The organism is Zhengella sp. (assembly GCF_041397485.1).
Classification (GTDB): Bacteria; Pseudomonadota; Alphaproteobacteria; order Rhizobiales; family Rhizobiaceae; genus Zhengella.
The window spans coordinates 55413-111638 of record NZ_JAWKWO010000002.1 but is presented as its reverse complement, the minus strand read 5'-3'; the positions used below and the strand labels follow the sequence as shown (position 1 = coordinate 111638).

The following is a 56226-nucleotide window of genomic DNA, read 5'->3' as shown; positions in this document are numbered from 1 at the left end:
CACCACGACGACGACCGGCGGAACCATGGCGAGGATCGACGTTGCCATGATCACCGGCCAGTCGGCCGTGTCATCGCCGGACGGGAACATCTGCCTGATGCCCATGACGATGGTGTTCATCGACGGATCGGTGGTGATGAGCAGCGGCCAGAGATACTGGTTCCAGCCGTAGATGAAGAGGATGACGAAAAGCGCGGCAATGTTCGTGCGGCTCATCGGCACGACGATATCGATGAAGAACCGCATCGGCCGGGCTCCGTCGACGCGCGCCGCCTCGGCCAGTTCGTCGGGAATGGTGAGGAAGAACTGGCGGAACAGGAAGGTTGCCGTGGCCGAGGCGATGAGCGGGAAGATCAGGCCCGAATAGGAATTGAGCATGCCGAAGCCGGCAATTACCTCATAGGTGGGCACGATGCGCACCTCGACGGGCAGCATCAGCGTGATGAAGATCATCCAGAAGAAGGCGCCGCGGAAAGGAAAGCGGAAATAGACGATGGCGAAGGCCGAAAGCAGCGAGATGATGATCTTGCCGACCGCGATGCCCACCGCCATGACCAGCGAATTGAGCATCATGGTGGCCACCGGCACGTTGACACCGGAAAACAAGGCGCGGCTGTAGTTCTCCCAGAAATGGCCGCCGGGCAGGACCGGCATGGGCGGCCGGACGATTTCCGGCTGGGTGACGGTGGACGCCACGAAGGCAAGCCAGATGGGGAAGAAGACAATGAGGATGCCAAGGATCATCAGCGCATGGCTCAGCCAGAGGCCGTGACCGCGCCGTTCCACCATGCCGCCGGTATCGTTGCTGGAAGGCGTCGCCATGTCAGTAGTGAACCCTGCGCTCGATGAAACGGAACTGGATGACGGTCAAGGCGCCGACGACAAGCAGGAGAATGACCGACTGGGCCGCCGACGAGCCCAGGTCCTGGCCGACGAAACCGTCGGCATAGACCTTGTAGACAAGGATCGTCGTGGCCTGCTGCGGGCCGCCGGCGGTAATCGTGTGAATGACGCCGAAGGTCTCGAAGAAGGCATAGACGATATTGACGACCAGCAGGAAGAAGGTGGTCGGGGAGAGCATGGGCAGGACGATGGTGAAGAAACGGCGCCAGAAGCGCGCGCCATCAATGGCCGCCGCCTCGATCAATGAACGCGGCACCGCCTGAAGCGCTGCAAAGAAGAACAGGAAATTGTAGCTGATGCGGCCCCAGGCGGAGGCGACCACGACAAGGCCCATGGCCTCGTTGGGATTGAGAACATGATTCCAGTCATAGCCCAATTGCCCCAGATACCAGGAGACGACGCCGACGCGGGTGTTGAACATGAACAGCCACAGCACGCCCGCGACAGCCGGCGCGACGGCATAGGGCCAGATCAGAAGCGTCCGGTAGGTGCCGGCGCCCTTCACCAGCCGGTCGGCCAGCACGGCGAGAAACAGGGCCGGAACCATGGAAACGAGCGTGACCAGGGTGGAAAAGATTGCCGTGGTGACGAAGGAAGACCGGTAATAGGGGTCCGACAGGAGGAATTCGAAATTGCCCAGGCCGACAAATTGCGACGACAGGCCGAAGGGATCGGGGATGAACAGGGACTGCCAGATGGCCTGGCCGGCGGGATAGAAGAAGAAGACGGCCGAAATCAGCGCCTGGGGAAAAACCAGTGCCAGCGGCAACAGCCAGCCCCTGAACCAGACCCGCTTTTCCATGAAATGCCCCTTGCCTGCCGTTGCGCGAACCGGCGGCGGTCTGCCGCCGGTTCCTGTTGGTCGCCCGGATTACCGGTTGGCCTGCTCGAAGCGGCGCAGAAGCTGGTTGCCGCGCTCGACAGCGGTGTTCAGCGCTTCCTCGGCCGTCTTGTTGCCGGACCAGACGGCTTCCAGTTCCTCGTCGATGATGCCGCGGATCTGATCGAAGGAACCAAGGCGCAGACCCTTGGAATTGGCCGTCGGCTCCTTCGCCGTCATCTGGATCACGGCAATGTCCGTGCCCGGATTGGCGTCGTAGAACCCGTCGGCGCGGGTCTTCTCGCCAGCGGCCTTGGTGATCGGAAGGTAGCCGGTGTCCTGGTGCCACTTGGCCTGGATGTCGGTCGAGGACAGGAAGTTCAGGAACTCGGCAACGCCCTTGTATTCGTCGGCTTCATGGCCGGCGAGAACCCAGAGCGAGGCGCCGCCGATGATGGTGTTCTGCGGCGCACCTTCCACACCTTCCCAATAGGGCAGCGGGCGGACGGCGAAGTCGAACTCGGCTTCCGACTTGATGCCGGCATAACCGGCCGAGCTTTCGGTGAAGAGCGCGCATTCGCCGGCGCGGAAATTGGCGCCACCCTCGTTGCGGCGGCCGGCATAGATGAACTTGCCTTCCCGGGCCCAGTCGCCAAGCGTCTGGATATGCTTGACCTGGAGCGGGCCGTTGAAGGCCAGTTCGGTGTCGAGGCCGGCAAAACCGTTGTCCTTCGTGGCGAAGGGCACGTTGTGATAGGCGGAGAGGTTTTCCAGGTGGATCCAGCTCTGCCAGGCAGTCGTCATCGGACAGGTGGAGCCGGATGCCTTCACCTTGTCGAGCACTTCACCGACCTGTTCCCAGGTGGACAGGTCGACGTCCGGATCGACTCCGGCAGCCTTCAGGGCGTCCTTGTTGACCCAGAGAACCGGGGTCGACGAATTGAACGGCAGCGACAGCATCTGGCCGTCAGAGGTGGTGTAATAGCCCTTGACGGACCCGATATAGGCGTCGGGATCGAAGGAGGCGCCGGCTTCCTCCATGACCTCGTAGACCGGCTTGATGGCGCCCTTGGCACCCATCATCGTGGCCGTTCCAACCTCGAAGACCATCAGGATATGCGGCTGCTCTCCGGCGCGGAACGCCGCGATACCGGCATTCAGCGTCTCGGAATAATTGCCCTTGTGGGAGGCAACGACCTTGTAATCGTCCTGGCTGCTGTTGAAGGTCTCGACCTGCTCGGCCACCAGATCGCCGAGGCGGCCCGTAAAGGCATGCCAGAACTGGATTTCGGTCTGAGCCAGCGCAGCGGCCGGCGACATCATGACAGTGGCGGCGGTCACGGCGCCAAGGACTGTGCGTTTCATGAAGTTGTCTCCCTTCGGATGTGCATTCGCCACGCTTCGCGCGGTCGGCCTCCCATGCGCGACAAATGCTACAGCCGTATGAAAGTGCCTGCTGATCAACGAGCCCGACCGAGCATTTCTCGCCGGCTAAGAATAGCCATGCATCCGGACCGGAATCAACGCCATCGCGCCAAATGCTGCAGGAAGGCGGCGATGGCCGGCGGACGCAGTTCATGGCGCGGCGCGACAGCGCCGACGATCTGGGCGCCTTCGGGGCTGACAAGCGGTATGGCGCGGATCCCGTTGCGCGACATGAACATGGCGGCAATCCGTTCAGGCAGGATTCCGGACCAGGGGCCGGCAGCGACGTGGGCGACAAGGGCGATGATCGAATCGGTCTCCAGCACGGCCCGCACCTCGGCGCCGGCCATGGCAAGATAACGGTTGACGATCCGCCGGTTCTGCATGTCAGGCGTGAGCAGGCAAAGCTGACAGCCCTCCGTTTCGGCCCAGGTCATCGTCTCCCGGCCCGCCAGGATGTCCGGATCGGCGGTCACGAAACAGTAGCGCTCCTCATAGAGCGGAACCGAGGTTACCTCGCCCAGCGGCTCGTTTTCCAGATAGGTGATCCCGACATCGGCCTCCAGATGGGCAACCAGGTGCAGGATTTCCTTCGAGGTGCGCGACAGGACCGTGAAGCTGACCGCCGGATGAGCCTGGCTGAAACGGGTCGTCAACTCTGCAACGGTGGCCAGCGCCGTGGGGATGACGGCAAGGCGGATGCGCCCGGATATGCCCGTGCGGGCCGCGCGCATCTCCTCGCTCATGGCGCGGCAATCGGCCACGATGCGGCGCGCCCATTCCAGCACCCGCTCGCCTTCCGGCGTCAGGCTCTGATACCGGGCGCCGCGCTTGACCAGGGGCACGCCAAGCTGGCTCTCCAGTTGCTTGATGGCCGAGGAAAGCGTGGGCTGGGAAATGTTGGCCGCCTCGGCCGCGCGGCCGAAATGGCGCTCGCGGGCGAGGATCATGAACAATTCGAGCTTGTCGATCATGGTGCCGATCCCCCTCCTGCCCGTTCCCCCGCCGGACGCCTCAGTTCCCGGCGTCCCCGGCGTCCGCCCACGGTCCGTGGCGCACACCGTCGCAGCCGGCAAGCTGGAAGCCGTGGCGGCCGAAATAGTCCCGCTGCCCCTGGATCAGGTTGGCGGTCGAGCGCGACTGGCGCAACTGGTCGAACCAGGCAAGGCCGGCGCACAGGCTTGGCACGGGGTGCCCGTTGGCCAGCGCTGCGCCGACCACGGCGCGCAGGCTGTCCGCCGTGCCCGCGAGATATTCGGCGAAACGGGCGGCGAAGACCAGGTTTTCCGGCTTTTCCTCAAGGGCTGCCGCCATGTCATCGAGCATGGCGGACCGAATGATGCACCCGGCGCGCCAGACGCGGGCGATGTCGGCCATCGGCAGCGGCCAGCCATAGTCTGCCGCCGCGCGCTGCAGCATCGCGAAGCCCTGCGCGTAGCACAGGATCTTGCCGGCGATCAGCGCCCTTTCCAGTTGCGCCGTGTCGGCCGCGCCTTCAAGACGGCGCGCGGCGGGTCCGAAGCGGCTTTCGCCCGCCACGCGCAAGCCGGCCGCCGCCGACATGTTGCGCGCCGCCACAGCCGCCTCGATCACGGGAACCGGTGTGCCGAGATGCTGGGCCTCGATCACGGTCCATCGCCCTGTGCCTTTCTGGCCGGCCTGATCGACGATGACGTCCAGCAGCGGCAATCCGGATTCGGCATCGCGGGCGCGGGCGACGTGGGACGTGATCTCGACGAGATAGGATTTCAGCGGGCCCTCGTTCCACCGGGCAAACAGGTCGGCCACCTGTTTTGCGTTCCACCCGTAGCCGTCACGCAGCAGGCCGTAGATCTCGGCGATCATCTGCATGTCGGCATATTCGATGCCGTTGTGTACCATCTTGACGAAATGGCCGGCGCCGCCTTCACCCATCCACCCGGCACAGGGCGTGCCGTCGGTATGGCGCGCGGCAATGCCGAGGAAGATGCCGCTGACCGCGTCCCAGACGTCCCGTTCGCCACCTGCCATCATCGACGGCCCATGGCGTGCGCCCTCCTCGCCGCCCGAGACCCCGATTCCGAGAAAACGCCAGGGCTTGCCTTGTGCCAGTGCTGCGCGGCGATTGGTGTCGGCAAAGTTCGCATTGCCGCAATCAATGATGATGTCACCCTCGTCGAGCAAGGGTTCCAGCGCGCCGATCTGCTCATCGACGGCTTCGCCCGCAGGCACCATGAGGATGATCCTGCGCGGGCGTGCGATGGAGGCGACAAAGGCGGACAGGTCGCGGGACGGGACGATACGGGGCGCAAGACCGCCAGCGGCGGCCATGAACGCATCGGTGCGGGCAGCGGTCCGGTTGAAGACGGCGATGCTGGAGCCCTTTTCAGCGATGTTGAGCGCCAGCGCGGCACCCATTGTTCCAAGGCCGATCAGGCCGATGTCTGCGTTTTCGTTCATGGCGGGGGTTCTTGCCTTTCGGTTGCTGCCGCTCCGCGTCCTTGCGCGGCCAGGAATTGACTGGCCTGATAGCACCATATCCGGCCCGACGGAATGTCCGGTTCGCCCTGCACCGGGCCACGGCCTTTGCCGGTCGCCTGAATTGACGCTACCATGGCAAGCCGCTAGATGACCGTTGATATACAGGCCGGATCGGCCGGGTAAACCGGGCGGCATGATTGTGGACCGTGCCGGACCTGCCTTCTTCGCCCTTTTCCGAGAGAACCTTCGGCATATGAACAAGAAGATCGTCATCATGGGCGTTGCCGGCAGTGGCAAGACGACGGTGGGCGAAATGCTGGCGGCGGCAACCGGCCTTGCCTATCTGGATGGCGACAGCCTTCATCCGGCATCGAATATCGAAAAGATGTCGCGCGGCATTCCCCTGAGCGATGACGACCGCTGGCCGTGGCTCGATGCCGTCGGCGCGGCACTGCGCGATCGCGCGGACGCGGGCGGATGCATCATCGGCTGTTCGGCGCTGCGAAAAGCCTATCGCGACAGGATCCGGGCGCTCGCCGGAGCCGACACGACCTTCATTCACCTTTCGGGAAGCCGGGCGCTGATCGGCGAACGGATGCGGGCGCGGCAAGGCCATTTCATGCCCGAATCGTTGCTCGACAGCCAGTTCGCCACGCTGGAACCGCCGCAAGCGGACGAGCAGGCGATCACGGTCGACATCGCCGTGCCGGTCGAAACACTGATCGAGGGACTGGCTGCGCAGCTTTCGGGCAGCCAGGCGCCATCGGGCTCGGCGGCTTGAGGCAAGTGCCGCGCCGTGCGGTCAGATCACCAGGATGGCGCGCAAGTCATTGACATTCGTGCCGGTCGGACCCGGAACGAACAGATCGTCCAGAGCGTGGAAAGCCGACCAGGCATCGTTTGCGTCCAGCATGGCCTGCGGGTCATGGCCGAGATCGCGCAGCCGCGTCACCGACGCGCCGGAACAGAAGGCGCCGGCATTGTCCTCGGACCCGTCGATGCCGTCCGTATCGGCGGCCAGGGCATAAATGCCCTCCACGCCTTCGATCCCTTGCGCGAATGACAGCAGGAACTCGCTGTTGCGTCCGCCCTTGCCATCGCCGCGCAGCGTCACCGTGGTCTCGCCGCCCGACAGGATGATGACCGGCTTCTCGAATGGCCGGTTGCGCAGCGCGACCTCGCGGGCAAGGGCGGCGTGGAAAAGACCCGCCTCGCGCGCTTCCCCCTCGACCGCGTCAGACAGAATGACCGCGTCGAAGCCCATTTCCCGCGCCCGTTCCGCCGCAGCCTCCAGCGAAACGCGGGCGGAAGCGATGATGGAGACCGCGTTGCGGCGGAAACGCGAATCGCCCGGGTCCGGACAGGCCGCGGCCTCGCTTGCCACGAACCGTTTCACGGCTTCCGGCAGTTCGAGGCGATAGCGGGCAATGACACGCTGCGCCTCTTCACGGCCGCTGCGGTCGGGAACCGTCGGCCCGGAGGCGACCTGCGCCGGATCGTCGCCGGGTATGTCGGAAACGATCAACGAGACGACCCGGGCCGGAGCGGCCGCCAATGCCAGCCGCCCGCCCTTGATGCGCGAGAAATGCTTGCGCAGCGTGTTCATGGCGGCGATCGGCGCCCCACAGGCAAGCAGGGCGCGGTTGAGTGCAACCTCGTCTTCAAGCGCGAAGCCCTCTGGCGGAGCGGGCAAAAGGGCCGAACCGCCGCCGCAGATCAGCGCGACGACGAGATCGTCCTCGCCGAGCGCCTCCACCTCGCGCATCAGCCGGGCAGAGGCTTCCAGCCCCGCTTGATCCGGTACGGGATGAGCGGCTTCGAGAACATCGATCCGTTCGCACGGCACGGCATAGCCGTAGCGCGTCACCACAGCGCCGGAGAGCGGGCCATCCCAGACGGATTCGAACGCGGCGGCAAGCTGGGCCGCGCCCTTTCCGGCGCCCACGACGGCCGTGCGGCCTTTCGGCGGCGCCGGAAGATTGCGCGGCACGATGACATGCGGATCGGCCGCAGCCACGGCCGCGTCGAACAGGGAGGTCAGGAAAGCTTTCGGATTGTCCAAGGCATCGGGTCCCGGCGGCATTGCACATAGCCGCTACAGGTTAGGCAATGCGCCCGGTCGCGTCCATGCCCTGCCCGGAACGGCCAGGACATGGTTGCTTCGCTGCGGATCAGAATTCCGTCCAGTCCTCGTCCAGGGTCTGCGCCGCCGCCGCGGCGGGACGGGCGCGCGCGACAACCTGGAGCCGCGCCGGCGACGCCTGTGCCGGTCTGTGACGTGGCGCGTCCGGCACCTGCCGGCGATCCGAATCCGGCCTTGCGCCACCCTGCCCGCAGGCGCCCAGGTGAAACGACTTGAGCATGCCGTTGATCCGCGTGATCTCGCCGCGCAGGGAAAGGCTGGCGGCAGTCAGCTCCTCCGCCATGGCGGCATTCTGCTGGGTGCCCTGGTCGATGACCGAAATCGTGCCGTTGACCTCTTCCAGACGCATGGCCTGATCCCGCGATTCAGTGATGATGGCCTCCATGTTGCTGGCCACCTCATGCACCTGGGACACGATCTCGCCCAGCGTCGTGCCCGTCTTGCTGACCAGCGAGACCCCGTTCTTCACCTCGCTTACCGAGGTGTTGATGAGGGACTTGATCTCCTTGGCGGCGCGTGCGGAACGCTGGGCCAGCTCGCGCACTTCCTGGGCCACGACGCAGAAGCCCTTCCCCGCCTCTCCGGCGCGCGCGGCCTCGACGCCGGCATTGAGCGCCAGAAGGTTGGTCTGGAAGGCGATCTCGTCGATCACGCCGATGATCTTGGAGATCTCGCTGGAGGACTGGTCGATGCGTCCCATGGCAGCCACGGCGTCGCGGACCACGTCCTGCGAGCGTTCGCCATGATCGCGCGCATTGTCGACCATCCGGCCGGACGCCTCGGCCCGTGAAGCCATGGAGCGCACCGCATCGGTGATCGTGGCCAGCGTGGCAGCTGCCTCCTCCACCGAAGCGGCGTGCTGTTCGGCGCGGCGGGAAAGGTCGTCGGCGGCGATGCTGATCTCGCCGGACCCCGAATCGATCAGGTCGGTGGAGGCGCCGATCTCGCGCACCGCCTGACCAATGGCGCGGATGGCATCGTTGAAATTTTCCCGCAATTGCGAATAGGCTTCCGGAATGTCGCCTTCAATGCGGCAGTTCAGTTCCTTCTCGGCCAGCCGCTCGATCACGCTGCCAAAGCGGGCGCGGACCATGTCGCGTTCGCTTGCGATCGCCTGCTGCTGGGCAGCCTGCCTGGCATGTTCCGCCTTGTCGATATAGACGGTGAGCGAGAGGTCCATGTCGAGGAAAATGGCGCGCATGAGACTGGACAGGACGTTTGCCAGTTCCTCCGGGTCGCCCCTGGAGCGGGACAACAGGCCGGATTTCGGCCAGAAGTCCTGGACAAGGGCATGGATCAACTGATCCGTCAGCATGGCATAGCCACCGATATACCAGCGCGGGCGCAGGCCGATATCGGCATGGACCGTGCCGATCCGGTTGACCTGCTCGGCATAGCGCTCATCGAAACGGCCCTGTGCAATGGCATTCCAGTGGGAGACCTGGGAGCGCTTTGCCCGGTCCATCTGCGTGGCGCCCGAAAAGAAGGCGGCGGTTTGCGGCGTTGCCTTGACCTTTTCATAGAAGCGGTCGAGACCGCGCGGAATCTCGCGCTCCAGGAGCGGACGGATGCGCACCAGATCGCGGCACGTCGCATCGTCGATATCCAGGAACGCCATTCTTCCCTTCAGGTCCCGATCCTCGCCGGAAGCCTCTGCTGTCTTGTTCATCTATCACCTGCCTGATGAGAGCGCCCATGGAACAGGACGCTCTTCCCCCTTGGCCCGCTTGCGCGGACCTGCCAATAAGCCTGAGATGTTCGGTAACGGGCGGACATCATTTCCGCTGACACGCGCGCCGGCCGCGCCGGGTGGGACATTGCGCATATGAAATTTAGCGGTCTCGAATTAACTATCCGTGAAGACCTGCCCTGAAATTGCAAAATTTTTCGCCAGCGTGACCAATTTTCAGCCAGCGGAAAATGTCAGACGAAGGGGCTCGTTATCGGACGCCCCGGCGGGTGCGCATGCGCCATCACCGCAAGCAGGCAAAAGACGCGCACCGCGCCGCGGACGAGGAGCGGCATACGGCACGGGGCACAGCGCGCTCGCGTCGCCCGGCTTCGCCGCAGCGTATTGCATGAAAGAAAAAGGGAGGCGATGTCCCGGCCTCCGTCTTGCCCCGGACCGGACACCACCCCCATGTTCGAACGGGGAGACATGAAACCGGGCGGATGCGCCCGGACCGGGCGTCAGGCTGCCCGTGACGGCTCAGTGGCGGTTTTCCCGGAGAGCCGTTCGGCGCGGACATTGAACCGCGCCATGCGCCGGTGCAATTCGGCCGCCCGCTCGACAAGCGCCTTGTTGGCCTTGAACGTATCCTCGGCAAGCCGTGCATTCTGCTTCGTGGTGCCGTCGATCTGGTCGAGTGCCGCGCTGACGGAATTGAGCGACCGGCTCTGGTCGCCGGAAATGTCCATCAGGCGCGCCATGACCGATTCGGCGTGTTCGATCTGCTTCAGGATGGAGCCGAATGCCGATCCGGTGAGGCTGACCAGTTCACCGCCCTCCTGAACCGCCGACCCCGATTGGCCTACGAGATCGGAAATGCTCTTGCCGGCGCCCGACGACGTTTGCGCCAATGTGCGGATCTCGCCGGCGACGACACCGAAGCCGAGGCCCTGATCCCCGGCGCGGGCCGCCTCCACGCCCGCATTCAGGGCCAGCAGGTTGGTCTGCATCGCGATATCGTTGATCACGGCAATGGTGCGTTCGATCTCTTCGGAAAAGGTTCCGATTCGCTGCATGGCCTCAACCGTGCGGGCCACGGTCGCCGAGGCCTCCCTGGCCTGGACGGCGGAAGTGCGGATGGTGTCGCGCGCGGTCTGGGTTTCCTTCATCGATTCCTGTGTTCCGGCCGTCAGCGAGCGGACGACCTCCGTCGACCTGTCGAGGTTGTCGGCCTGTTCGCGCACCCGTTCAGCCAGGCTCTCGGCCAGCCCGGACAATTCGGTGGCGAAGGTTCCGATCTGTTCGGCATCGGCGATGACGGCGGCAATCGACGCGCTGAGCGTCGAGACGGATTCGTTGAAGTCGCTGCGAATGGCCTCGTAGTCTTCGGGAAAGCGGTTCTGCAGGCGGACCGAAAGATCGCCGCCGGCAAGCTGCTGCAACGCATTGCCCAGAACATCCATGACTTCGCCCTGTTCGGTGCGGGCGCGCTCCATGTCCAGCCGGGCCTTTTCGATGTCGGTATGATCGACCAGCGTTTCCAGGACACCCATGACCTGGCCGTCGGGCGCGAAGATCTTGCAGGCGTCGATAAGCAGATAGCGCCGCCCGCCGCGGGGCAGGTCGCACCAGTTCCGGGCGCGCAGGCGCGACTGGCTCTCATTGTCCCCGGCGGCATAGAGGGCGCTGATTTCGTGGGCCTTTCCGCTCAACGCAAGGTCTGCAAGGCAGGGGCGGGCCTGGGGGTAGAAGCCACGCCAGTGATCCTTTGTTCCGATCACGCCTTCGGCCGGCAAACCGGTCAGTTCCGCACACGCATCGTTCCAGTAGGCCACGATCCCGTCTGCATCGAGAACGAAAGCGGGAACCGCCATCGCCGCGAGCGCGGAGGACAGGCCCAATTGCTCAAGCGGCAGCCGAACCGGCCCGCTCGCCTGCCGACGGCCTCGCAATCCGCTCAAAATCCCCACGTTCAACTCCCCGTGCACGGGCAATGACGGCGTGCCGGCCCTCGATCCATGGCTTGCCCCGCCCATGGCACGAACCGGACCCTGCACCAACGGCAAGGGTGCCCAAGTTTTCGGGGAAAGGGTGTATTTTTGCTTAACCTAATATTGCATGAAACAAGGGTGCCGCGCGGTTCAGCCGCGTTCAGCCGGATCAGCGGCCCGACGGATCCGACACCGCGAGGCCGGCAGCACAGAAGCGGACGAGATGTTCCACCTGCGCCTCCACGGGGCCTGCGCCGCCGCCCAGCGCGGCGATGCGCTTCTGGGACGTCAACAGGGCGAGCATGGCCGAAACGCTGAAGACGAGGCCTTCGGCGGCGGCCTGACGCGTCAATCCCGGAACAATGTCCAGGATTCCGGCCAGAAACACCTCGACAGTGGGATCGAAATGAACCTGCGAAATGGCGCGCCAGCGGTCGTCGGTGGAAACATAGGCCACGAGACGGGCATAGTCATGCCAGCGCGGGTCTTGCCTGGAGAGTGCAAAGACCGGCCGCAGGAAGGCGCCAAGAAGCGTTTCCAGCGTAAGCATGCCGTTGTCCCGTTCACGGTCCAGCGCTTCGAGCCGCGCCGCCGCCAGCGTTTCCGCCCGCCGGGCAACCGTCTGGCGAAACAGGGCTTCCTTCCCGCCGCCATGATGGTGCACCGATCCCAGCGGTTCACCGGCCTGCGCGGCGATCTCGCGAATGGTGGCGCCATCGAATCCTCTTCGCGCAAACACCTTCTCGGCGGCATCCAGAACCCGTTCCCGCGTCGCCAGCGCGCGTTGCGACGGCGCCCTTTTGCGCGACAAATCAGTGTGTTCGGCCGAGTGCATGGCAACACCTTGCCTTACTTCGAACATGTGTTCAAGATAACGAAAAAACGGGAGGGATTGTTGGACAAGACAAGCGACCGGCTCGCCCTGATCGGGGCCGGGCCGATGGGGCTGGCCGCGGCGAAACTGCTGGCTGGGCACGGGATCGCCTTCCAGGGCTTTGAACTGCACAGCGATGTCGGCGGATTGTGGGACATCGACGGGCCGCGCTCGACGATGTACGAGACGGCACACCTGATCTCTTCCAGGCGGATGACGGAGTTTGCCGATTTCCCGATGGCGCGGCACGTGGCGGATTATCCGTCACACCGTGAACTGAAGACCTATTTCCGCGACTTCGCCAGGCATTTCGACCTCTACCGGCATTTCCGCTTCAATGCGGAGGTCACCGCCTGCGAGCCCCTGGGCGAGGCCGGCGAGGGCTGGCGCATCACATGGCGCGACAGCGAGGGCCGCGAACACGCAGAGCGCTTTGCGGGCCTGCTCATTGCAAACGGGACGCTCAGCACACCGAACATGCCGGAATTTTCCGGAAATTTTGCCGGCGAACTGATCCATTCCTCTGCATATCGAACCGCCAGCCAGTTCGATGGAAAGCGCGTCCTCATCATCGGGGCCGGCAATTCGGGCTGCGATATCGCGGTGGATGCGATTCATCACGGCATCTCCTGCGACCTCTCCATGCGGCGCGGTTATTATTTCGTGCCCAAGTACATTTTCGGCAAACCGGCCGACACGCTGGGCGGCGCCATCCGCCTGCCGATGGCACTGAAGCGGATCGTGGATCAGACGATCCTGAAATGGTTCGTCGGCGACCCGCAGAAATACGGCTTTCCCAAACCGGACTACAGGCTCTACGAGAGCCATCCGGTCGTCAATTCCCTGGTCATCTACCATGCCGGCCATGGCGATATCCGCATCCGCCCGGATGTCGAACGGTTCGACGGCCACACGGTTCATTTCAGGGACGGCACCCGCGCGGATTTCGACATGGTGCTGGCGGCCACCGGCTACAAGCTCGACTACCCGTTCATCGACAACAGGCTCCTGAACTGGCAAGGCGACGCGCCGCATCTCTATCTCAACTGCATGCATCCGGAGCGCGACGATCTTTTCGTTCTCGGAATGGTCGAGGCGTCCGGCCTTGGCTGGCAGGGACGCCACGAGCAGGCCGAGATGGTGGTGCGCTACATCAAGGGCCTGCGCGAGGACAGCGCGGCCGCGCTCGCCCTGAAAGCGCGAAAGGCAAGCGGGTTTTCCCGCGCCACCGGCGGCATGGCCTATATCGACCTGCCGCGCATGGCCTACTATGTCGACAAGGCCACTTACCGGAAGGCAGTGGGCGAATGGATCGCCCGGCTGGGAGGACAGCGCCCATGATCGACGACGCCGTTCTCGATTTCGCGCCCGGTTCGCTGATGCTTCTGAACGCCATCCTGGCGGTGGTGATGTTCTCGGTCGCCATCGACCTGCGCCCGCGCGATTTCCGGTTGCTGCTGCAGGCGCCCAAGCCGCTCGTGACAGGCTTCATCGCGCAGTTCGCCGTGCTTCCGGCCCTCACCTTCCTTCTGGTGCTGGCAGTCCGGCCGCAGGCTTCCATCGCGCTGGGGCTGATCCTGGTGGCGGCATGCCCGGGCGGCAACATCTCGAACTTCATTACCCATCGCGCCGGCGGCAATGCCGCCCTGTCGGTGTCCATGACCGCCCTGGCGACGGTGGCAGCCATCCTGCTCACGCCGTTCAACATCGCCTTCTGGGGCAGCCTTTACGAACCATCGGCCGCGATCCTGCGGGAAACGCATATCGATCCCGTGCAGATCGCGGTCACCGTCGGGCTGATGCTCGTCCTGCCGCTGGTCCTTGGCGTCAGCCTGAATACCCGCAGGCCGGACCTGACGCGGCGCCTGCGGCGGCCGCTGCAATGGTTGTCCATGGGCATCTTCGTGGCCTTCATCGCCGTTGCGCTGGCCGCGAACTGGGCGCAATTCCTGGCCTATGCGGGCGGCATTGCCGGGCTGGTGATCCTGCACAACGCGCTGGCGCTGGGCGCCGGCTACGCCACGGCAACGCTTGCCGGACTGTCGCCTTTCGACAGACGGGCGGTCACCATCGAAACCGGCATCCAGAATTCCGGTCTCGGTCTTGTGCTGATCTTCGGCTTCTTCGGCGGTCTTGGCGGCATGGCTGTCGTGGCGGCCTTCTGGGGCATCTGGCATGCCATTTCCGGAATTGCGCTGGCCAGCGTGATGGGCCGCAGCGAGGCGCGGCGATGAGCCGGATCCTGATCACCGGCGCGGCCGGCATGGTGGGCCGCGCGCTGGTGACCGAATGGCCCGAGGCAAGCCTCATCGCCACCGACCTCACCCGTGGCGGATTGCCCGATGCAGTGCGCTTTCGCCGTATGGATGTCACCGGCCCGGATGTTTCACGCATCATCGGCGAGGAAGCCCCGGACGTGGTCGTCCATCTTGCCTCGATCGTCACGCCGCCGCCGGGCATGGCGCGAGAAGCGGCCCATGCGGTCGATGTCACCGGAACCCGCAACGTGCTAAAAGCCTGCCTCGATCACGGCGTCCGGCGTCTGGTGGTGACGAGTTCGGGGGCAGCCTACGGCTATCATGCCGACAACCCGGTGCCGCTCCGTGAAAGCGATCCGTGCCGGGGCAACCGAGAATTCGCCTATGCCGACCACAAGCGGCAAGTGGAAGAAATGCTGGCGCAAGCGCGCACGGACCATCGCCAGCTTGAACAGGTGGTTCTGCGTATCGGCACCGTGCTGGGCGCGGGCGTGGAAAACCAGATCACCGCGCTGTTTCACCGCCGCCGCATCCTTGCGATCCGCGGCAGCGACAGCCCCTTCGTGTTCATCTGGACACGCGATCTCGCCCGCATCCTGAAGCGGGCGGCGACGGACGGCCCGCCAGGCATCTTCAACGTGGCCGGCGACGGCTGGCTTGCCGTCGACGACCTGGCAAGAGCGCTTGGAAAACCGGTGCTGCGCCTGCCGGCCTGGCTCCTAAAGGCCGCGCTTGCCATCGCCCATCCGCTCGGCCTGACCCGCTACGGGCCGGAGCAGGTGCGGTTCCTGCAATACCGGCCGGTTCTGTCGAATGCGCGTCTGAAAGCCGAATTCGGCTACGTTCCGGCCTTGTCCTCGGCGCAAGTGTTCGATCTGTGGAAGCGGGAGGCGGATCTGTGAGAACGGCGGTCATCTCTGGCGGCAATGGCGGGCTGGGCCGGGCGCTGGCGGCGCGGCTGGAAGCTTCGGGGTGGCACTGCGTGCTGATGGACATCTCGATCGAAGGGCTGGAATCCGGGCCGTCGCGCACGCCCGTCCAGGTCGACCTGACCGATGGGGCGGCGCTGGAAAAGGCGGCGCGCACAGTCATCGCCGCGCGCCCGTCCATCGACCTGGTGATCTACAATGCCGGCGTTTCGCAGATCGGGCCGTTTTCGGAAACAAGCGAGGCCTCGCACCGGCAGGTTTTCGAGATCAACTATTTCGCCGCCGTCGGCATGGCACGGGCATTCCTCCATGCCGTGCGGAAAAGCCGGGGAACCCATCTGGCGATATCCTCGGTCGCAGGCTTCGCGCCGCTTCTCAACCGCACGGCCTATGCCGCGTCGAAACATGCCATGGGCGGCTTTTTTTCCTCGCTGCGCGAAGAAGAACAGCGGTACGGCGTGCGCACGCTTATCGCCGCACCGAGTTTCGTGGCCACGAACCTGGGCAATGCCGAGCGGCGCGAGGACGGAATCATGCGGCCCGGCGCGGCGTCCGATGGCGTGGACTACATGCTGCCCGGCGACGCGGCCGCCACCATTCTGCGCGCGATGGAGAAAGGACAGGAATTCATTCCGGTCGGCCGCGTCGCCCTGCTCGCGTCATGGATCGTGCGGGTCTCGCCGCGCCTTTATCAATGGGCCATGCGGCGCAGGATCAGCGGACAGCCCTGATCGCGCTTCCCCGGCGGTCCAGCGCGCGCTTGCCGTAGCAAGGGGAACATCCTGCGGCACGGCGAGTTGCCATCCAAGGCAGGCCAGCCGTCCCGGCCGCCATGGCCGCGTTGACGAAACGGCGCGATACGATGGCGAATGGCGCGTGATGTCGGCCTGCGACAGGAAACCCGCCGCCGGATCGCCGCATGAACCAGACGTCCATATCGCTGCAACCTCCCGCCCGTCCCGGATGCCGCGACGCGATCGCCAAGCGGCAGACCGGAACCTGTGCGGTTGCCCGTGCCCGACCGGGTCTGCAAGGCCGGTACGGCGCGGCATGACCGATACGGATGCGCAGAACGGCGACACCACGGAACGCCATGATCCTCCGCGGCGCTGGCCATGGCTGGCGGGCGCGATGCTCCTGCTGGCGCTCGGCGGGGCGGCTTACTGGCTGCTGACGCGCCCCGCACCAGCGCCTGACCGGCAAGCACCCGCGCCGCCGCTGGTCGAAACCGTCGTCGCCAGAGCGACAGGCGAAATCGTCATCACCCAGACAGCCTTCGTGCGCCCGCGCGCGCAGGTTCCGGTCACTTCGCAAATCCAGGGACGGATCGAGGCGGTCGGCGATGATTTCCGGCTCGGCGGCCGGATCGCCAAGGGTGGCCTTCTGATCGCGCTGGAGACCGGGAGCCTGCGGGCCGACATGCAACAGGCACAGGCCGGTGTGAAACAGGCGCAGGCCGCTTTGCAGGCGGCGCGTATCGCCCGCGCCCGGCAGGAGGAACTGGAAGAGGAAAACATCGCCAGCGAGGCACGGCTGGAGGACGCCATCGTTGCCGAGGCCCGAGCGCGCGCCGACCTCGCCAGTGCCGAGGCCCGGCTGACACAGGCGCAAGACGCGCTCGACGATGCCGAGGTGCGCGCGCCCTTCGATGCAATTGTAACGGCGGAATCGGCGGCTCGTGGAGCGCTCGTGCAGCCCGGAGCGGCGCTCGGCACACTTGTCGATGCCGGTGCGGCCGAACTGGAAATGGGACTTGCACCAGCGGACCTCGACATCCTGGGAACGGCGGAGAGCGCAGTCGGCCGGACGGTCCATCTGCGGGGTACGGGGCCGGACGCCATGGCGCTTGGCACCGGCACGGTTGCAGGCGTCGATCCGCGGATCGTCCAGGGTACAAGGACTGTGGCCCTCATCGTCGTGATCCGGGAACCGTTTGCCGGTGACCCCGACGGGAACCGCGCGCGGCCGCTGCGGATCGACGAGTTGGTGGAAGCGTCGCTTTCGGTCGGCATTGGCGACAGGGCTGTGGTGCAGGTGCCAGCAGATGCGGTGAAAGGCCGAAACCGGGTCTGGGTGGTCGAGCACGGCACGTTGAAGCGCCTCGAACCGGCTGTCCTGCGCCGGGGCCAGGACCGCGTCCTTCTCGACGGGGACGTCCTGCCGGCGGGATCGCGCGTCATGGCAAGCGACCTGGCGGCCGCGCTCGAAGGCCAGAGCGTGCGCGTGGCGAAGCCCGCACAGGAGGAGACCGGCAGCAAGCCGGCCGGAGACTGACATGGGCGCGCTGATCCGCTGGTTCCTGCGCAACCGGGTCGCCGCCAACCTGCTGATGGTGGCCATGCTGGCGGTGGGGATAGCCGCCATGGCCAATGTTACCGTGCGCACATTTCCCGAGATCGCCACCACGCGCCTGGCGGTCTCGGTGGCATTTCCCGGCGCCAGCCCAACAGAGGTGGCGCAATCGATCCTGACACCGGTCGAGCAGCGGCTCACGGGTGTGGAAGGCATTCGCGAACTGCAATCGAGTGCGGTGCAAGGCCTCGGCACAGTGACCGCCGAGCTGGCCAGCGGCGCGGACGCGCAGCAGGTGAAGAACGACATCGAGACGGAAGTGGCGCGGGTGACCACGTTCCCCGAGGCCGCCGAGGCGCCACGCATCGTCCAGGTGGAACCGCAGGAGCTGGCGGTGGAGCTTGCACTGCATGGCGATGTTTCCCGCAAGACGCTGAAGGCGCTGGCACAGCGTGTGCGTGACGACCTGACGGGACTGGAAGGCATCAGCCAGGTCTCGCTGTCCGGTGTGCCGGCCAGCCAGATCGACATCGAGGTGCGGCGAGAGACCCTGTATAGCCATGGTCTCGGGCTCATCGACCTGGCCAACAGGATATCCGCGCAGAATCTCGACCTGTCATCCGGGCAACTGGACACGGGAACATCGACGGTGCAGGTGCGCACGCTTGGCGAAGCTTCCGGCGCCGCCGGCTTCGCCGGCATCGCGCTGTTTTCCGATGACAATGGCGCAACAGTGGATCTGGGCGACCTGGCGGACATCAGGGAAACACTGTCCGACAGTGCGGTGCGGGCAACGGTTTCCGGCGAACCGGCCGTGTTCATCGCCGTCAACCGCGCCGGGACAGAACAGGTCCTTTCGGTGACATCCACGGTGCTGCGCTATGTGGAGGCCGAATTGCGGCCTTCGCTGCCTGCCGGCGTCGCTGTCCAGGTCTGGCGAAACCAGGGCGATGTCCTGCAAGGCCGGATCAACCTGCTTGCCAAGAACGGGGCCCTGGGCGCCGGCCTTATCCTCATCGTGCTCATGCTGGTGCTGGACCTGCGGGTCGCCGCCTGGGTCGCGGCCGGGGTCGTGGTTGCCTTCACCGGCGCCTTCGCGCCGATGCTGCTGTTCGGGCCGACCATCAACCAGCTTTCGCTGTTCGGCTTCATTCTTGCGCTGGGCATCGTGGTGGATGATGCAATCGTGGTGGGCGAGCGGACCTTCCGGGAACTGGAATCGGGGGCAGGAAACGACGCGGCGGAACGGGCCATCGGCACGACCTGGCAACCGATCCTGTTTTCTGTCTCGACCACCATTCTTGCCTTCGTGCCCCTGCTCTTCCTGCCGGGGTCTTCCGGCTCCTTCATTGCCCCTGTCGCGGCTGTGGTCATCTACGTGCTGGCGGGGTCGCTGGCCGAGAGCTTCCTCATCCTCCCCAGCCATCTGAGCCATCTGGGCCGGGGGGCGCCACGCCGCTTCTCGCCGCGCCGGCTTGCCGAACCCCTGCGCAACCGCGTCAATGGCGCGTTCGAGCGGTTTGCCGGCGGTCCCTTGCGCAAGGCGGTGCGGCTCTCCATCCGGCACCCTCTTTTCGTCATCGCCGGCGGACTGGCAATCGCCATTGCCACGGCAGGCGTGACCGGCGGCGGGCTGGTGAAATTCGTCTTCTTTCCGGATATCGAAGGCAATTTCGTCAATGCCGAACTGCGCCTGCCGGAAGGGACCAGCGACGAAGAGACGTTGCGGCGCGCAGGCGCCTTCGTTGCGGCGGCAGAACAGGCGGCCGAACGCCTCGGCGAGGAGGGCCTGCTGGAGAATGTCGCGGTGCGCATCGGCTTTGCCGGCAGTGGCGGGGATCCGGCGGCGGCTTCCGGCAGCCTGAGCGGCGCGACGGCGCAGATCGCGGCGAAGCTGCGCGATGCCAACAGCCGAACGACCTCGGCCGCGGATTTCCAGAGCGCATGGCGCGACGCGGTCGGCGATGTGGCAGGCGCGCGCGAGGTGCTGTTTTCCGCCTCCGTGGTCGGCGTCGGCGCGCCCATCGTCATCGAGATTTCCTCCGAAGACGAGGCAGCGCGTTTCGATGCGGTGGCGCGGCTCCGCCAGGCGCTTGGCGGCCGCCAGGGCGTCGTCGACATCCGCGACGACCGGTTCAGCGGAGCAAGCGAGGTCGCGGTGCGGCCGAAGGATGCCGCACAGGCTTACGGGGTGACCGTCGAGCAGCTTGCGCGCACGGTACGCGCCGCGCTCTACGGCATCCGGGTGGACCAGTTCGCCCGCGACAGGGAAGAGGTGGATGTGCGATTGCGCGAGGACTATCCGGATCTGCGGGTGTCGACGGGCGGCGAACAGGAAGAGGCCGGACGCTTCGGCTCCAATCTCGCCTATAATTTCGGGCTGGCGCTGCTGGCCATCTATGCCGTGCTCGCGCTGGCCTTTGGCAGCTATCTCCTGCCGGCTGTCGTCCTGCTCGTCATCCCGTTCGGCGTGATCGGCGCCATTCTCGGCCATCTCCTGCTGGGGCTCGACCTTACCCTGCTCAGCATGTTCGGCATTGTCGGGCTGGCCGGCGTCATCATCAATGGCAGCCTGCTGATCGTGACCTTCATGCAGCGCGAAGAGGCGGACGGCACCGCGCCGCGCGCGGCCATAGAAACCGCCACGCTTGCGCGCTTCCGCCCCGTGGTGCTGACGACGCTGACAACCTTCCTCGGCATCACGCCGCTGATCCTGGAGACATCGGTTCAGGCGCGCTTCCTCGTCCCCACGGCGGTCAGCCTGGGGTTCGGGGTGCTGTTCGCTTCCGTGCTGCAGATGCTGCTCGTGCCCGCCTATGCCTCGCTGGCGGAAAGCTGGCGCAGGCCAAGGCCGGACCGCTCGGCGTGAAGGCTTTCAATCGCGGCGTTCAGGGCGCTGGCAACGCTGCGATCGGCGTAGAGCCGGGCGCGCTCCCGTTCGATGTCGCGGCGCATGGCGGCGGCGAATTCCAGGTCGCCGGCGAGGCGGGCGGCAATGGCGGTGAACTCGGCCGTGTTGCGGGCGACGAGGGCATCGATGCCCATCCGCTGCATCACCGCGCTGCCAAGGCGGCCGCGCATGAAGGTGCCCTCGAACGCAACATAGGGCGTGCCCGCTTCCACCGCGTGCAGGGCGGTGTTGAAGCCTGAAAACCCGATCGTGTCGAGGCAGGCATCGGCGGCTTTCAGAATGCCCCGGAAGCGCTCCGGCGGCTGCCAGCCAAGCATGTGGCAATGGGCATCGAACTCATGGCCGCGCGCGCTGAAAGTCGTGCGCAGGCGGGCCTCGAAGCGATCCGACATCCATTTGCGCTGCATGGAAAAGAAGAAAAAGGCCGCATCGCCCAGCCTTTCGACAATGTCGGGATAGATGTGGTCGTATTCGGGCTGGTACTTGAAGGCCGCGCCGGGACAGACGAAGACCGGCCGGCCGCCGGTTTCGCCGAGGCCAGCCAGGTCCACCGGTACCGCCCCGATGGCGGAGGGTTCGATCACCGCGCCCAGGTTCGGGAGGCGGACCAGGTGCTCGCGGTAATGGGCGTCGGCATCGCCATCCTCGAACAGTTCGGCGGAAAGATAGGCGTCGATGGTCGGCAGGCCGGTGGTTTCCGGGTGACCCCAGCAGGCAACCTGTGCCGGCGCGAGGCGCAGGCTGGCCAGTTGCAGCGTCTTCTGGTCCATGCCGATTTCGGGATAAACGAGCACGTCAGGCGCATTGCGCGCGAGCGTGGTGATCCATGCCTGCAAGGGCCGGGTGCCGTCGTGCCATTTATCGGCAAGGGCACGGGCTTCGTCGGTGCGTTGATCGGGGCTGTTGTCGATGGCGAAGACGGACACGCGGAAGCGGGACCGGTCGAGCGCCTTCAGGTAGCCCAGCGTGATCGCGTTGAAGACCGAGTGCTCGCGGACATGGGCGCTGACGAAGCCGACATGAATACGCCCGTCGCGCACCGGTTTCGCGGCGGACGGAACGGCAGCGGGCTGGCGGGGCCGCATGGCGGCATGGCAAAGGTCGCCGTAGCGGGAAAGCAGGCCGGAATTGTCGCGGTCGCGATAGGCCAGGTAATAGGGCTGGATACAGCCGACGGCACCGGAAAAGTCCTGCCCCGGACTTGCGGCAACCGTTTGCGCGACCTGTTCCAGCCGCGACAGGAACGCCTTGCGCTCCTTGTCGACCGTGTCCGCGCCCGGAATGGCCGGCACTGCGGCCACCATCCAGGCAAAATTGGCGACCGGATGCGCCGGATCGCGGTCCAGGGCCGTGGCGAGCAGCGTTTCCGCCGCGGCTTCATTGCCCAGTTCGCGATGCATCAGCGCCGCGTTGACCGTGGCCAGAACCATGGCAGGATCGATCGCGCGGGCCTTCTCGAAACAATCCAGCGCTTCCTCGCGCTCCTGCCTGTCCATGAGCAGAACACCCAGATTGACCCAGGCCCGGGCATGGCGCGGATCATGCGCGACGGTGTCGCGATAGGCGGCGAGGCTTTCCTCGCCGCGGCCGAGGCCGGACAGGGCGAGCGCCAGGTTGAACCGGGCGCTGACGAGGCCGGGATTGCTGGCAAGCGCTGTCTGGCAAAGGCGCACCGCCTCGGCATAATGCGCGCCGTCGATCAGCAGCGTCGCCAGATTGGAGCAGGCGACCGGGTGCCGGGGAACCCTCTCCAGCACCGACCGATAGGCCGCCTTGGCCTCTTCGGCGCGCCCCAGCATTTGCAGGGCCGCACCCATGCTGACCGCGCTTTCGGTGAGCGAGGGATCAAGGCGCAGCGACTGGCGCAGGCTTTCCAGCCCCTGCAGAAGCCGGCCGGCGCGCAACAGCAGGTTTCCCCGGTTCTGCCACACCACCGCCCAGCCCGGCTCCAGCGCGAGGGCCTGGTCATAATCGGCAAGCGCCTGGTCCATCTGGCCGTGGCGTTGCAGGAGGTTGGCGCGGGCGAACAGGGCACGGGGCTTGTCGTGGCCGAACCGGATGGCATTGCCATAGGCCAGCACGGCGTCGCGGTCGCGGCCGGCCCGCTCATGCGCCTTGCCTTCCTCCACGAAATCCAGATCCGCAAGCTGCATCTGTCCCGTCCTTCAGGCCGACGCCGCCATGACGCGGTAGCCGCGCAGCAGCTTGATATGCGCGCGGCGGCCGGTTTCGAGAATGGCGGAATCGAGATCGGGCAAGACCCAGTTGGCGCTGCGCGGCTTGCCGTCGCCCCGGTGTTCGACCTGTTCGAGAACGTATTTGCCGAACAGGTCGGCGGTGATGGTAAGCATGCAGATGTTCTCGCTGGATTCGAGCATTCCGGGCCCGGCGAGCTTGAGCGGCTGGAACATCCATGGCTCCGCGTCATCCGGCAGGCGGGGCGGAAAAGCATCCTGTTCGTTTGTACATGCCTGTGACAAGCCGGCCACTCCCGATGAAACCGATTCGTCATCGGTAGTGGATTTTTACTTTATGGCTAAATAAGCACACCCGGATCAGGGGCCGCCGGCCGCCGGTCCGACGATGCCGCCATTGACCGCGCCGATGGCGGTTGCGGCCTGCATGCGGATTTGTGCGCTCTTGCCCATGATGACATTGGTGATGCGGCCACGGATTTCCATCGTGTTGGAGGCGATGTTGACGGCGACCGTGGCGGTGCCGGCGCTGCCGCCCAGCATGGTGTTGACACGGTGCAAGGCATGCGTCGTTTCCGTCGCCGCCTGGGAAAGCGCGATGTTCGGCCCGTTGGCGATCTGCGACTTGGTCAGGTCGAGGATGACACCGACCGGGCCGACGATGCGGTCGGTGGTGATCTCGGTGACGATCTGGCCGGTATTGACCGCGCCGAGCACCGTGCTGGTGATTTCACCGATATTCAGGCCGCTGACCGGATCGGCGAAGGAATGTTGCAGCGCGGCGACTTCGACCAGTTCATCGGGAATCGTATAATAGATGAGGTTGGCGACACTGCCGTCGATGCGGGCGGTCAGCAGTTCGCGGGCGCGCTGCAACGCCTGCCCTTCCCGGTCCTCGGCCTGCAGCGTCAATTGCGCGCCGGGCGGCAGGGAATAGAGCGCGCTGCCGACGGGATAGAGCCCGGCGGGCAGGCCGGCGGAAAGCCGCGAAGCCTGGACTTCGGTGACCAGCACGCCCTCGGCGCCGGACGTGGCGCTGACCGGGTTGCCGGACAGGTCGTAACCGATGACGACCGAATCACCGGGAAGCAGCGAGCGCGGCTGCATGGTGAGCGCACCGCCGGAATTTTCCGCGATATTGGCCATCATGGACCACTTGGTGGTTCCATAGCCGTCGTCGAGCGCCAGGACGAGGCGTTCGAGAATGGACAGACTCTGGGCCCGGGCCGGTGAACCTGCAAAGAGCAGGCTGGCGGCGATCAGGCCGAGGGTGATCCGTCCGAATAGGGTCAAGATGGCTCTACATGGGGTCCGAGTTGCTGGTCTGGTACTATATGCGACCTGTCTTATTTGCGAATGAGCGACGTGGATGGGGGCGCGGACGCCTCCATCCTTGTTCGACAGGGCGACGATTACGGCGTGGGGAAGCCGTTGGTCTGGCCGGACTTGCCGGTGATGCCGTTGACGGCAGCGTTCACGCCGGACACGATCGTGCCGGTGTTGACGGCGCCGAGCGCGGTGGTCGACAGGTTGCCGATCGTGCCGTTGACCTCGGTCATCGTGTTGGTGATGTTGCCAGCCACGCCGGTCATGTTCGACGCGACGTTCAGCACGATGGCGCCGGTGTCAGCCGAACCGCCGATCTGCTCCATGACGGTGGAGACGGCCTGCGTGGAGGTCGTCTTGGCATCGTCGACCGACGAGTTCACGCCGAGCGTGATGTCGCCGGTGTTGACCGCGCCGAGCGCCGTGGTGGCCATGTTGCCGAAGTTGAGCGTCGGCATGTTGTATTCCACCGCGTCCACGACACCGGCCGTGGCCGTCTGCGTGGCGTCGGTGATGCCGTCGATCACGTTGGAGATCGAGCCGTCGATGCCGGACAGGCCAGCGACGGTGACAGCGTTGAAGCCGTCGATCTGGGTCTGCAGCGCGGTGGCGTCGGCCGGCAGGGCAGCCAGTTCCGCGGCCGTGATGAAGTTGCCTGCACCATCCGTGGCATAGCCGTTGGCCGTGGTGTAGGCAGCCTGATCGGCCGTCGACAGCGCGAGATACTGCCCCTCCGTGATGAAGGTGCCGTCGATCGGGTTCACATAGTATGCATTAGCCGCGATAACGGTATAGTCAGTCGCCACTGCGCTATCGAACAGGGCCTGATACTCTTCCGGGGTCAGCGTCTCACCCGTCGTGGAGTTGTTGTAGACCGTCTGCGAGCCACCGATGTTTTCGGCGATGTTGGCAAACGTGCCGTTCACCGAAGCCAGGTTGGTGGCGTTGTCGATCTGGCCAAGCACGCGCTCAAGCACGGACTGGGCGGAAGCGGCACCGGTCATCGCGAGCGCGATGGCGGTGGTAGCAAGCAATTTCTTCATTTGCTTTCACTTTCCTCAAGGTGGGAAGGCGCCCCTCGCATCCTTCCCGGTTCTTTGATCAAGAGGCTTGTCAAGGGGACCCCTTTCCTGGCGGCCTGTGCCGCCTCCCTTGCCCGGCGGAATTCCCGCCGGGCCGAGCTCTCAATTCAGTTTGCGCGCACGCTGGTATTCCGGCGTGCCGGGAATATTGGCGCGATCGGCATTGTCATTGGCTGGCGCCGGAGCCGGGGCCGGCGCCGCTGGCGCGGGTTCCGGCGCCGCCTGCGCGGCGGCCGGTGCCGGCTTTTCCTCCAATTGCTCCGGTGGCTTGAGGTCATTGACCTCGAGGGCCATTTCCAGCGCGCGCTGGACCACGATGGCTACCGCATCGCCCTTGGCGCCCTTCAGGCCCGCCTTGGCGGCCTCGCGCAGCAGCTTGCCGGCCTGCTGGACAAGGCTGAGCGCCTGGGCGGCCTTCTTCGTCCTGGCCTTTTCGTCCTTCTCGCCCTTTGCCTCTTCCGACAGCGCGATGGACTTGGCGGCCAGAAGCGAGGCGGTTTCGGCCATCTTGTCGATGCGCGCCAGCTCGGCCTGGGCCGGGTTCGGCCTTGCCGCGGCCTGTTTCTGCTGCGGCTGCTGCGGATTGGCAGCGGCAGCCATGGCCGCCTTCGTTTCCGCCACAAGCCTGGCGCTGTTGGCCATGGCGGCGCGGATTTCCTTGCGCGACCCGTTCGGCACGCCATCGTCCTTGCCGAGGAATTCGGCCACATCGGCACGGCATTGCGCGAAGGTCTTTTCGCTGACGAAAAGGCCAAGCAGCTCGAACGTGCCGAGATTCAGCATCTGGCGCAGGACGAAATGCACCGCCTCGCGCTGCTGGCCGCCGACATCCAGGCTGACCAGCGTATCGGCGAAGAAGCGCCCGGCGCTCAGGCCGATCTCGCGGGAGAAGATCTGCTTCTGCAGCGGGATGGACGCCAGCACCTGCCCGGTGAAGGAATCGGTGAGGGCCAGATCGAGGCCGATCAGGATACGGTTTTGCCGGTAGCGCGGACCCACGCCGCCGACCTCCAGGCTGGCACCGCCGCCGGGAATGAAATCGAGGCTGTTGATCGTGCCGGAAATGAAGAAGTTCACCGGCGTCTGGTCGCGCAGGTTGCGGATGCCCCATTGCGTTTCCATGATCGAGATCTTGGCGTCGCGCCGGTTCACCACCTTCGCGCCGGCCTGGAACAGGGCGGATTGCACCATCTCGCCGGCACCCTGGCTGACGAACTTGCCGGTCGCGCCGTCGGCATAGCTCTCCTTGCCGGTCGCATCGGTGACGTCGCCCACGCCAAAGGAGACGGTCGCGGGAATCTTCCCGCGCAGGCACGTCAGGGCGCTATCGAAAATGGTCACGATTTCTTCCACCGGCGGCCCCTTGGGCAGGGTCACGTTGCGATCCGTGGGCGTCACCGCCCCGGAAGAGAAGCTGCAGCCGCTGACAGCGAGCGCCGTCGCGCCTGTCAGGATGATGCGGGCCAGGTATGCCGCTCCTTTCAACGACAGCATCGACCTGCACCGAATGCTGGGCACATGGGAGGGCACCGACGCGGCGATTGGCCGAGGCGGGTACGAGAAACGGCACCTGGAGCAGGTGCGCGCAGACGGTTCCTTTTGTCTTGCGTGGCCACGGCATCATCCACACGGCGTCTGCTTGATCGCTTCGGCAGCGTTGTTGATGTTCAGATCACCGCCTTCGCTGAGCGTCTCGAGGAGCGACAGGGTCTCGTTGAGCACGCTGCCGTTGATGCAGCCGGTATTGTCGGCGCTGTTGTTGGCATCGATGGCGTTGTCGTTGCCGTTCACCGTGATGTCGGTCGAACCCGTGTTCATGGAGCCGACGGCATTGGTGTTCTGGCCGATATTGTCGCCGATCTGGTAGTCGACCGCGGCGGTGTTGTCGCCGCCGGTGTTCACTTCCTGGTAGTTGGACCGGTAGTCATAGATGTTGTTGTTGTAGACCACGGTCGAGGGATCGGCCGTCGTCTCGGCATTGCGGATGACCTGGGCCTGTTGCAGACGCAGGCTACGGTCGGCGCTGGACGAAAAGCCCCAGCTGGACGACCAGTTCTGCCCGGCCGAGCCCACGTTCTGGGCTTGAGCCGGGGCCGGGGAGACGAGCCCGGCAAGAAATGCCGCGGCACAGGCCGCCAAAAGGCCGCTGCCGGGCCTCGTTGTATTAATCCGGTTTCTCATGACACAGCGTCCGCATCCGTTTCGGCGAATCACGATGCCGAAGCCGAAGCGGAACCGCCGCCCGCAGACGATGATTCACCACCGGACGAAGCGCCCGCGCTACCGCCGCCAGCCGAGGACGAATCGCTACCCGACGACGCATCCGCATTGCCGCCACCGGCTGAGGAGGACTCGCCGCCCGACGATGCGCCGGAATTGCCGCCACCGGCAGAGGAGGACTCGCCGCCCGTGGAGCCTGAGCCGCCGGACGAGGAAGAGGACCCAGTACCACCAACTTCCCCGCCCGTCCGCGGCTTGCAGATCGGATTTCTTTCAATGTCTTCCGGTGTGCGGCAGGCCTGCGTGGTGCAGCTCGACAGGAAAACGGCGCCCATAAGGAGCAAGGAGACGCTTGCCGCCTTTCTTCCGGTGCCAGTGAATAAATCGGCCACAAACGGCCGGGAAACTTTCGTAACCTTGAAAAACATGTTGATGCCTGCCTCTTGATTTCCACGACAGACAATCGAGCGGCACTCTTATGGGCAAATAAGAGTGTGCTGGTTGCGGTTTCCCGGACGGTCTTCGTTGAAAATCGGAGATAAATGGCAGGCCGTCAGAAAGCAGACGGCGCAGGCCGGCTGCCGATTTGCGCGTTCAACAGGGGCCAACAGCCGCTTGATCCGGTTCTTCGTGTCAGCGGCGGGAAGACAACGGGTGAGGATCGCATCAATGCGTCCGTTTTTCTTCACGTTTGCTTGACCATTGGCAGCAGAACCCAACGCATCGCGGCGCTCTTTTTTGCGCATAAGCTTGACCAATTCTCTTATCGCCGCATCGGCAACGGGAGAATCAGCCTTGAACGAAGCAACCGAAATCGATGGCAGCCACCTGGTGAAGCACTATCGCTCGTCCGGCAATTTCACGTCCGGCGACGAGGACGGCGGCGCGGCGCATATCATCGCCTATCTCATGTTCACGATCTATGGCGCGTTCATCGGCGCCGGCATCATGTATCTCATCGGATAACCGCGCCCGCCGGCATCGTGGCAGCCGCGTGGCAGACCGGTGACCGGACGGGCCAACATGCTCGGAGTGGAAAAAATGTACGACACGCTCAATCTTCTCATCGCCGGCTTTGCAACCGGTTTCCTGACCTGCAGCGCAATCGTCGGGCTGTGCCTGTGGGCTGTTTCAACACCGCGCGCCTCCAGGCAGGCGCGCCCCTGACCGCGCGGCCCGGCAGGCGCGGCAGGCGCGGGCGCACATAAACGCGGGAACCGGCCAAGAACAACGCCCCGGGAGAGATCATCGTCGATGACCTGTCCCGGGGCGTTCTTTCATGGCTTCGAGGTTGCGGCCCGACCGCTCAATCCTGCGGCTCACCGAGTTCGCTTATGATCTGGCGCACCAGCGGATTCCCGGCGATGTTCTCATTGACGAGGTAGGCGTAGTCGGCCTTGACGGCACGGTAGCCCTGGGAATCGCCGCCCAGCGCTTCCATGTCGCCGGTCGCGGCCTGTTCGGGGAGCAGGCCGATGAAGTTCCTGAACGTGATCAGGTGGCTGATCGTCAGCGCGTTGTCGACCAGAACCACATTGCCCGGCAAGACCGAATCCTGAAACAGGCGCTTGACCTGTTCGTTGGTCTCCCAGATCCCCGTGGGAACGACATGGGTGAGGGTCGACAGGTCGTTCAGCACGGTTTGCCGGTTCTTGTACCAGTTGAAACTCACCGAAAGGACATCATCCTTCTTGTCATCCATGTAGCCGGGGATGACGGCGAGATCGAAATGCCCCGTGCGAAACAGACGATTCAGCTTGTCGGCATCCATGAAGGACAGCAGCATTTCCTTTGAATCGATTTGATCGACGAGGAAACTCTCCGTGCCCAGTTCCGCGGCAATGCCCACCTTGAAGCGGCGGCTGCGGCTGCGGCTGTAGAGTTCCTGAAACCGGTTCAGCGCCCGCTGCAGTTCGTCGACAGCGGTGTTGAGCTCATGGCCCTCGGGCGAGGGGTAGAACCTGTTGCCATCGCGGCGCAGGAGTTCGACACCGAACGCATCCTCGAACTTGTTGATGTGGAAGCTCACACCGGGCTGCGTGATTCCGTATTTTCGCGCGGTCTGGGAGATGTCCCCCGAGCGCAAGGCATCCGCGACGATCTTCATGTGCTGAAGGTTCAACTTGTCAACGCCGCTCTTGCCCTTTGTCTGACTCATGAATTCGCCCCGGGAGTGATGCTTCAATCGTTTCTTTATTTTGCAGATAAGTTCCTGACCGACCCTCACGTTGATTTGCAAATCAGCAGCCGAGACAGGACGGTCAGATAGAGCCAACGCTGCGTTTTAACCATACGTTTTTTAGAGACGAACGGATCGCCTTCGGAAAAGGTTAAGATTTGCAGAGGACGGAGGGGAAAAAGTCCATCGAATATCCATGAAATTTGAGGATCCTCACTTTCCCCGAATTTTCATGGGTTCTTTCACGGCCGGCCGCGACATTATCGCGGTTGCACATTGGTAAACCCTGCCTAATCCTTACCAATTTAGCCGTGAAGGGCGGCCATGGCACACCCCTGAGGGATGTCATGGCCGCTTCTCTCCAGACTGGCCCCAGCCTGGCCGGCATGGCCCGGCCAAGGCGCCGGGCATTTCCGTTTCCTCCGATGCGGCCACACCCACCACACACATGAAAGCTGCCGACGGCCGCGCCGTGAACAGGCCTGTCGCGGACAAGGCCTTCGGCGCGTGCAGCAGGCAAGATTTTTTGAGGTGAATGCCTTCCGGCGCGCATGGACGGCGGCGCGAAGCGGCGGTTCCATGCATCCAGGGCTGACATGAACGGGATGAGAGGGTCGGCCGGGCACCCGCTGGTGGGGCTTCAACTGCCACGAGGACATGCAGCAAGCGGACGCCCGGCCAACAAACATCGATCAGTAACCTGCAGGTGCCCCCTACATGCCCTCCAACCGACGTATATTTGTCATGCAGTGTGTGCGGCTATGCATGACAAATGCAACGCGAGAAAACGATCTGCGGGCCTTATGGTCAAATAAGATGAAATGACATTCGTCCCGGCCTGCAAGTTCCATTGCCGGCCGGTCTGCGAGGCCTGCAAATCCGCATCGCCTCCCAGGCGCCTTGCGCCCGGCATGCGCGCGGGCCAGCCCCCGGAAAACCGGCGCCGCGTGGCGATTTCTGCTTTACTCCGATGGACCGATTGCGTTTTCCTGCGGACAGAGGTTCACAGCATGCAACGATTCTCCGTTCTCGATCTTTCGCCCATTGTCGAGGGCTCCAGCGCCTCGCAAGCGCTGGCCGACACGCTGGCGCTTGCACAAGCGGCGGAACAATCGGGTTTTCACCGGTTCTGGCTGGCCGAGCACCACAACATGCCGGGTATTGCCTCGGCGGCGACGCCGGTCGTGATCGGGCATGTGGCCGGTGGTACGCGGACAATCCGTGTCGGAGCCGGTGGCATCATGCTGCCCAACCACGCGCCGCTGGTCATTGCCGAACAGTTCGGCACGCTGGAGACCCTGTATCCCGGACGGATCGATCTGGGATTGGGGCGCGCGCCCGGAACCGATGGCGCGACCGCACGGGCCTTGCGGCGCTACATGGAGGCCGCCGACCAGTTTCCGCGCGATGTGGTGGAGTTGCTGGGCTACCTTGGCGATGGCGAAGGCCCTGTGCGTGCCGTGCCGGGCCAGGGGACGCATGTACCCGTCTGGATCCTCGGATCAAGCCTGTTTGGCGCGCAACTGGCCGCGCATCTGGGTCTGCCCTATGCCTTTGCCTCGCATTTCGCGCCGGCGATGCTGGGACAGGCCGCGATGGTCTACCGCGATGCTTTCCGGCCTTCGGCCTATCTGGAGCGGCCCCATTTCATGATGGCAGCGGGCATGGTCGTTGCCGACAGCGACGAGGAGGCCCTGTTCCTGCGCAGTTCGCAGATCCGGTCCTTCGCCCGTCTTCGCTCCGGTCGGCCCGGCCGGCTGCCGCCGCCAATGCATGACCTGGAAGCCGAATACCCCGCCGAAGTGCTCGCATCGGCACGGCAGGCGTTGTCCTGCTCGGCGGTCGGATCCGCCGAAACCGCCCACCGGCAAATGGCCGCGCTGATCGAGACATACCGTCCGGACGAGGTCATGATCACCGGCATGATCCATGACCGGCAGGCCCGGCTGCGCTCCTTGAGGCTGGCAGGCGATATCCTGGCCAGCCTGGCTTCCGGCACCGCGACCGGCTAGCGGCTGCATTCAGGAGGCCGGCAATCCGGGCTCAGTCCTCGCGGATCGGTTCAGCCGTGAAATTGCCGCCCTGGTATCTGGCCACGGGATGATCCGGAGAAGGTGCGGGTTCAGCGGCCTCCACCTTCTCGCGATAGGGCGCAGACGAATCCCGCGGACGCCAGCCCAGCCAGGCTGTGCGGGAATTGTCCCACCACAGCGTATCATTGGCAGAGGCTCCATAGATCACGGGGCAGCCCAGCCGGGCGACGTTGAAGCAGCGCTCGATCAGACGGGCGAAATCCTGCGCCGACAGCCAGCTCGACAACATCCGGCGGTCTGCCGGTTCCGGGAAACAAGAACCGATCCGCACGATGGCCGTCTCGATTCCGAACTTGTCATGATACATGGAGGCCATTGCCTCACCGAAGCATTTTGAAACGCCGTACAAACCGTCCGGCTTCGGCAGCGCCCTGTTGTCGAGATATTCATCCTGGCGGTAGTAGCCGACCACATGGTTGGAACTGGCAAAGACGATCCGCGGGTTTCCGTTCCTGCGGGCTGCCTCATAGAGATGAAACACGCCATCGATATTGGCAGGCCGGATCTTCGCCCAGGATTGCTCGGTGGACACGCCACCCAGGTGAACAATGCCATCCACGCCCGCCACCATCGCGTTCACGGCGTCAGGGTCGGCCAGATCGCCTGTGACGACCTCCTCGTTCGCGGCCACATCGGCAATGCCGCAGATATCGGCAAGGCGCAGCGTTCTTGCCAGCGGCGCAAGCAGGGGGCGCAGCTGGCTGCCCACACCACCGGCGGCACCCGTTATCAGAATACGGTCAAGCATGGCCCTTCCCCAGTTGATGACGGCTTGAGCGGCGGGGCCGGATCCCGGCACGGTTTCCGCCATGACGAACGGACCGCCGCAGATCGCGGCCGCGCCCTTCAAGAATGGCGCCACCCGCTCCGAGCGATGGTTCAGACCATAGACTTGTATGATAAATAGTCAAGGACAGGCAGGCCTTCCATCTGCTCCGACAGGCCCTCTTGTCAAGCTGGTCACCAATGAACACGCGAAGCGGTGCGGCTTTCACCGGATCTGCCGGCAGCAGGCAGACCCGCTTCCGTTTCCGAAAGCGTTGCGGCGGGAGGATTGCCTGCCATGGGCCACTTATCATATAAGTTATTGACAGAATCGTGGCGCCTTATCTATGGTGTGGCAATCTCCGCTCCAGCATCAGGATAGCCTCGCCATGACCCCCGAAGAACTGAAGTCTGCGCTCGGCGCGGGACTGCTTTCGTTTCCCGTCACCGCCTTCGATTCCGAAGGCGCGTTCACCGAGGGGCCGTACCGGGAGCATATCGGCTGGCTTTCGGGTTTCGGTGCATCGGTTCTCTTTGCCGCGGGCGGAACGGGAGAGTTCTTCTCGCTGGCGCCGCACGAGATTCCGGCCATCGTCTCGGCTGCCAAGGCATCGGCCGGCACGACGCCCATCGTGGCCGGCTGCGGCTATGGAACCGGAATCGCGGTCGAGATCGCCAGGTCGGTGGAGAAGGCTGGCGGCGACGGCATTCTCCTGTTGCCGCATTACCTGATCGAAGCGCCGCAGGAAGGCCTTTACCGGCATGTGAAGCAGGTCTGCGACGCCACCGGCATGGGCGTGATGGTCTACAATCGCGACAACTCGATCATCCAGCCTGACACACTCAAGCGGCTTTGCGAGGAATGCCCCAATCTCGTCGGCTTCAAAGACGGGTCCGGCGATATCGGACTGGTCCGGCAGATCACGGCGACGATGGGCGACCGGTTGACCTATCTGGGCGGAATGCCCACGGCAGAACTCTTCGCCGAGGCCTATCTGGGTGCCGGGTTCACCACCTATTCCTCGGCTGTGTTCAACTTCGTGCCCGCGCTGGCAATGGAATTCTACCGCGCCCTGCGCGCCGGCGAGCGGGCACGGACGGAGCAGATTCTCAAGGAATTCTTCTATCCCTTCATGGCCATCCGCAACCGCCAGAAGGGATATGCCGTTTCCGCAATCAAGGCCGGTGTCCGGCTGACCGGTTTCCAGGCCGGCGGCGTTCGCCCGCCGCTGACCGACCTGACAGCGGACGAAGAAAGAATGCTCGCCGCCCTGATCGAGAAAGCCGCCAGTATCTGAAGGCAAGATGCATGAAGATCGCCGAAGTCCACACCCACATTCTCGACCACAAGCTGGAGACCGCGTTCGAAAGCGCGTCCATGCGTTTCGACCGCCGCCAGCACATCCTGGTCGAGATCGTCTGCGATGACGGGACGACCGGCTGGGGTGAATGCCTCGGCCCCGCCCTGCCCAATGCCGCGGTGGTGAAAGCCTATGCCGCACGGCTGATCGGGCGCAATCCGCTCGACACCGAGATCCTCTGGCAGGAACTCTACAACCTGTTCCGCGACCAGGGCCAGCGCGGCCTCGCCGTCACCGCGCTGTCCGGCATCGACGTGGCACTGTGGGACATCAAGGGCAAGCATTTCGGCGTTCCGGTTTCCGTGCTGCTTGGCGGCCGCCTGCGTGAGAGCGTGCGCGCCTATGCCACCGGCTCCTTCCGCCGCGACGGCGTGGACCGGGTTGCCGACAATGCGGCCGAATGCGCTAGCCATGTGAAAGCCGGCTTCCACGCCGTGAAGATCAAGATCGGCTTCGATCCGAAACAGGATCTGGAGGTCATTGCCGCCGTGCGCGAGGCCATCGGGCCGGATACACGGCTGATGATCGACGCCAATCACGGCTATGACGTGCTGGAAGCGATCCGCGTCGGCCAGGCGGCGGCGCAATTCGGCATCGACTGGTTCGAGGAGCCTGTCATTCCCGAACAGCTCTCCGCCTATCGCGCCGTGCGCGCCGGACAGCCCATCGCCGTGGCCGGCGGCGAGACATGGCACGGCCGCTTCGGGTTTCGCGAACCGCTGGAAACGCGCTGCGTCGATATCGCCCAGCCGGACCTTTGCGGCACCGGCGGCTTCACCGAGATGCGGCGCATCGCCGACATGGCCGCGCTGCATGGCGTCCGTCTGGTGCCGCATGTCTGGGGCACCGTCGTGCAGATTGCCGCAAGCCTTCAATTCATGGCCGCACTCCTGCCCGATCCGCCCCGGCGCGAGGCCATCGAACCGATCCTCGAATTCGACCGCACGCCCAATCCGTTCCGCCAGGCCATCGCCAGAACGCCGATCGAGCATGAAAACGGCGTCGTGCGGATACCCGACGGCCCCGGCCTTGGGATCGAGATCGACCGGGATGCGCTGACGGAATTTTCGTTGAAGCCAGCGTGAAGCCATCCGGCGTGAGGGTGATGCCGGGTCGCTGCAAATGGCGGCAAACTGTTCACCGTCCTATCCCGTTCCGGATCCATCACCGGGGATGACGGAGAAGGAGCCGTCCGATTCCAGGATGACGGCCGCAACGGTGGCCGGATCCGGCTGTCCGGCACTGCGCAGCACCGTTTCCAGTTCCTCCCTTGTCACCCGGGCCTTGTGCAGGGCTCCGGGCACCGGTTCGCCATTGCGCAGGAGGAGCGACGGCTCGGAGCGGACAGCGCGCGCAAATGCGCGGGAGCGCACCGACAAGGCGGTCACCAGATACTGGAGTGCTATGAGAAGAAGAAGTGCCGCCACGCCCTCGGCAAGAGCAACCTTCTCGCTGAGCAGCACCGTGGCCAGGGTCGAGCCGTAGGCGACGGTGACAACAAGGTCGAATGCGTTCAGCTTGGCCAGCGTCCGTTTGCCCGACACGCGCAGGGAGCCGACCAGAAAGACATAGGCCAGAGTTCCGACCACGAACGTGCGGACGATACCGCTTGTCTTATGATTCTTCCGCCTTCTCTGCGAAGGTGGAGCCACTGCCGCCGGCTCAAACGGCAGGCAGTGGCGGTGGTTGGATCGCGAACGGCTTGGTCATGGACAGTGACGTCGATGGACCGTTCTAGAGTGTGATCGGCCACCGTCTTCGCATGAGGCCTGAACGGATACGCAGCGGCTTCTGGCCCTGCATGACAAGCATAGGACACGCGAAGACCATGAAAGATAGCATCGGTATCGACATCTCAAAAGCCCATCTTGACGTTTGCCGTCCGGCGACCGGTCAGACAGCCCGGTTCGAGAACTCGGCGGCGGGATTGACTGCGTTCAAGCGCTGGGTCGGTTCAAGTCAGCCCGATCTGGTGATCTACGAGGCAACGGGGGCTTATCATGGCCTGCTTGAGAAACGCTGCTCTGGCGATCTGCCCTTGGTGAAGGTCAATCCGTTACAGGCCCGCCGCTTTGCCCAGGCCCGCGGAACCCGTGCCAAGACCGATGCGGTTGACGCGCATGTACTGGCTTTGATGGGCGAGGCGCTGGATCTGCAACCGGACAGCCCTGCCAGCGAAGATCACCATGATCTCAAACAGTTGCAGGTCGCGCGCACCGCCATGATCAAAGCGCGCACGCGGCTGAAGAACCGGCTTGCCACCCAGACGCTCTCCCTGCTCAGACGTCAGGCGAAAGTGCAGCTGGCTTTGCTCGACAGGCAGCTCAAAGCCATCGACGCCGAGATCGCCAGCAGGCTGTCGCGGGATCAGGCCCGCTCCCTCGACATCCTGCAATCCATTCCCGGCCTCGGGTCCGTTGTTGCAGCCACCATCCTCATCGAGTGCCCGGAAATCGGCGCGATGGACCGCAAACAAGCCGCCAGCCTTGCCGGGCTCGCCCCGATGACCCGACAATCGGGCCAATGGCGAGGCAAGGCCTTCATTCAGGGTGGCCGTAAATTCCTGCGTGACGCGCTCTACATGCCCGCACTCGTCGCTACCCGCTTCAATCCAGACATGAAACAGAAATACAATGCGATGCGCAAAGCCGGAAAGCCAGCAAAAGTCGCTTTAACGGCTATCATGCGAAAGCTCATCGAGCTGGCAAACACACTCATAAAACAGGATAGGAAATGGGCGCCAAATCCAGCTTGATCAATACGGATACTCCAGCTTTGGAAAAACATGTCCGCCCAGGCCATGGACACTCCCCATCTGTCTGAATCCGGATCGATGACCGGGGGTCACTGCGCGGTACACGGCCGCCAGCGCTTGTTCCGTTCACTCGGGCGGTGGCGTATCGGCCTTCACCGCACCGCGCGCGCCCATCGGCATGCCCGGGCCGACCGTGGTGTCGTGGCGGGTCTGAAGCTCCGCTTCCGCATTGATTTCCGCGCCAAGCAGCAGGATGTAGGCTGACAACCACAACCACATCAGCAGCACGATCGCGCCTGCCAGCGTGCCGAAGCTCTCATTGTAGCTTCCGAAATTCTCGACATAGAGGGCGAAGGCCAGGGTCGCAAACAACCAGAGCAGACAGGCGAGGACCGAACCCGGGGTGAGCCAGCGCCATCTTGCGGCGCGGCGGTCGGGCGCAAAGCGGTACAACACGCCTATTCCGACGCTGGCCAGCAGCAACAGCACCGCCCATCGCGCCGCGCCGATCATGGCTTCCGTGAAGGCGCCGAGATTGACGATGGCAAGGATGGCCGGAAGACCGACGGCCGCACCCAGCCCGATCACCAGGCCGACGATCAGGACAAGGGTAAGCGCGAGGCGGAGCAGCGTGAGATGGATGAAACCGCGCGTTTCACGCTCATCATAGGCCACGTTCAGGCCCTCGATCAGGCTGCCGACCCCTTTCGAGGCCGAATAGATCGCAATGGCAAAGCCGAACAGCGCCACCAGCGTCAGGCTTCCTTCCTGCGTACCCGCCACCTCGGTCGCCTGGGAGCGGACGATCTCCGCCGCCTGGGGCGGCAAGGCGGAAGACAGGGTGTCGATCTGGGAGGCCACCTGGGCGGGCTCCATCAGCAGTCCGGCCAGACCGACGAGGGCCGTTATTGCCGGGAACAGCGCCAACAGTCCATAGAAGGCCACGCCGGCGGCAATGAGGCCGACGTGATCCTTCGACAACTGGGTGAACAGGACACGGCGAACGATCTGCCCCCAACCCCTTGCCGGAATGGTGGCAGGCGTCCTGGCCGTGTCACCGGGCACGGCGTATGCGGCGTCAGGCATCCGGTTTGCCAAGGTTCTGGCGCGCGGCCTCTTCCCCGGCAGCCGACCGGACGCGGCTGGCGGCGTCCCGGGCTTCGTCGGACGCTGTCTTCACCGCCGCCGTGGCAGCGCTGTCCGCTTTCGAACCGATCTCTCCGGCTGCCGCACCAGCCTCCTTGAGGGCCGCCTGTCCAACCTTTGCGGCCTTGTGCCGCTCTTCGTCGAATATGCGTTCGGCCTCATCGATCAGGTGATCGGATTCCTCCCCGATCAGGTCGTCCTCGACGCGTGAGCGTGGAATCGCACTTGCAATGGCCGCGCCGGCGGCCAGGGCGAGTGCGCCGGCAACCAATGGCTGGTCCTCGAAGAAATCCACGGCCGTGTCGCGGCCCTGACGCCAGCTGCGGCGCATGGTGCGACCTGCCTGGTACCGTGCCGCCATGGCGCGTTCGCGCGCGGCGATGACACGTTCGCGGGCGGACTCGCCCAATTGCTCGGTCCCATGCGAAAGCTGGTCGCGCGCCCTGGCGGCGCGCCGCGCCGCGGCATGGCGCGCTTCCTCGATACCGTGCCGGGCGCTGCCGGCCGCCTGGGAGGCCGTTTCGCCTGCCCGCCGCGCCGCGCTCGCGGCCGAGTGCGAGGCGTGGGAAACGCTTTCCCTGGCGGAGGATGCGGCGTCCGATGCCTTTTCGCCCAGCGAGCGGCCCTGGTGGCCGTCGTCCTCATCGGGATCGCGGAAACGATCGCCCGTTTCCACCCAGGCAGGATAGCCACCCTGATGTCGAGGTGCAGCATGGGCCCCATAGGAACGGGCGCCCAGGGGTGGCTGCGGCGTCTGCCGCCGGGCAGGCCCCCATTCGCCGGATCCGCCATTGCCACGCGACATGCGCACGGACCGCCCGTCATCATCATCATCATCATGCGAGCGCCCGAAGATCAACCAGGCCAGCCCGACGCCGGTGAGCGCCAGCGCCACGGGATTCTGCTTCACGGAGTGGCCGACGGCACGCCCCATGTCGCCGCCATGTTCGCCGAGGCTTCGCGTGACTTCACGGAAAACGGCGTCTGGCGAAAACCGGCTGCGGAGTTCTTCGATGGCATCCGTCAATTCGGAACGCTGGCGTTCGACATCCCGCTCGATCTCGTCGGGCGTGCGGTGGTCGTTTGACATGTCAGGCTCCTTTCACGGCTTGTGCATCGCGCTTGACGTTTTCCGCCGTCCGGCTTGGCGCAAGGCTCGAAAGCTTCAGGTCATTGAGGCCCTTCTGCATCAGCGCCCAGCCGATGAGGGCTATCGCCACACCGACGATGAGCGCGGCCCAGCCGGAATCGATCCCCAGTTCGGCCAGACCGGCGGCCACGGCGGCGGCGAGCACGTTCAGCGCTGTCAGAAACAGGACGAGCGCGGCCGCGAGGAAACCCAGTGCCATGCCGGCGCGGCGCATGTTCTGGTCCGCCTCGGCGCGGGCGAGATCGATTTCGGACCGGACGAGGCCGGTCAGGCTTTCAAGCGCATTGCCGACAAGCGATGTGGTGCTCTGGTTGGTTTTCGTATCATCCATCGGTCAGATATCCTCGGCTCTGTGCACTCTCGCGGTGGAGGACGGTGCAGACGCAGCGGACGGCCTCGTTGCCGCAGGTTCAGCGGCACTTGCACGCGGCACCGAACCGGCGGTCCCGGAAACAGGTGTCCTGTCGCGCCCGGAAGCGCGCGCGGCGCGGACGGCGGCAAAGCCAAGCAGCGCCGCACCACCAAGGAATGCGGCGGGATTACGCCGGCCGAAGTCGCTGACTTCGTGAACCAGATCGGAAACTGAACGGCCGCGGACGGAATCGGCGAAATCGGCCAAGCCTTCCGCCATGGTGCTGAAGAGCTGTTCCTGGGGCGAGCCTTCACGCAATTCGCCGGAGGCGGTGCGAAATGCCTTGCCGACGGAAGAGACCTCTTCGGCCATCGTGTCCTTGGCATCGTCGGCGCGGGCGCGCACTTCTTCCGACGCCTGGTCCTTCAGCTTGCGCGCTTCGTGGACAGCATCCGAGCGCAGGTTGCGGGCCTCGTCTTCCGCTGTCCTGCCGGCTTCGGACATCGGGCCGGCACCTGACGGATTGTTGGGGTTGCGGGTCTCGGTGGTCATGGAAAGTCCCTTCCAATCATGCGATGAAGCTGAGGACGGCAAGGACGACAACCACGAGGCCGATCACATAGATAATCGAATGCATGGACCTGTTCTCCTCATCGTATGTCCCGAATTCTTCCGACAACGAGAGGCGGGGACGATATGTTCCAGCCGGGATCGGCTGTCAGGGCATGATTCGAAAAAGCGCCGCGCGCGCCATTCCATTCAGGGAGAGTTCTTTCAACATGGTCAGCAAGGCGCCAGTGCCGGACAGCGGAACACTCCGCTTTCCCTTCCAAACCATGCCGGCTTACGGCGAAATGATCGAGGTGCGTGAGGGCATCCTCTGGACCTGCATTCCGCTGCCCTATCGCCTCGACCACGTGAACATCTATTTCCTGCGCGACGGAGCAGGCTGGGCGGTGATCGATACCGGCATCCAGACCGGGGAGGCCAAGAAGGTCTGGGAGACCCTGCTTTCGGGACCGATGCGCGCAGAGACGATCACGCGGGTGATCGTGACGCATCATCATCCCGACCATATCGGGCTGGCAGGCTGGCTGTGCGAGCGGTTCAATGCGCCGCTGCTCACCAGTTACTCCACCTACATGGGCAGCCAGTTCATCTCGCTTGCCCGCAGCGAGAACATGACGCGCTACACGTTCGACTTCTATCGCGGGCATGGCATGAGCGAAGAGCATGCCAGTCTGGTGGCGATCCAGGGCAACGAATACCTGCGCCGGGTCTCGGCCCTGCCGGACCGTTTCCTGCGCCTGGTCATGGCGGATGTGCTGGAGATCGGCGGCCGTTCGCTGCGCGTGGTGACCGGGGACGGTCACGCCCAGGAACAGGTGATGCTGTATTCGGAGGCCGACAACCTCCTGTTCGCCGCCGACCAGGTTCTTGAGCGGATCTCGCCGAATGTCAGCGTCTTTGCCGGTGAACCCAATGGCGATCCGCTCGGGCATTACCTGCGATCGCTTCGCCTCATGCGAAACGAACTGCCCGAAGATGTCCTGGTTTTGGCCGGACACCGGCGGCCGTTCATCGGCCTTCATGCCCGTTGCACCGAGCTGGAGGATCACCACGAGGAACGCTGCGACCGGATCCGGGAGGCCTGTGCGGCCGACCCCCATTCGGTGGCCGACCTTGTGCCGGTTCTGTTTCCGCGCGAGCTGGACGCGCACCAGATGAGTTTCGCCTTCACCGAGACACTTGCACATGTGAACCGGCTGGTGCGCCGCGGTGAAATCGAAACAGTCCAGCAGGGGGAGAGACTGGTCAGCGTCCTCAAGCCGGCCCGGTAGCGCGCCTGTCAGCGATGCGCGCTATGGGAAAAAATGGCGCACCCGACAGGATTCGAACCTGTGACCTCTGCCTTCGGAGCGGGCATTTAGGTGTTTTTCGCACTGTTCCCAAACATGGCCATATTTGGAAAATACCATTATAATCATGATGTTAGAGCAATATCACGATTGACGGCTTTGGACTGAGATTTCCGACTTTTCGCTGATTTTGCTTCCGTATTGCTTCCGTGCGGGACCGCTGCCATGCCGAAAATTTCCAAGCGTCTGATCGACCAGAGCCCGCCAGGTGCGAAGGATTATTTCCTGTGGTGTGACGAGCTGAAAGGCTTTGGTGTTCGCGTCTTTGCGACCGGCCAGAAGTCATTCCTGATCCAGTATCGCGACGAAAACAATCGGACGCGCCGATACACGATTGGCCGCTATGGTCACCTTACTCCCGACCAGGCGCGCACAGAGGCGATGAAGAAACTCGGTGAAGTTCGGATGGGGCAAAACCCATCCGAACAGAAACGGCAAAAAAGAGCCGACATGACCATCGCCGAGTTGTGCGATCAGTACATGGATGACATCTGTGCCGGTCGATATCTTACCCGTTTCAACCGGCCCAAGAAGGCAACCACGATCGCCACGGATGTCGGCCGTATCGAGACCCATATCCGCCCGCTAATCGGCAAACTTCCAGTAGCATCACTGGACCGCCGAACAGTGGAGCGGTTCGTCATCGACATCCGGGAAGGAAAGACCAAGCGCAACATCAGGTCCGGCAAAAAGCGTGGGCGCTCCATTGTCTCTGGTGGCGGCGGAACAGCGCGCCGGACCGTTGCGCTTCTCAGTGGCATGATGACCTATGCTCGCGACATGGGATTGTGCGAAGCCAATCCTTGCCATGGCATCAGGTGCGGCGTCGATCAGAAGCGGACGCGGTTCTTCCGGCCTCAGGAATATGAAGCATTGGGACGGGCGATGGTTGAATTGGAGGCAGAAGGGATCAGTTCTGTTGCCATCAACGCAATCCGGTTATTGACGCTTACGGGATGTCGCGTCGGCGAAGTGCGGTTGCTCAAGCGCCGGGAGATCGATGAGCATTGCGGCTGCTTCAGGTTGGAAGACTCGAAGACTGGCGCGCAAATTCGGCCAATCGGCTCGGCTGCCTTTGCGCTGATCAGTTCGCTTCCAAGTGACCGTTCATCTGAATTCCTGTTTCCGGCGGTCAGGGGTAACGGCGCGTATGATGGTCTGCGCAAAATTTGGATCCAGATTTGCCAACGCGCCGAAATCGAAGGTGCCGTAATGCACACGCTCCGCCACAGCTATGCCTCAGTCGCGGCTGAGCTCAACTATTCCGACGCTACAATTGCTGCGATGCTAGGACACAGCCTTGGCACGGTCACCAGTCGATATACGCATTTTGTGGACGAGGTGCTAAGAGCCAGCGCGGATCGTGTGAGCAAGGAAATCGATTGCCGAATGAAGGCATATTCACCCTAAAAAACCAAGAATGTCAGCGAATTGACTTCATTTTCTTATTGGTGATCGGTTCGACTCTTTGTAACGCCGGGTGCGGATGGGGCTTTTTCTTAAATCTTAAGACCGGCAAATGGGCGTCAATTTCTCTGGTTTCGATCAAGTTAGAGATTCCTTTGGTTGTATCGATACTGCGTCCTCACGCACTCCGCGCTCAATTGGCGTCTACCGGGGGCTGCCGGAATTGTTTCCGGTTGCCTAAAAATTTTTTGCCCTAATACGAGCGGCACCAATTTGCGCAATGTCGCGCGTTTTTCATGTTGCGATTGAGTTGTTAAGCAAACATATCGTCTGCTTCTGTCTCGCGGAGGAATTAGCGCGTCGATTGCCAAGGTTTACCCAACACCGACATTCTGGCTTTAACACAATTCGTAAGCATGAAGCTTTACATTAATGGTGCGACGGCAGCGGTAACCGCCTATGATTGCTCGTGGGTGAATGTGGAGGCGAATTGTCGATTCATGCGGGATGTGTTCACCCCAATTCCTCATAGCGGCTGAAGACCGTTCCGGAACCGTCACGAGCAATCAGCATGACCTCATAGGCCTCGCGTTCCTCTTCCGGCCCCATGCCGGGAGAGCCGTAAGGCATGCCTGGCACAGCCAGTCCGATGGCATCCGGCCGTTCGGTCAAGAGGCGTCGGATATCGGCGGCGGGCACGTGACCTTCGAGGACATAGCTGTCGATCATGCCGGTATGGCAGGAAATCATGCTCTGCGGCACCCCGACCTCGGATTTGTAGGTCATCAGGAGGGTGCCATAGCGTTCCTCCTCGGTCACGCTAAACCCTTCGTCGCGCAGGTAAGCGATCCAGGCATTGCAGCATTCGCACCCGGTTCCCTTGACGACATGAATGGCGCTTGTCTGGGCCCAGGCTGAAGTGGTCCCCAGCGCGGCGGTGACCAAGCCTGACACTATCAATGCTCGACGGGAAAATCGGATCTCTCGGGTCATTGTCCTACTCCGTTGCTTGTATGGTTTACGCCGGGGCCACCGGTTCCCTTTCGGCAGGTCACTGCATGGCCCTGCGGATCTTCGGCACCGCGAAGCGGCGGTCCTCGTGGTAGTCGATGATGCTCGCAAAGCGGCCATCGGCGCGAAACAGGAACACGCCAGCCGTGTGATCCATGGTGTAGTCGTCCTCACGCGGAACCTTCTCGAACCGGGCACGAAACCCCGATGCTGCCCGTCCGATCTCGGACAAAGTTCCGGTCAGACCAACGATGCGTGGGTCGAAATGCGAGAGGTAGTCGGCCAGAACTTCGGGCGAGTCACGCTCGGGATCGACGGTTATGAGCGATACGTTCAGCCGGTCGGCATCGGGGCCGAGATCGTCCAGCCATCCTGAAATGTCGCTCAGAGTGGTCGGACAGACGTCGGGGCACCACGTGAAGCCGAAGAAGACCATCGTTGGCCTGCCAATCCAGTCGGCTGGCCGCACCCGCTCGCCGCCATGGCTGATCAGATCGAAGTCCATTTCGGAAATCGGCACGGGCAGAAGGTCAGCCGACGACGACACGGCGCCACTGCTTCGCCACCAGCCGAGACCGAGGGTGAAGGCTAGCGCGCCGAGCCCTCCGCCAATGCCAAGAATTACTGCCCGTCGGTTTCGCAATCTGGTCCCTCCACGCGCAAGGACAGCACTTCAGCATTCACCGTAACGTCGCCTGCCACCTCGAATGTCAGGGTGACCGGGAAAGTCTCACCCTCCTTCAGCGCCGCAGTCAGACCCATCAGCATCCCATGATAGCCGCCTGGGGCAAGCTGCACGGTCTGACCTGCCGGCAGCGGGATCGACATCGCATGCGGCATCGAGGCGACTCCGTCCGTCACGGTGGTTTCATGCAGCATCGGCCTGCCGGCAGCCGGGGTCGAAATGGCGACAAGGGCGTCATCGGATGCACCGTCGTTGGTAATTGCGACATAGAAGACCGCCGGACGGCCCGCGCCGATGGTCGCGCGGGACCATGGGTTGGCTATGCTGAGATCACCAAATGTCGTGCTTTCGCAGGCTATTGCCGGGGACGCGGCCATCAGAATGAGGGTGGAAATGATCTGGGTCTTCATCGCGATCACAATCTCGATCTCAGGTCTGCAAGGATTTCTGCGGCGGGAGTGCCGTAGCTGAACTGCCGTAGCCATTCGCCGTCGGGTCCGACCAGATATAGCGCCGGGCTGTGGGACATTGAATACCCGTCCGGGGCGGTCGTGTCATCCTGACGCTCGTAGTGGATGTAGAAACTGTCCGCAGCCGCCCGCGTTTGTGTGTCGTCACCGGCCAGTCCCAGAATGGATGGGTGGAAGGCGCCGGTGAACTCCGCAAGTCCGAGCGCCCGATCCCGTACGGGATCGACCGAGATGAACAAGGGTTGCACATTGGCAGCCTGGTCGCCGAGGTCGTCCATGACCTGCGCCACCTCGGCCAGCGTCGTCGGACAGACGTCGGGACAATTGGTAAAGCCGAAGAAGACCAGCAGGTACTTGCCCTCAAAATCCGCTTGCGTCCGAAGCTGCCCTTCTGCGTCCGGCAGAGCAAAGGTCGGACGAAACGGCGCTTGTTCACCGACAGATGGACCGCGATCCTGAGAGAATTGCCATAACCCGAATGCCAGCGTGGCAAAAGCGGCGGCGGACCAGAGTATTTTCTGCAGGGTTCTCAATTGCATCGTCTTTGGCGCTCTTCTCTTTGCACTGGCTAGACCCTCTAGCGGCTATAGCTGCAACCCCTCGCCAGGAAGATCACGCAAGTTTGAGCGGCGATCAGAGGGCGACTCGCCGCCCACCCTGCAACGAGAGACAGGAAACGTCTGTCCACACGTCAGATCTTGATCAAGGCTGCCGTCGCATACATGAAGGCAATCCCGCCGAGGAAACCGCCAAGGACTGCGGGAGAAAACAGCGCCGCTTGCCGATCCGCGTTCTGGCGCAAAAGATAGGCGGTGACCTCGACCATGACCTGAAGGATCGCGCCCACCCCGACGGCAAGCGCCAGGGCCGACCATTGCGGCGCATAGGCAAGACTTCCCGCCCACATGCCAAGGATGGCCGGTCCCCCGGCGAGGAGGGTCAGAGCTGCGAAGGTCCAGAGGGCCGGGCGAGCCCGCAGCATCGGCGCCGCGATGCCGATGCCTTCGGTGACATTGTGCAGCGCAAAGCCGAGGACGAGGAAGGTTCCCAATCCCGCCGATCCGGCCGCGAAGGCCCCGCCGATTGCCAGCCCCTCGCCGAAGTTGTGCAGCCCGATCCCGAGGGCGATGAAGAAGGCGAGCGCGATCCCTTCGGGACTGCCGCGCCATCGCCCGACCGCCATCAGCATTAGGAAACTCGCAAGAGCCGCGAGCCAGACCAGGGCAGACCCCTGGAACAGGGCCGCTGCCTCGGCCGCCAACTCCAGTGCCTCCGATGTCATGTCGATAAGAAGGAAGGCCAGAAGGCCCACCGTGAGCGCGAGAAGGAAATTCATCCCGCGCCGCCCGACGCCTCTCATGGCGGGATAGAACATCAGGCCGAGCGCCACCGGCAGAAGCCCGACGACGGCCCCGACGACCGCCTGCAGCCGAATTTGACTGCCGGTGGCCCGGGGCGTCGAGACGGCGACGGCGATCTCGTGTCCAAAGGTCGCGCCGGTGTTGGTCAACAGGTTGACGTGATGGGCCTCGCCGTGGACCCAAGGATAGGGAATGCGCAGCCAGACCACGCCGCCCCGCGCGATCGGCCCCGGAGGATCCTGTCGGAAGTCCCAATAGGCGTCATCCACCGCGACCTGGGCGATCACCATGTCCTCCGAGCCGCCCGCGCGCACCAGGAGCGCGATCCCCGAACCATCGAGAATGGTGCGCTCGACCGTCAGCGCCTCGACCGGTGGCGCACCGTTGTTGAAGCCGCGCAACGGATCGAGCGAGGCGATCCAGACGAAGGCGCCCAGCATCGCGGCAAGCGGCACCGCGACCAGCAGCAGCCGGGTGAGGGGCGAGCGGGTGGGATGGCTCTGCTCGCTCATGCGCCGGGTTCCCTCACGTCGAACATGCCGACCCAGCCGAGTTCTGTGAATTCGGCCTGATGGGCGTGGAACATGTAGAGGCCGTCCTCATGGTCGGCGAAACTGAACTCGAGGATCCCGCGCTGCGCCTGGCATTGCATGATCACATCGACCGTGCGCAGGGTCGGCGTCAGCGTTGTGCCTGTGTCGTAGTAGTCGAAGAAATTCGCGTGCAGGTGGAACGAGTTGATCGGGTCGAACTCGGTCGCGTTCATCAGGTAGACGCGCACCGGGCGCGACTTGTCGATCCGGATCGGCTCGTTCATGTAGATCTGACCGACCGTGTTCACGGCGTAGATCTCGTTCTCGCCGTCGAAATTGGTGTCGAAGGCGTTCATCACCATCGCCAGCTCCTGCCAGCGCGCGTTTTCCGGGCTGCCAAGGACGCGGGACGCCGCGACGGAGGCAAGCGCGGGAACGGTCTGACGAGCCGGGTCTGGGTCGATCACGAAGAGGCCGTACATGCCCTTGTGCATGTGCCGTTTCAGCGGCAGGGCGTGGCAGTGGTAGAGGTGACAGCCAAAGGGCCTGGCGTCGAACTCGTAGATGAATTCCTCGCCGGGCCCGATCAGCCCGGCGCCGGGGACACCATCCATGCGGGCCGAGTGGATGCCGTGAAAGTGCATGGAATGCGGGTGCGATCCGAGGTTTCGGAACACGATCCGCAGCCGCTCGCCCTCGCGCGCTCTTAATGCCGGCCCGGGCACGCGACCGTTGAACGTCCAGGCCGGAAAGAACACTCTCGGCGCGATCTCGATCTCACGGTCAGAGGCGTCGACCTCGAAGGTCCGCAAGGTCCGGCCGTCGGGAAGGATTTTGGTGCGTCCGGTGTCCCAGTCGGTCAGCATCGCGGTCGGTTCGAAGCCGTTCCGGGCGTGGTCGACTTGGCCTACGGTCGTCATGCTGCCATGCGCCATGTCGCCGCTCGGGGCAGTGTAGGGATCGGTGGGCGTGGACATGTCGTGCCCCGCCATCGGGTCCGGCGGGGATTGCGACCGCGCTCGGCCCGCCGCGACAGCAGCTCCCCCCGCCGCGGCCAGTCCGCCGACGAGCAGTGCACGACGGGATGCCGAGACCGACGCCCAGTCACTGTTGTCTGGAGCGTGGGCTCTGTCGTGATCTCGTTTTTCGTTTTCGGAGGTCATGGACGTTGTCTCGTTCGGCCGCGCAGATACACACGACATGGCGTAAAAAGTTAGCTTCGGCTAATAATCATTGCAAAGACTTTACGAGTCAATCGGGTTCGTGCGAAAGTAAAGTATGTCGACCGACGAAAACCTAGCATCAGAACACCAGGAATCCGAAGCTCGCCCTGCCGAAGCCCGGGTGGAAGCCTTCATTGGCGTTCGAGAGGCGCGGCGCAGCGAAGTAGCCGAAGACTATGTCGAGCTGATCGCAGAGCTTATTCATGAGCAAGGCGAAGCGCGGCCCGTCGACATCGCGGCACGAATGGGGGTGACGGCGCCGACGGTTGCTAAAACGCTCGGCCGCCTGGCCCGTGACGGTCTGATCACGCGCGCCAAGTATCGCTCGGTGTTTCTGACCGAGGAGGGGCGCGCTCTCGCCAAGGAATGCCGCGAGCGGCACGAGATCGTCCTTCGCTTCCTCTTGCGCCTGGGGCTTGACCCGGAAACCGCTGAACGCGATGCCGAGGGGATCGAGCATCACGTCAGCCAGCGCACGCTTGCGCTGTTTTCGGACTTTGCCGACCGCAACTGACGCCCGTGTCAGGAATTCTCCACGGCGAAGCGGACTTCAGCGATCAGGCTGTCGGGGCTGAAGTTCTCCAGCCGTTTCTCGTTCACATAGAATGTCGGTGTCTGGCGAATCCCCAGAGCCTCGACGTCGGCAGAGTCCTGATTGAGCGTGCCGGTTATGCCCGGAAACAGCCTGTCGCTTTCGGCCCTTTCGACATCGAGGCCGGCAGCGGCAGCTATCTCCCAGGCAACGTCCATTTGAGGCGAACCGTGTACCGCCCAGCCTGGCTGCTGTTCGAGCAGGGCATCAAGAACCGGCTCGAACCTGTCCTGCATGCGCGCGGCCTCGAGGATGCGCACAGCCTCGTCCGAGCCTTCGTGAAACACCGTATAGCGCAACACCACCCGAACCTGCGTCGGGAACTGACGGCGGATTTCCTGAACCACTGGATGGTAAGCGCGGCAGGCCTCGCAGGAAGGGTCGAAGAACTCAATAAGCGTCACCGGAGCGTCCGCAGGGCCGAAAGTCGGAGAGTAGGGGCGGACAAGCAATGTCGGGTCCGCGGCCGGCGTCTCCCCTGCGGCCGCTTCTGCTTCGGCCCTGCGGCGACGTTTCATCAGAAAAGCTCCTCCCCCGAAAGCGGCAAGGCCGAGGGCAGAGGCCCCGATCAAGAGAGCACGACGGTTCATAGGCGGTTTCCTTTCGGCAGGATGAGACAGATCAGGATCGCGGAAAACGCGATCAGTGAGAGGTAGGGGATCGGGATGCTCAAGATCGCCTGCGCCTGATCGGTGCAGGACGGTCCGTCCCTTGTGCAGGGAGCAACGCTTTGCGGAATCCATCCTGCATAGAGGCCAGAATGCCAAATGGCCAGCGCCATGCCGGCTAGAGTCAACGTCAGGCTGTAGGGCCTTGCCATCCCATCGCCACGCCAGAGCGACAGGCCGAGGATTGGCACCAGCGGGAACATCGCGATGCGCTGATACCAGCAAAGCGTGCAGGGCATCTGCCCCAGCACTTCGCCGATGAAAAGCGCGCCAAGCGTCGCAGCCATTGCGATCAGGAACGCGACCGTGATGAGAAGCTCGTCGCGGTTCAGCCGCTGGGATTCAGGGTCGGTCAACAACAGGCTCCTTTCGGCCGCGTGACGGAAAAGAGGCGACAAGGATGCAGAGCGCACCCAAGGTTATCGCGATATCCGCACCATTGAACGTGGGCCAGTGCCAGTCACGCCAGTAGAGATCGAGAAAATCAGTGACGGCGCCCTGCCGCAGCCGGTCGATGATGTTGCCGAGCGCCCCGCCAACCACCAGCGCCAGCCCGCCCCGCTCCAATGGGTGGCGGGCACGGAAGGCCATCACGGCGAAGATCAACGTCAAGACGCCGGTCAGAGCTGCCATCAGGACCGGTCTGCCAGCCATGACGCCCGACAGCATGCCGAAGCTCGCACCCTCATTGAAGCCGAGCGTCAGGTTGAAGCCGGGAAGAACCGGCACCACCTCGCCACGCGAAAGCAAGGACAGCGCTGCGGCTTTTGTCAGTTGATCGGCCAACGTGGCCAAGCCGATCAGCGCCATAACCCATCGCATGTTCATTTGGCACCCATACGGCGAAGACCGATCCAGCGCGGGACCGAAGCGGCGTAGCGTTCATACTCCTGGCCAAGAGATTGGCGCAGGGCAGCTTCCTCGCTGCGAATCTGACTGGTGGCCGACCAAAGGAACAGAAGTGCCGCAAGGATTGTAGGGGCCGAAGGCACTGCGAGCGCGACGCCAGCCAGCAGAGCGGCCTGCCCAACGAATGTTGGGTTGCGGCTGAAGCGGAAGAGTCCGCTCGAAACCAGATCTCCGGTTGCGCCAGCCTGGACACCAACCCGCCAGGACGTACCCATCGATACCTGTGCGACAATCGCAAGTAGCGCTCCGCCACAGGCCAGGCCAACCCCTGCAAGCCCGATCAACGGGAAGCGTCCCGCGGTCCAGAGCGGGTCAAGCTTGTGAAGGCCTGGAAAGGCCAACCACGCGATTGGGCCGAGGAAGGAGAGCACAAAGGCCGCGCGAAATCCCGCCGCGGCCCAGCGGTCCCTTCCGCGTGCCGTCCCAAACAGCCAGACCGATCGTCCCGCAGCTTGTGAGATACGCGCGTTGCCCCAGAAAAAGCAGGCGAGATAGGCAATAAAAAGCCCGAGCGCGGCCCAACCGAACCAGTTGATCATGTCAGCATTCCGTCTGTTCGAAGTGGTGCGAAAAGCCCAGGAACCGGGCCGTTTGGGCTTTGTAAATCTCGAACTGCGCACCATGTGATTTCAGCAGGTTGCGCTCCTCGAGAAAGATCGCAGCGACATAGAAGCCAGCCCACACAGCCAGTGCAGCAAGGATCGGCGGCGTCGGGAACGCCAGTGCCCAGCCGATCTGCCCTGCCCAGGTCGCGACGTAGATCGGGTTTCGGCTGTAGCGGAACCAGCCGCCGCGCCGGAGTGGCCCGTCCTCGCCGAAGGCCGTGGTCCAGCCCAGTTGCAGCGTTGCAAGCACGGCGACACCGAAACCCGCGATCATGAGCGCCGCCCCGACAGCAAAGCATGCTGTCCCGAGCTCGGGCGCAGCACGCGTGGCCGAGAGGATCGTCAAGGCGACCAGGCCCCAGAACAGGCACCGGAATGGCCAGATGAAGCCAGCGTAGGCGCTGCCCTTTCGATCTGCAGGCGGCCAGAAACCCATGGTTTCGTCCTGCAACGCTAGTAGCGCGCGCATGAGCAGCCAAACTCCGGCAACGAAAGGTACCCATTGAACATATGCACTCAGGTCTGACATCCGCCGTCAGCCTTCCCGTTCCGGGTTGAACCGCAGGAGCCGCAGCGCATTCAGCGTCACCAGAACCGTCGCGCCGGTATCGGCGAGGATCGCGATCCAGAGGCCGGTGACGCCGATCACGGAGGTGACGAGGAAGACGGCCTTGAGCCCGAGCGCGATGGTGACGTTCTGCCTGATGTTTGCCATCGCGCCGCGCGCAAGACGGATCTTGCCCGGAATGTCCGTGACCCGGTCGCGCAGGATCGCCGCATCGGCGGTCTCGAGTGCCACGTCGGTGCCCGATCCCATCGCGACGCCGACGCTTGCCTGTTTCAGCGCCGGCGCATCGTTGATGCCGTCGCCGATCATCATCACGCCGCCATCGGCGCTCATTTCGCGGATCGCTCGGAGCTTGTCCTCGGGCATCAAATCGGCCTGGAACTCTAGGCCAAGCCGGCCGGCGATGGCGGCGGCCGTGCGCGGGTTGTCGCCAGTCAGGATCATCGGAGCGACGCCAAGCCGTTTCAGCTGTGCCACGGCTTCGGCCGCATCGGCGCGTGGCTCGTCGCGCATGGCGATCAGGCCCAAAGGCTGCTTCTCGCGGAACACCGCCACGGCGGTCTTGCCCTCATCCTCGAACCTGGTCGCCATCCGAACGCCAGCCCCGTCGAGCCCGCCATTCTCGCTGGCATGGCGCGGCGAGGCGACCCAGGCGGGAGCGCCGGCGACCTCGGCCGTGACGCCCTTGCCCATCAGCGCCCGCGCGTCCTTCGACGGGAGGGCTGCAACCCCCACCTCCTTCGCCCTGTTCAGAATCGCGACGGCGAGAGGATGGCTCGACCCGGTCTCGACCCCCGCGGCGACGGCCAGAAGCTCGGCTTCTGTGGTCGTGCCGAACGGCATCACATCTGTCACAGCCGGGCGCCCATGGGTCAGCGTGCCGGTCTTGTCGAAGGCGATGCGTTTGACCGATGCCGCGGCCTCGATCACCGCGCCGCCCTTCATCAAGAGCCCGCGCCGCGCCCCGGTCGACAGGGCCGAGGCGATCGAGGCCGGAACCGAGATCACCAGCGCGCAGGGGCAGCCGATCAGCAGCAGCGCCAGCCCGCGATAGACCCAGGTGTCCCAAGGCTGACCGAAGGCCAGAGGCGGCACCAGCACGACCAGGGTCGCGACCGCGACGATGGCCGGCATGTACCAGCGGCTGAACCGGTCGATGAAGCGCTCGGTCGGCGCGCGCGCCTCCTCGGCCTCTTCGACCAGCCGGATGATCCGGGAAATGGTATTGTCCTCGGCCGCTTTCGTCACCGTCACCCGCAACGCCGCCTCGGTGTTGATCGACCCGGCAAAGACCGCATCGCCCGGCCCCTTGGTCACCGGGACGCTCTCACCCGTGACGGGGCTGTCGTCGACCCCCGACGTGCCCTCGGCGATCTCGCCATCCGCCGGCACGCGGTCGCCGGGCCGCACCAGAACGGTCTGTCCCACGCTCAGGCTCGCCGCGGCCACCTCTCGTGTGCTGTCTCCCACCACGAGAAGAGCGGTCTTCGGCACGAGGTTCGCGAGCGCCCGGATCCCGTCCCGCGCCTTGCCGGCCGCGACGCCCTCCAGCACTTCGCCCACAGCGAAGAGAAACACGACCAGCGCCGCTTCTTCGGCCGCGTCGATGAAGAGCGCGCCAATGGCCGCGAGCGTCATCAGGCTTTCGATGGTGAAGGGCTGGCCCAGACGCAACGCGGCGAAAGCGCGGCGCGCCACCGGTGCCACACCGATCAGGCAGGCCACGACGAAGGGCCATTGTCCGACGGTCGGGACCAACAGTTCGGCGATCCAGGCCAGCCCAAGCAGGAAAGCCGTGAAAATGACCAGCTTGCCCTTGCTGGTCTCGTACCATCGCTTCCCCCGGTCTGCCGGGTCGTCGTGAACGTGACCCGGGCTGCCGTGACCGATGTCCCGGGATCTACCAGAGCCATCGGACGCATGGTCGTGGTCGGCGTGGTCGTCACCGCCGTGGTCGGGTGCGCTTGCGCCGGGCAAGACAAATTCCCTTTTCGCGTCGGCGCCGCGTGGCGCGATTCTATAGCCAAGCGACTTGACGACGCTTTCGACCTTGTCGCGTCCGGTCTGTGCTTCATCCAGCGTCATGCGCAACCGCTCGGACATCAGACCGACCTCGACATTGCTGACGCCGGGCAGCCGCCCGACCGCGTCCTTGACCTTGGTTACACAGGACCCGCAATCCATCCCCGAGACGGTCCAGTCGCAGGTGGTGTTGTTCTCTCGGTTCGTCATTACGGTCCTCTTCAACGGGCGATTGATTTCATCGAATCAGATATCTAATGTCTCTAGCAACTATAGCTTCAAGGGAAATCTGATGCTGACCATCGGAAAGCTCGGGGCAAAGGCGGGGGTCAAGGTGCCGACGATCCGCTATTACGAGCAAATCGGCCTTTTGCCCGAGGCCGAGCGCAGCGCCGGCAATCAACGGCTCTATGGCTCGAAGGCACTCGAAAGGCTTGCCTTCATCCGGCACGCGCGCGACCTGGGGTTCACGCTCGAGGCGATCCGCGACCTTCTCAGCCTTTCCGACAACCCTGATCAATCCTGCGCCGCCGCAGATGCCATCGCAAAGGCACAGCTTCTCGAAGTCGAAAATCGCCTTGCGCGGTTGACAGCCCTCAAGGCCGAGCTTGAACGCATGGTGGTGCAATGCGCGGGCGGCAGGATCGCCGACTGCCGGGTCATCGAGGTACTCGGTGACCATTCGCTTTGCGCCACGGACCATCTGCATCCCGAGACCGAGGAGACACCATGAACGTTCCGGCGACGCTCGCAATCTACGGCGGGGCTGCTCTGGCCGAGATCGCCGGTTGCTTTGCCTTCTGGTCCTGGATGCGACAGGGCGCCGGCGCGATCTGGCTATTGCCGGGGATGGTCAGTCTTGCCGTATTCGCGTGGCTCCTGACGCTGGCACCCGCCGAATTCGCGGGGCGCGCCTATGCAGCCTATGGCGGGGTCTACATTCTTGCGTCGCTCTCCTGGCTTTGGGTCGCCGAAGGACGCCGTCCGGATATCTGGGATCTCGCAGGCGGAACCGTTTGCCTGATCGGCGCCGCGATCATCCTGTTCGCGCCGAGGACGATCGGAAATTGAGGCGGCTATAAACCGAGTTTTCATGGCGGAAACTCGAACCGCAACGAATTTGTGATTTTCCTTTTAAAAATTTCGTATGGAGCTTCCTCTCCATTAATCTGAAGTCGATGGAAGTGAACAGCCTTTTCCGTTTGACCCTCCTTGTCGGTCTTCTTTTTGCATCGCTTGGCGGTTCCCATGCCGCGAATGCGGAAACGATGATAGTTGTGGAAAGCGAACAGGCCCTCCTCATTTCCGGCGGGCACGATGACATTCAGGTCAAGAGCGATAAAAGTCATTGTCCGGATGAAATCGACGAGTCCGTGCAAACCAACCCTGGCTCGGGTTGCTGTATCGCTGCGTGCAATGCGTTCCAGCTGTCCGAACCCGTGATTTCGACTTTTCATCGCCTGCCAATCCAGATATTGGTCCCGTCGATGGTCCAATCTGCCGAAGGTTTGAAGCCGGAGAGCGTTTACCGACCTCCCCAAGCCTAAGCGACGCGTTGATCTGCTTGGCCTGCTGCCGGTTTCGTGGACACCGAGATAAGGTGTTTAACGGAACAGGAGAATGGGAATGGGAAGAAGGAAGTTCAGCCGCGAGTTCAAGCTTGAGGCGGTTAGATTGATCAAGGATCGGGGCGTATCGGTCGCGCAAGCGTCCCGGGATCTGGACATTCACGAGAATGTGTTGCGCAAGTGGATTGCGGCTTTTGGGGCCGATCCGCAGCATGCGTTTCCCGGCCATGGCCAGATGAAGCCGGAGCAACTGGAGATAGACCGGTTGCGCAAGTAAGTCGCCAAGCTGAAGGCGGAGCGCGGCATCCTGAAAAAGGCGGCGGCCTACTTCGCGAGGGAAGTGACATGAAGTTCGCTTTTATCGCGAGGCACCGGGGCATCTGGCCGGTGGCATGGCTGTGCGCGGCGCTGGATGTCTCCCGTTCGAGCTTTCATGCCTGGCTGAACCGCAGCCCCAGTGCGCGTGGTCGCAACGATGAGGCGTTGGTGACGGCGATCGACTGCAGCTTCAAGAGCAGTGATCGCACCTACGGCGCACGTCGCGGCCGTCGTCGACCTGTTCTCGCGGCGCGTCGTCGGTTGGGCCATGAAAGCCGAGATGACGGCGGGGCTCGTGACCGACGCCCTCATCATGGCTATCTGGCGCAGAGGAAGGCCCGACAGCCTGCTGCACCACAGCGACCAGGGCAGCCAGTATACAAGCGAGCAATTCCAGCGGCTGATGGCCGATCAGGCCATCACCTCTTCGATTAGCCGGTCGGGCAATGTCTGGGACAATGCGGCGATGGAGAGCTTCTTCTCGTCGCTCAAGACCGAGCGGACGGCCCGCAAGCTCTACAGGACGAGGGATGACGCCAGGGCGGATGTGTTCGATTACATCGAGCGCTTTTACAATCCGCGGCGAAGGCACTCGACACTGGGGGCTATCTGAGCCCTGTCGAGTTCGAGGAACGCGCCATGCTAGCTTAACTGCGTGTCCGAAAAACCGGCAGCAGGCCACGGAGCCTGATCTGCCAAAGGCCCGGAGCGTGAAGGTCGTCATGGAAGGGGGGCCATGGGCGGTTTCGTCGACTTCACCTACAATGGCAAGCGACTTGAAGGTGAAGATACCCCGCATACCAAACAGGCATGGGCGTTCAACGGCGTCGCAAATCTTTCCGAAAAGCCGCTGTTTCAGGCCAAAAGCGGCGAAACCATTGTAATCGAGACCGTCAATCAAACCGGTTGGGTCCATGCCATGCATATACACGGCCATCATTTCCGGATCATCTCGCGAGGTGACAGCTTAGTCGATGAAGGTAAGCCGTGGCGGGACACTTTTTTGGTGGGCCCAGAGCAGACGACAAAGATTGCCTTTGTCGCGGATAATCCCGGCAAAAGGCTTTA

At 63.9% G+C, this 56226-nt stretch carries 55 protein-coding genes and 1 pseudogene (2 of these 56 running past the window's edge); 20 read left to right on the top strand and 36 right to left on the bottom strand.

What is annotated here, in order from left to right:
- The 5 genes from ugpE to gndA form a co-directional block, all read right to left on the bottom strand.
- Nucleotides 1-789 carry the 5' portion of a sn-glycerol-3-phosphate ABC transporter permease UgpE gene (gene ugpE / locus R3D65_RS06535; protein ID WP_371274998.1) on the bottom strand. It extends 48 nt beyond the left edge of the window, so only the first 789 of its 837 coding nucleotides appear in the window; it begins with the start codon at nt 787-789; its stop codon lies off the left edge, out of view.
- A gap of 34 nt (nt 790-823) precedes the next feature.
- A complete protein-coding gene (gene ugpA, locus R3D65_RS06530; protein WP_371274415.1) occupies nt 824-1705 on the bottom strand; it encodes a sn-glycerol-3-phosphate ABC transporter permease UgpA in 882 nt (293 codons plus the stop codon).
- A gap of 69 nt (nt 1706-1774) precedes the next feature.
- Entirely contained in the window at nt 1775-3088 is a 1314-nt protein-coding gene (gene ugpB / locus R3D65_RS06525; RefSeq protein WP_371274414.1) for a sn-glycerol-3-phosphate ABC transporter substrate-binding protein UgpB, read from the bottom strand.
- 155 nt (nt 3089-3243) lie between these two features.
- A complete protein-coding gene (locus tag R3D65_RS06520) occupies nt 3244-4122 on the bottom strand; it encodes a LysR family transcriptional regulator (protein ID WP_371274413.1) in 879 nt (292 codons plus the stop codon).
- A 40-nt stretch (nt 4123-4162) separates the two neighbouring features.
- Nucleotides 4163-5587, bottom strand: coding sequence for an NADP-dependent phosphogluconate dehydrogenase (gene gndA, locus R3D65_RS06515; protein ID WP_371274412.1), 1425 nt, complete (start codon nt 5585-5587; stop codon nt 4163-4165).
- 274 nt (nt 5588-5861) lie between these two features.
- Here gndA and R3D65_RS06510 point away from each other — a divergent pair, with 274 nt between their 5' ends.
- A complete protein-coding gene (locus tag R3D65_RS06510; RefSeq protein WP_371274411.1) occupies nt 5862-6389 on the top strand; it encodes a gluconokinase in 528 nt (175 codons plus the stop codon).
- Nucleotides 6390-6410: 21 nt separating this feature from the next.
- On the opposite strand, the gene R3D65_RS06505 is transcribed toward R3D65_RS06510, so the two are convergent.
- The 4 genes from R3D65_RS06505 to R3D65_RS06490 form a co-directional block, all read right to left on the bottom strand.
- Entirely contained in the window at nt 6411-7691 is a 1281-nt protein-coding gene (locus R3D65_RS06505) for a glycerate kinase (protein WP_371274410.1), read from the bottom strand.
- 88 nt (nt 7692-7779) lie between these two features.
- Nucleotides 7780-9420, bottom strand: coding sequence for a methyl-accepting chemotaxis protein (locus tag R3D65_RS06500; RefSeq protein WP_371274409.1), 1641 nt, complete (start codon nt 9418-9420; stop codon nt 7780-7782).
- A gap of 521 nt (nt 9421-9941) precedes the next feature.
- Complete coding sequence (locus R3D65_RS06495; protein ID WP_371274408.1) at nt 9942-11390, bottom strand: methyl-accepting chemotaxis protein; 1449 nt, start codon at nt 11388-11390, stop codon at nt 9942-9944.
- Between the two features lie 190 nt (nt 11391-11580).
- A complete protein-coding gene (locus tag R3D65_RS06490; RefSeq protein ID WP_371274407.1) occupies nt 11581-12222 on the bottom strand; it encodes a TetR/AcrR family transcriptional regulator in 642 nt (213 codons plus the stop codon).
- A gap of 84 nt (nt 12223-12306) precedes the next feature.
- Here R3D65_RS06490 and R3D65_RS06485 point away from each other — a divergent pair, with 84 nt between their 5' ends.
- The 6 genes from R3D65_RS06485 to R3D65_RS06460 all read left to right on the top strand — a co-directional run bounded on the left by R3D65_RS06485 (nt 12307) and on the right by R3D65_RS06460 (nt 20633).
- Nucleotides 12307-13626 carry a flavin-containing monooxygenase gene (locus R3D65_RS06485; RefSeq protein ID WP_371274406.1) on the top strand — a complete coding sequence of 440 codons (1320 nt, stop codon included), beginning with the start codon at nt 12307-12309 and terminating at the stop codon, nt 13624-13626.
- Nucleotides 13623-14519: a bile acid:sodium symporter family protein gene (locus tag R3D65_RS06480; RefSeq protein ID WP_371274405.1), complete on the top strand. Its 897-nt coding sequence runs from the start codon at nt 13623-13625 to the stop codon at nt 14517-14519. Before R3D65_RS06485 ends, R3D65_RS06480 begins: the two co-directional genes overlap by 4 nt.
- Nucleotides 14516-15445 (top strand): SDR family oxidoreductase, encoded by a 930-nt coding sequence (locus R3D65_RS06475; RefSeq protein WP_371274404.1) that lies wholly within the window; start codon nt 14516-14518, stop codon nt 15443-15445. Before R3D65_RS06480 ends, R3D65_RS06475 begins: the two co-directional genes overlap by 4 nt.
- The gene (locus tag R3D65_RS06470; RefSeq protein WP_371274403.1) at nt 15442-16203 is read left to right on the top strand and encodes an SDR family NAD(P)-dependent oxidoreductase; all 762 of its coding nucleotides are present in this window, start codon (nt 15442-15444) and stop codon (nt 16201-16203) included. The genes R3D65_RS06475 and R3D65_RS06470 overlap by 4 nt, the downstream gene beginning before the upstream one ends.
- A 319-nt stretch (nt 16204-16522) precedes the next feature.
- The gene (locus R3D65_RS06465) at nt 16523-17746 is read left to right on the top strand and encodes an efflux RND transporter periplasmic adaptor subunit (RefSeq protein WP_371274402.1); all 1224 of its coding nucleotides are present in this window, start codon (nt 16523-16525) and stop codon (nt 17744-17746) included.
- 1 nt (nt 17747) lies between these two features.
- A complete protein-coding gene (locus tag R3D65_RS06460; protein WP_371274401.1) occupies nt 17748-20633 on the top strand; it encodes an efflux RND transporter permease subunit in 2886 nt (961 codons plus the stop codon).
- On the opposite strand, the gene R3D65_RS06455 is transcribed toward R3D65_RS06460, so the two are convergent.
- The 7 genes from R3D65_RS06455 to R3D65_RS06425 form a co-directional block, all read right to left on the bottom strand.
- Nucleotides 20579-22828 (bottom strand): tetratricopeptide repeat protein, encoded by a 2250-nt coding sequence (locus R3D65_RS06455; protein WP_371274400.1) that lies wholly within the window; start codon nt 22826-22828, stop codon nt 20579-20581. The genes R3D65_RS06460 and R3D65_RS06455 overlap by 55 nt on opposite strands.
- Before the next feature lie 12 nt (nt 22829-22840).
- On the bottom strand, nt 22841-23086 hold the full coding sequence (locus R3D65_RS06450) for a hypothetical protein (RefSeq protein WP_371274399.1): 246 nt from the start codon (nt 23084-23086) through the stop codon (nt 22841-22843).
- 144 nt (nt 23087-23230) lie between these two features.
- Entirely contained in the window at nt 23231-24163 is a 933-nt protein-coding gene (locus tag R3D65_RS06445; RefSeq protein ID WP_371274398.1) for a hypothetical protein, read from the bottom strand.
- A gap of 119 nt (nt 24164-24282) precedes the next feature.
- Nucleotides 24283-25239 carry a hypothetical protein gene (locus tag R3D65_RS06440; protein WP_371274397.1) on the bottom strand — a complete coding sequence of 319 codons (957 nt, stop codon included), beginning with the start codon at nt 25237-25239 and terminating at the stop codon, nt 24283-24285.
- 141 nt (nt 25240-25380) lie between these two features.
- On the bottom strand, nt 25381-26772 hold the full coding sequence (locus R3D65_RS06435; RefSeq protein WP_371274396.1) for a CsgG/HfaB family protein: 1392 nt from the start codon (nt 26770-26772) through the stop codon (nt 25381-25383).
- A gap of 126 nt (nt 26773-26898) precedes the next feature.
- Nucleotides 26899-27459: a hypothetical protein gene (locus R3D65_RS06430; RefSeq protein ID WP_371274395.1), complete on the bottom strand. Its 561-nt coding sequence runs from the start codon at nt 27457-27459 to the stop codon at nt 26899-26901.
- A gap of 515 nt (nt 27460-27974) precedes the next feature.
- Nucleotides 27975-28256 (bottom strand): hypothetical protein, encoded by a 282-nt coding sequence (locus tag R3D65_RS06425; protein ID WP_371274394.1) that lies wholly within the window; start codon nt 28254-28256, stop codon nt 27975-27977.
- A gap of 37 nt (nt 28257-28293) precedes the next feature.
- On the opposite strand from R3D65_RS06425, the gene R3D65_RS06420 reads away from it, so the two are divergent.
- Both R3D65_RS06420 and R3D65_RS06415 read left to right on the top strand, forming a co-directional pair.
- Complete coding sequence (locus R3D65_RS06420; protein ID WP_371274393.1) at nt 28294-28464, top strand: hypothetical protein; 171 nt, start codon at nt 28294-28296, stop codon at nt 28462-28464.
- 57 nt (nt 28465-28521) lie between these two features.
- Complete coding sequence (locus R3D65_RS06415) at nt 28522-28665, top strand: hypothetical protein (RefSeq protein WP_371274392.1); 144 nt, start codon at nt 28522-28524, stop codon at nt 28663-28665.
- A gap of 139 nt (nt 28666-28804) precedes the next feature.
- Here R3D65_RS06415 and R3D65_RS06410 read toward each other — a convergent pair whose 3' ends face one another.
- Nucleotides 28805-29656, bottom strand: coding sequence for a LysR family transcriptional regulator (locus tag R3D65_RS06410; protein WP_371274391.1), 852 nt, complete (start codon nt 29654-29656; stop codon nt 28805-28807).
- Between the two features lie 1031 nt (nt 29657-30687).
- On the opposite strand from R3D65_RS06410, the gene R3D65_RS06405 reads away from it, so the two are divergent.
- Complete coding sequence (locus tag R3D65_RS06405; protein WP_371274390.1) at nt 30688-31689, top strand: LLM class flavin-dependent oxidoreductase; 1002 nt, start codon at nt 30688-30690, stop codon at nt 31687-31689.
- Between the two features lie 31 nt (nt 31690-31720).
- Here R3D65_RS06405 and R3D65_RS06400 read toward each other — a convergent pair whose 3' ends face one another.
- Nucleotides 31721-32518 carry an NAD-dependent epimerase/dehydratase family protein gene (locus R3D65_RS06400; RefSeq protein ID WP_371274389.1) on the bottom strand — a complete coding sequence of 266 codons (798 nt, stop codon included), beginning with the start codon at nt 32516-32518 and terminating at the stop codon, nt 31721-31723.
- A 406-nt stretch (nt 32519-32924) separates the two neighbouring features.
- On the opposite strand from R3D65_RS06400, the gene kdgD reads away from it, so the two are divergent.
- Nucleotides 32925-33833 (top strand): 5-dehydro-4-deoxyglucarate dehydratase, encoded by a 909-nt coding sequence (kdgD, locus tag R3D65_RS06395; protein WP_371274388.1) that lies wholly within the window; start codon nt 32925-32927, stop codon nt 33831-33833.
- A gap of 11 nt (nt 33834-33844) precedes the next feature.
- Complete coding sequence (locus R3D65_RS06390) at nt 33845-34981, top strand: mandelate racemase/muconate lactonizing enzyme family protein (protein ID WP_371274387.1); 1137 nt, start codon at nt 33845-33847, stop codon at nt 34979-34981.
- Between the two features lie 60 nt (nt 34982-35041).
- On the opposite strand, the gene R3D65_RS06385 is transcribed toward R3D65_RS06390, so the two are convergent.
- On the bottom strand, nt 35042-35485 hold the full coding sequence (locus R3D65_RS06385) for a DUF421 domain-containing protein (RefSeq protein ID WP_371274386.1): 444 nt from the start codon (nt 35483-35485) through the stop codon (nt 35042-35044).
- Nucleotides 35486-35724: 239 nt separating this feature from the next.
- Here R3D65_RS06385 and R3D65_RS06380 point away from each other — a divergent pair, with 239 nt between their 5' ends.
- Complete coding sequence (locus R3D65_RS06380; protein WP_371274385.1) at nt 35725-36651, top strand: IS110 family transposase; 927 nt, start codon at nt 35725-35727, stop codon at nt 36649-36651.
- 126 nt (nt 36652-36777) lie between these two features.
- Here the strand turns inward: R3D65_RS06380 and R3D65_RS06375 are convergent, their stop codons facing one another.
- Genes R3D65_RS06375 through R3D65_RS06360 form a run of 4 tightly spaced genes read right to left on the bottom strand, consistent with a single transcriptional unit; the run spans nt 36778 to nt 39851 of the window.
- Complete coding sequence (locus R3D65_RS06375; protein WP_371274384.1) at nt 36778-37737, bottom strand: YihY/virulence factor BrkB family protein; 960 nt, start codon at nt 37735-37737, stop codon at nt 36778-36780.
- Nucleotides 37730-38887: a DUF3618 domain-containing protein gene (locus R3D65_RS06370; protein ID WP_371274383.1), complete on the bottom strand. Its 1158-nt coding sequence runs from the start codon at nt 38885-38887 to the stop codon at nt 37730-37732. Before R3D65_RS06370 ends, R3D65_RS06375 begins: the two co-directional genes overlap by 8 nt.
- Nucleotide 38888: 1 nt before the next feature.
- Nucleotides 38889-39278: a phage holin family protein gene (locus tag R3D65_RS06365; protein WP_371274382.1), complete on the bottom strand. Its 390-nt coding sequence runs from the start codon at nt 39276-39278 to the stop codon at nt 38889-38891.
- A gap of 3 nt (nt 39279-39281) precedes the next feature.
- Nucleotides 39282-39851, bottom strand: a complete 570-nt coding sequence (locus R3D65_RS06360) for a hypothetical protein (RefSeq protein WP_371274381.1) — start codon at nt 39849-39851, stop codon at nt 39282-39284.
- A gap of 227 nt (nt 39852-40078) precedes the next feature.
- Between R3D65_RS06360 and R3D65_RS06355 the strand changes: the two genes are divergently transcribed.
- Nucleotides 40079-41140, top strand: a complete 1062-nt coding sequence (locus R3D65_RS06355; protein WP_371274380.1) for an MBL fold metallo-hydrolase — start codon at nt 40079-40081, stop codon at nt 41138-41140.
- A 243-nt stretch (nt 41141-41383) separates the two neighbouring features.
- Entirely contained in the window at nt 41384-42628 is a 1245-nt protein-coding gene (locus R3D65_RS06350; RefSeq protein WP_075995241.1) for a site-specific integrase, read from the top strand.
- A gap of 510 nt (nt 42629-43138) precedes the next feature.
- Here the strand turns inward: R3D65_RS06350 and R3D65_RS06345 are convergent.
- From R3D65_RS06345 to R3D65_RS06320, 6 genes are all read right to left on the bottom strand, one after another.
- Nucleotides 43139-43618: a DUF411 domain-containing protein gene (locus tag R3D65_RS06345; RefSeq protein WP_075995240.1), complete on the bottom strand. Its 480-nt coding sequence runs from the start codon at nt 43616-43618 to the stop codon at nt 43139-43141.
- A gap of 58 nt (nt 43619-43676) precedes the next feature.
- Nucleotides 43677-44183, bottom strand: coding sequence for an SCO family protein (locus R3D65_RS06340; RefSeq protein WP_371274379.1), 507 nt, complete (start codon nt 44181-44183; stop codon nt 43677-43679).
- Between the two features lie 74 nt (nt 44184-44257).
- Nucleotides 44258-44731, bottom strand: coding sequence for a copper chaperone PCu(A)C (locus R3D65_RS06335; RefSeq protein ID WP_371274378.1), 474 nt, complete (start codon nt 44729-44731; stop codon nt 44258-44260).
- Nucleotides 44732-44736: 5 nt separating this feature from the next.
- Nucleotides 44737-45330, bottom strand: a complete 594-nt coding sequence (locus R3D65_RS06330; RefSeq protein WP_075995238.1) for an SCO family protein — start codon at nt 45328-45330, stop codon at nt 44737-44739.
- 152 nt (nt 45331-45482) lie between these two features.
- Nucleotides 45483-46664, bottom strand: coding sequence for a ZIP family metal transporter (locus R3D65_RS06325; RefSeq protein WP_075995237.1), 1182 nt, complete (start codon nt 46662-46664; stop codon nt 45483-45485).
- On the bottom strand, nt 46661-47848 hold the full coding sequence (locus R3D65_RS06320; protein ID WP_083649278.1) for a multicopper oxidase domain-containing protein: 1188 nt from the start codon (nt 47846-47848) through the stop codon (nt 46661-46663). The genes R3D65_RS06325 and R3D65_RS06320 overlap by 4 nt, the downstream gene beginning before the upstream one ends.
- A gap of 115 nt (nt 47849-47963) precedes the next feature.
- Here R3D65_RS06320 and mntR point away from each other — a divergent pair, with 115 nt between their 5' ends.
- On the top strand, nt 47964-48422 hold the full coding sequence (gene mntR / locus R3D65_RS06315) for a manganese-binding transcriptional regulator MntR (RefSeq protein ID WP_075995236.1): 459 nt from the start codon (nt 47964-47966) through the stop codon (nt 48420-48422).
- Nucleotides 48423-48430: 8 nt separating this feature from the next.
- Here the strand turns inward: mntR and R3D65_RS06310 are convergent, their stop codons facing one another.
- The 6 genes from R3D65_RS06310 to R3D65_RS06285 form a co-directional block, all read right to left on the bottom strand.
- Entirely contained in the window at nt 48431-49018 is a 588-nt protein-coding gene (locus tag R3D65_RS06310; protein WP_244530551.1) for a thioredoxin domain-containing protein, read from the bottom strand.
- A gap of 68 nt (nt 49019-49086) precedes the next feature.
- Nucleotides 49087-49524: a disulfide bond formation protein B gene (locus tag R3D65_RS06305; RefSeq protein ID WP_156892363.1), complete on the bottom strand. Its 438-nt coding sequence runs from the start codon at nt 49522-49524 to the stop codon at nt 49087-49089.
- Complete coding sequence (lspA, locus tag R3D65_RS06300; RefSeq protein WP_205410819.1) at nt 49511-49978, bottom strand: signal peptidase II; 468 nt, start codon at nt 49976-49978, stop codon at nt 49511-49513. The genes R3D65_RS06305 and lspA overlap by 14 nt, the downstream gene beginning before the upstream one ends.
- Nucleotides 49979-49992: 14 nt before the next feature.
- Nucleotides 49993-50616 (bottom strand): isoprenylcysteine carboxylmethyltransferase family protein, encoded by a 624-nt coding sequence (locus R3D65_RS06295; RefSeq protein ID WP_075995233.1) that lies wholly within the window; start codon nt 50614-50616, stop codon nt 49993-49995.
- 1 nt (nt 50617) lies between these two features.
- Complete coding sequence (locus tag R3D65_RS06290) at nt 50618-51118, bottom strand: isoprenylcysteine carboxylmethyltransferase family protein (RefSeq protein ID WP_371274377.1); 501 nt, start codon at nt 51116-51118, stop codon at nt 50618-50620.
- A 99-nt stretch (nt 51119-51217) separates the two neighbouring features.
- Complete coding sequence (locus R3D65_RS06285) at nt 51218-53482, bottom strand: heavy metal translocating P-type ATPase (protein ID WP_075995231.1); 2265 nt, start codon at nt 53480-53482, stop codon at nt 51218-51220.
- 82 nt (nt 53483-53564) lie between these two features.
- Between R3D65_RS06285 and R3D65_RS06280 the strand changes: the two genes are divergently transcribed.
- The gene (locus R3D65_RS06280; protein WP_075995230.1) at nt 53565-54005 is read left to right on the top strand and encodes a helix-turn-helix domain-containing protein; all 441 of its coding nucleotides are present in this window, start codon (nt 53565-53567) and stop codon (nt 54003-54005) included.
- On the top strand, nt 54002-54343 hold the full coding sequence (locus tag R3D65_RS06275; protein ID WP_075995229.1) for a YnfA family protein: 342 nt from the start codon (nt 54002-54004) through the stop codon (nt 54341-54343). Before R3D65_RS06280 ends, R3D65_RS06275 begins: the two co-directional genes overlap by 4 nt.
- A 20-nt stretch (nt 54344-54363) precedes the next feature.
- Here the strand turns inward: R3D65_RS06275 and R3D65_RS06270 are convergent, their stop codons facing one another.
- Nucleotides 54364-54729 (bottom strand): hypothetical protein, encoded by a 366-nt coding sequence (locus tag R3D65_RS06270; RefSeq protein ID WP_156892361.1) that lies wholly within the window; start codon nt 54727-54729, stop codon nt 54364-54366.
- 169 nt (nt 54730-54898) lie between these two features.
- Here R3D65_RS06270 and R3D65_RS06265 point away from each other — a divergent pair.
- Both R3D65_RS06265 and R3D65_RS06260 read left to right on the top strand, forming a co-directional pair.
- Nucleotides 54899-55809, top strand: a pseudogene (locus R3D65_RS06265) (IS3 family transposase).
- A gap of 85 nt (nt 55810-55894) precedes the next feature.
- On the top strand, nt 55895-56226 hold the 5' portion of the coding sequence (locus R3D65_RS06260; RefSeq protein ID WP_075995226.1) for a multicopper oxidase domain-containing protein. Its footprint extends 61 nt past the window's final position; the window shows 332 of its 393 coding nt (coding positions 1-332); the start codon lies at nt 55895-55897; its stop codon lies beyond the right edge, outside the window.

Bases quoted from the DNA above. Each gene is read 5' to 3' on its own strand.
- ugpA (WP_371274415.1), bottom strand. From the start codon at position 1,705: ATGGAAAAGCGGGTCTGGTTCAGGGGCTGGCTGTTGCCGCTGGCACTG.
- ugpB (WP_371274414.1), bottom strand. From the start codon at position 3,088: ATGAAACGCACAGTCCTTGGCGCCGTGACCGCCGCCACTGTCATGATG.
- R3D65_RS06520 (WP_371274413.1), bottom strand. From the start codon at position 4,122: ATGATCGACAAGCTCGAATTGTTCATGATCCTCGCCCGCGAGCGCCAT.
- gndA (WP_371274412.1), bottom strand. From the start codon at position 5,587: ATGAACGAAAACGCAGACATCGGCCTGATCGGCCTTGGAACAATGGGT.
- R3D65_RS06510 (WP_371274411.1), top strand. From the start codon at position 5,862: ATGAACAAGAAGATCGTCATCATGGGCGTTGCCGGCAGTGGCAAGACG.
- R3D65_RS06505 (WP_371274410.1), bottom strand. From the start codon at position 7,691: ATGCCGCCGGGACCCGATGCCTTGGACAATCCGAAAGCTTTCCTGACC.
- R3D65_RS06500 (WP_371274409.1), bottom strand. From the start codon at position 9,420: ATGAACAAGACAGCAGAGGCTTCCGGCGAGGATCGGGACCTGAAGGGA.
- R3D65_RS06480 (WP_371274405.1), top strand. From the start codon at position 13,623: ATGATCGACGACGCCGTTCTCGATTTCGCGCCCGGTTCGCTGATGCTT.
- R3D65_RS06475 (WP_371274404.1), top strand. From the start codon at position 14,516: ATGAGCCGGATCCTGATCACCGGCGCGGCCGGCATGGTGGGCCGCGCG.
- R3D65_RS06465 (WP_371274402.1), top strand. From the start codon at position 16,523: ATGACCGATACGGATGCGCAGAACGGCGACACCACGGAACGCCATGAT.
- R3D65_RS06460 (WP_371274401.1), top strand. From the start codon at position 17,748: ATGGGCGCGCTGATCCGCTGGTTCCTGCGCAACCGGGTCGCCGCCAAC.
- R3D65_RS06455 (WP_371274400.1), bottom strand. From the start codon at position 22,828: ATGCAGCTTGCGGATCTGGATTTCGTGGAGGAAGGCAAGGCGCATGAG.
- R3D65_RS06450 (WP_371274399.1), bottom strand. From the start codon at position 23,086: ATGTTCCAGCCGCTCAAGCTCGCCGGGCCCGGAATGCTCGAATCCAGC.
- R3D65_RS06440 (WP_371274397.1), bottom strand. From the start codon at position 25,239: ATGAAGAAATTGCTTGCTACCACCGCCATCGCGCTCGCGATGACCGGT.
- R3D65_RS06435 (WP_371274396.1), bottom strand. From the start codon at position 26,772: ATGCTGTCGTTGAAAGGAGCGGCATACCTGGCCCGCATCATCCTGACA.
- R3D65_RS06430 (WP_371274395.1), bottom strand. From the start codon at position 27,459: ATGAGAAACCGGATTAATACAACGAGGCCCGGCAGCGGCCTTTTGGCG.
- R3D65_RS06415 (WP_371274392.1), top strand. From the start codon at position 28,522: ATGCTCGGAGTGGAAAAAATGTACGACACGCTCAATCTTCTCATCGCC.
- R3D65_RS06410 (WP_371274391.1), bottom strand. From the start codon at position 29,656: ATGAGTCAGACAAAGGGCAAGAGCGGCGTTGACAAGTTGAACCTTCAG.
- R3D65_RS06405 (WP_371274390.1), top strand. From the start codon at position 30,688: ATGCAACGATTCTCCGTTCTCGATCTTTCGCCCATTGTCGAGGGCTCC.
- R3D65_RS06400 (WP_371274389.1), bottom strand. From the start codon at position 32,518: ATGCTTGACCGTATTCTGATAACGGGTGCCGCCGGTGGTGTGGGCAGC.
- kdgD (WP_371274388.1), top strand. From the start codon at position 32,925: ATGACCCCCGAAGAACTGAAGTCTGCGCTCGGCGCGGGACTGCTTTCG.
- R3D65_RS06390 (WP_371274387.1), top strand. From the start codon at position 33,845: ATGAAGATCGCCGAAGTCCACACCCACATTCTCGACCACAAGCTGGAG.
- R3D65_RS06380 (WP_371274385.1), top strand. From the start codon at position 35,725: ATGAAAGATAGCATCGGTATCGACATCTCAAAAGCCCATCTTGACGTT.
- R3D65_RS06375 (WP_371274384.1), bottom strand. From the start codon at position 37,737: ATGCCTGACGCCGCATACGCCGTGCCCGGTGACACGGCCAGGACGCCT.
- R3D65_RS06370 (WP_371274383.1), bottom strand. From the start codon at position 38,887: ATGTCAAACGACCACCGCACGCCCGACGAGATCGAGCGGGATGTCGAA.
- R3D65_RS06365 (WP_371274382.1), bottom strand. From the start codon at position 39,278: ATGGATGATACGAAAACCAACCAGAGCACCACATCGCTTGTCGGCAAT.
- R3D65_RS06360 (WP_371274381.1), bottom strand. From the start codon at position 39,851: ATGACCACCGAGACCCGCAACCCCAACAATCCGTCAGGTGCCGGCCCG.
- R3D65_RS06355 (WP_371274380.1), top strand. From the start codon at position 40,079: ATGGTCAGCAAGGCGCCAGTGCCGGACAGCGGAACACTCCGCTTTCCC.
- R3D65_RS06350 (WP_075995241.1), top strand. From the start codon at position 41,384: ATGCCGAAAATTTCCAAGCGTCTGATCGACCAGAGCCCGCCAGGTGCG.
- R3D65_RS06345 (WP_075995240.1), bottom strand. From the start codon at position 43,618: ATGACCCGAGAGATCCGATTTTCCCGTCGAGCATTGATAGTGTCAGGC.
- R3D65_RS06335 (WP_371274378.1), bottom strand. From the start codon at position 44,731: ATGAAGACCCAGATCATTTCCACCCTCATTCTGATGGCCGCGTCCCCG.
- R3D65_RS06330 (WP_075995238.1), bottom strand. From the start codon at position 45,330: ATGCAATTGAGAACCCTGCAGAAAATACTCTGGTCCGCCGCCGCTTTT.
- R3D65_RS06325 (WP_075995237.1), bottom strand. From the start codon at position 46,664: ATGAGCGAGCAGAGCCATCCCACCCGCTCGCCCCTCACCCGGCTGCTG.
- R3D65_RS06320 (WP_083649278.1), bottom strand. From the start codon at position 47,848: ATGACCTCCGAAAACGAAAAACGAGATCACGACAGAGCCCACGCTCCA.
- mntR (WP_075995236.1), top strand. From the start codon at position 47,964: ATGTCGACCGACGAAAACCTAGCATCAGAACACCAGGAATCCGAAGCT.
- R3D65_RS06310 (WP_244530551.1), bottom strand. From the start codon at position 49,018: ATGAAACGTCGCCGCAGGGCCGAAGCAGAAGCGGCCGCAGGGGAGACG.
- lspA (WP_205410819.1), bottom strand. From the start codon at position 49,978: ATGGCGCTGATCGGCTTGGCCACGTTGGCCGATCAACTGACAAAAGCC.
- R3D65_RS06295 (WP_075995233.1), bottom strand. From the start codon at position 50,616: ATGATCAACTGGTTCGGTTGGGCCGCGCTCGGGCTTTTTATTGCCTAT.
- R3D65_RS06290 (WP_371274377.1), bottom strand. From the start codon at position 51,118: ATGGGTTTCTGGCCGCCTGCAGATCGAAAGGGCAGCGCCTACGCTGGC.
- R3D65_RS06285 (WP_075995231.1), bottom strand. From the start codon at position 53,482: ATGACGAACCGAGAGAACAACACCACCTGCGACTGGACCGTCTCGGGG.
- R3D65_RS06280 (WP_075995230.1), top strand. From the start codon at position 53,565: ATGCTGACCATCGGAAAGCTCGGGGCAAAGGCGGGGGTCAAGGTGCCG.
- R3D65_RS06275 (WP_075995229.1), top strand. From the start codon at position 54,002: ATGAACGTTCCGGCGACGCTCGCAATCTACGGCGGGGCTGCTCTGGCC.
- R3D65_RS06270 (WP_156892361.1), bottom strand. From the start codon at position 54,729: ATGAAAAGTCGAAATCACGGGTTCGGACAGCTGGAACGCATTGCACGC.